The sequence below is a fragment of the Fodinicola feengrottensis genome (assembly GCF_039530045.1).
Taxonomy (GTDB): Bacteria; Actinomycetota; Actinomycetes; order Mycobacteriales; family HKI-0501; genus Fodinicola; species Fodinicola feengrottensis.
Genome location: NZ_BAAANY010000009.1, coordinates 1 through 56,924 on the forward strand (window position 1 = coordinate 1; position 56,924 = coordinate 56,924).

Consider the following 56,924-nt stretch of genomic DNA (forward strand, 5'->3'; position numbering starts at 1 on the left):
GCAAATTCAACAGATCGATCCTTGGGCACCCCGACATAATACCAAATAATCAGCCAACTTAAAATGTTATTTCATTCCAATTCCTTAGTATGCGCAACACTCGGTTCGCTCGACAGTCTCGGCACCGCCAGACTGGGTGAACTCACCTACCGGTTCCAGTCAACGACGATGGCGACCGACTCCGCCGTCATCGCCGGTGAATCTCCCTGCTCGCTCGTTCTGCTGCGCAAGGTCGATCGGGGGCCAAAAGTTGGCCCTTTGGGCTACTTGGAACCACCGGATCGAATGCCACCATCGGGTCATGTTCAATGGTGACCCGATCAACCGGATCCACGTACCACCGCCACCGTTATTGCGGCGCAGAAGTTGGATTCGGGTTGTGGCCGGGTTGTGGTTCCTGGTGATGGGGATTGTCCCGACCGGCTTCATGATCCAGCAGGTACCGGTCTACTTCGGGCACTCTGGTGTCGACGGCATCCTGACGCTCTCCTCTTGTCGGTCGGTACCGGTGGGAAAGAGCGGATTGGTCCAGGAATGCAGAGGGACGTTCACCAGCGTTGGCGGCGTCTCGGTCGCTGATGTCAGTCTCGGTGATCCCGACCGCGAGCGGTCTTACCAGAGCGGCGATGCGGTGAGTGTCCATTACGTTGTGGACGACGGGGTCCCTACTGGCTACCAAGACTTCCGGACAGCGACTGCCCAGTTCGTGGGCGGGGGTGTCCTGTTCCTGCTTCTCATCCCGATCGGACTCGTCATCATCCTCCTGGGCCTGTTTCGTCCGTAGCAGCCCATCGATGGGAGTGCCTGCGTCGCCGGGTACTCCTTTGCCATCCGACTTTGAGCAGCCGTCGCCATCGCGCTGACAACGTCGCGGCATCGTGCTGACAATGTCCTGGCATCCTGGTGGCAGCGTCGAGTGCTCTCATGACCTGGGTTGAGTCCACCCGAGAAGGCGGCCGATCATGAACGGTCCCCGCCGGATTCGTTGAAGGAGAATGAGCTACATGGATCAAAAACCACGCTGGCGCGGAGTCCACAGGGTGATCGTCATGATCGGGGCCGTACTGGCGGCGGCCAGTTTCGGAGCAGCTACGCTTGTTGCTTCGCCGGCTCAGGCCGCACTCCAGCCGACTTCGATCAATCCCAACGAAGCGCACATAATTGAAAACCTGGCCACCGGACTATGTCTGGATGACAGCAATATCGGGACACGTACGCATTCGTGTAACAACTCGAGCTTTCAGTCTTGGAAAACCACGCCGGAGAATACCTCGGGCACACTGTGGAGGATCAGGAACGTTAATACCGGTGGTTGCCTGACGAACGGAACTAACGGATCGGTCTTTACGATCGCATGTCCAGCCGCCCCCGCACCGATCTCACTTAATAAAAAATGGTCTGTCCCGCTCGACTCGACGGGTGATACACCTGTGGCGATATTCGAATCCAACACGAACCCGTTTGGCTGTGTTCGAGACAATCCTGACGTAACTCCCGGGACTGGGCTAGGATTGTCTGGTTGTGGTGTCAATCCCAACTCTATTCGCTGGTTCATCAAAACCTAGTGCGTTTCCCGTTGGCAGCCTCAACGGTGTCGTGATTTCATCGTTGTTGGCCGGCCGCGGCACCAACGCAGCCCGCCGATGGGTGGGCGCCTGAGCGGACCGCCGAGGCGGCGGTCCGCTCTGGTCGGTTCAATGCCTGAATAGCCACGCGACATCTGCTTCAGTTCCGGCGTAAGCGCCTCGGTCGCATGGCCCGACGGCCTGATCAACCCCTGATTCGCTTGGGCTAATCGCACGCTAACCGCAAGTGGCTAGGACCCGCGTTGGAGCACCTCTGCGATGAACTCCGCCTTGGCATTCGTATACGCCTCACGGTCGTGCCCGTGCTGATCCGCCAGCCGCCGTTTGAGGTCCTCGTAGCTTCTCACCAGCCGGTTGTCTTGCCGAAGCGCATCCCGGAAGGCGATCTGCTCCGCCCAGCGTGGATGGCCCGAGGGGATCACATGCAGGTGGGCAATCCGTCGCTGTCCGGTGCTGTCCGGTTTGACGAAAAATCGTCGCCACTGCCGTTGATCCAGCTCCGGCGGAACATAACACCACCCATCCGCGGCGAGCCGCTCCGACGCCTCGGCGACGACGACATCGGGATCGGCTACCGACGCCATGAGATCAATGATCGGCTTGGCGGCAAGCCCAGGAACAGCTGTCGAACCGACATGCTCGACACCATCGACCAACCACGGTCCGATCAATCGGGCCAATCGGGAGCACTCGATCCGGGCCGTCTCAGTCCACCGGCGATCATGGGCGTGCACCTCTGCCTTCTCATAGGCCCACGGGGGGACAGCGCCAGTCATGAGCCCACGCTAGTACGTTCGGCGACCGCCGCAGTTTTGCTGCCACGGGCCAACCCGCCTTCGTTGCGGGTAACGCTAGCGAGGGGCGGCGACGAGGCCGCTTTCGTACGCGGAAATCACCAGCTGTGCGCGGTCACGGGCGTTGAGTTTCGTTAACAGGTGGCCGATGTGTGTCTTGATCGTACCGATTCCGAGGCCCAGTTGGACCGCGATGTCGGGGTTCGAGAGACCGCGGGCGACCAGGGTCAGGACCTCGCGCTCACGGCCGGTCAGTGCGTCGAGCCCGACCGGACGCGGCGGCTCGGTCGGCATCCGGACGAACTCCGCGACCAGCCGCCGGGTCACCGATGGCGCGAGTAGGCAGTCGCCGGCCGCGACGATCCGGATCGCCTCCAACAAGTCGGCCGGTGGAGTGTCCTTCAGCAGGAACCCACTCGCGCCGGCCCGCAAAGCCGCGTAGACGGACGCATCCACGTCGAACATCGTCAGGACGAGTACGCGTACGTCCGGCAGCTCAGCGCAGATCCGCCGGGTCGCCTCGACGCCGTCCATCTCCGGCATCCGTACGTCCATAAGGACAACGTCCGGTTGGTCGCGCCGAGCCAGCTCGACCGCCTCGGCGCCGGTCACCGCCTCGCCGATCGCGGCGAGGTCCGGCGCCGAGTCGACGAGCAGGCGGAAGCTGCCGCGCAGCAGCGCCTGGTCGTCGGCCACCAACACCCGGATCACGCTGGCACCGGCTGGTACGGAAGTCGCGCGCTGACGGCGAACCCGCCGTCCGGCCGCGGACCGGCCGCGAACGATCCGCCGTACATAAGGACCCGTTCCCGCATGCCGACCAGGCCGTGACCACCTTCGCCCGACGAGACGCGGGTGCCGTCGTCGGTGACCTCGACCCGGACCTCGCGCCCGTCACCGTTGATCACCACCCGGCACGATGCCGGCGCCGCGTGCTTGGTCACGTTGGTCAGCGCCTCCTGCACGATGCGGTAGACGGTCAGGTCGAGACCTTCCGGCAGCGCCCCGACGCCGTCGACCGTGAGCTCGACCCGTACGCCCGCGGTCTCGGCCCGTGCGGCCAGGTCCGGCAGGCCCGCGACGCGAGGCGGCGCGCCGAGCTCGACCGGCTCGGCACGCAGGACACCCAGCAGCTGCCGCATCTCGGCCAGCGCACCCCGGCTGGTGGTCTCGATGTCCCGCAACGCGTTTTCGGCCTCCTCGGGCTGGGCTCGCATCACGTGGTTGGCGACGCCGGCTTTTACCGCGATCACACCGATACTGTGCGCCACGATGTCGTGCAGCTCACGGGCGATCCGCGACCGCTCGTCCAGCACCGCACGCTCGGCCAGCTGTTCGGCCGCAACACGCCGAGCGGTCCGCCGGTCGCGGACCAACCGGCCCAGCGTCCATGCCGTGCCGAGCGCGACCGCTCCAAGGACCGCTTGGGAAACCTGCCGGCCGACCATCGGTCCGCCGGCGACCAGGCCCAGCACCAGCCCGGCGGCGCTCAACGTCGCGACCGTGACGGTCAACGCCTTTCGGCGTACGCGGTCGCGCAACGCGACCAGGTAGAACACGTACGCGCTCGCGAAGAACGAGTCGACATCCGCGCCACCCACGTACATCGCCACCGAAACCGCGAACATGACAAGGAAAACCGGCAACGGCGCGGAACGGCGCACCGCGATGCCCACGGTGAGAGCGGTGACCGCCAGCTCCCAGAACCACCCGATCCGGATGGACGCGGGCGCGCTCAATAGGAAGACCGCCGCGTACGCCAGCGCGACCACACTGTCCAGCGCGACCAGCTCCCACGCCCGCAGTGGGCGGTTCGGCGGCAGCAGCTCGGTCACCTGGCGACGATATCCGCCGCGGCCAGGCGCCGCCTCTGACCGCAGGTTGATCCGCCGCGGCCCGTACCAGCCCGTGGTCGGACCGCGGATCTCGGCACGTACGCCGATGTACGCAGCTCATCGAGGGGGCACTTTGGAGCGGTGATAGCAAAACTCCTGACCGTGGCGGCGGCGGCCGCTCTTACGCCACCGGCACCAGCTGCTAAACCTGCGCCATGCACGGCCAGGACATCGCGTCAGGGGCCGTTGAATAGATGGGTGACAACACCTGTCGCGGTGTCCACCACCACGAGACTGTCGTTGGGCAACTGCACCAGGTCATAACCGGAGCTGCCAATGACCCCTACAACATTGGCTATTGGCCCACCGTAAGGGAAAGGCGCGGCACACAAGGCGGCACCGGACTTCAGGTTGAGTGAATCGTAGTGGCAGCCGCCAGTGTCGCCGTCCACCGGGAAACCCGCACAGGAAATCACGCTGACCGTCGTCGTACCGACGCTGACCAACTGGCTGGCTGGTGTCGGTAGGACTCGGCTCGGCTGCTGCCACAGCCGGCGGCCGCTGCTGACGTCGATTCCCCAGAGGTACCCGGCTTCGGCCGGTTTGGTGGCCTCGACAATAGCCACACCGTTCACAATCCCGTGCGGATGCAGGACATAGCCGGTGTTGCCGATCAGCTCTCGGACTTCCCCGGTGGACGGGTCAGCCAACCAAAGCCGCGCGTCCGGATTCGGACTGTCGGTCCATTCGGTGCCGCCGACCTGACTGCTTTGCGTCGAGCCCCAGGCGACCGGCACTGGGCCACCTCCTTGGTACGTGTGCTCCCAGCGCTTAGCGCCACTGGCCACGTCATAACCCTGCAAGCAGGTGAACGCGCCGGTGAAAACCACCATCAGGGACAGGTTGTCGGTGCTGAACCTCCAGTCTTCGAGGTGTTTCGGGTGGGCCGTCCCGCCAAAAACGCCACAGGACGGCGCCAGCGTCCGAGCCGAGCCGTTCGCGGCGTTGAAGAATCTCAGGCCGCGTACCTCCGGCGTCCCATCAGTCGGGTCGTCGACGGCAATCATTCCCCCGCCGGCATGCAAATACTGGGTGCTGGAGCTCACCCGCGCCTTCCATGCCGGCGCTCCATTGGACAACGCGAATGACTGGAGCGTGCCATCCAGGCTCAGCACCACGACGTGGTCGCCGACGACCGCCGCACACAGGCCGTCGCAAGAAGGCTTCAGGTCATCGGCCAGGGTTTTGCGCCAACGCTCGGCGCCAGTGGCAGGGTCGAAGCCGACAACCGTGTTTCGGTTAATCGCCACCGAAGTGCCGGCAACCGCCAACACCAGCCCGGCCCCGGTCGTACCGAAGTCCGGCCCCGTCCATACGGTGTTCCCGTTCCGAGGTGTCATCCGTCGTACGAAAACATTGCCGCCATGCAGTCGCACGTCGTACCCGAGCAACAACACGTCCTTGCTGGCGGGATCAGGAACCGGCACCGGGGCCCCCTCGATGGCGTACGAGGGAATCGACAAGGCATTCGGCGTCGGCCGGGTGGACGGAGACGGGATATCCACCCACGACGGGGGATCGGTCCGGCTCGCCGAACTCTTCAGCCAGGTGTCGTGAAGGTAAAGCGCCGTGGAGCCGAAAATCGGTATCCCGAGACCCAGCACCAGGGCCAGGATCGTCACCATCATGCTGGGCCGAATTCCTGATCCCGGTTGGCCCGCGGGAAAATCTGTCGGTGGCAGGACGCGGGCATCGGTCTTGACCGGTTTCGGCGTCGACGTACGAGCGTCGACCGGCCGGCGGGAGGCAGTCCGTGGCGCCGATCGTTGGCCGGCCGTCAGAACCCGCCGGGTGCGTTCAGGCGACCATCGCCGGTGCGGGTCCTTCTCCAACATGCCCAACAAAACCGGTTCCAGCCAACCGGCCCGCCGCATCGGGTCAGGCGGATCGGTGACCACGGCCGCCAAAGTCACCAACTGGTCGATCCGCGCGTACGGTAACCGCCCCTCCACAGCCGTATAGATGGTCGCGCCCAGCGAATAGAGGTCGCTGGACGGACCAACCTCGTCACCATGCAAACGCTCGGGCGCAAGATACGCCGGTGAGCCGAGCACATAGCTCGTTTCGGTGGTGGAGACATCGCCAAGCTGGAACGCGATGCCGAAATCGGTCAACGTCGCCCGGCCCTCGCCGTCAATCATCACGTTGGCGGGCTTGACATCCCGGTGCAGCACACCGGCTTCATGGGCGGCGCCGAGAGCATCCAGCAACGTGATGGCGATCGCGGCCGCTTCGTCGACCGACAGCGGACCGTCCTCCTGGATAATGTCGTCCAAGGAGCGCCCCGCCAACAACTCCATCACAATCCACGGTTGCTCGTCGACGGTCAGTACGTCGTAGACCTGGACGATCGACGGATGGTGCAACTTGGCGGCCAGCCGGGCTTCGCGCCGCAGCCTGGTAAAACTGTCCTCCCGAGCGGCGTCGGGCAGTTCCGCGGGCAGCCGTACGGCCTTGAGCGCGACTTGCCGGTCAAGGACCGTGTCTCGCGCCTTCCACACGGTCGCCATGCCGCCGGCGCCGATCCAGGCCAGGATTTCGTAACGCCCAGCAATCACACTTCCGACACCAACCGGCGCGCCATTCACGAATCCCAACGCTAGGCCGGCCGTGGTGTTTCCGATGCTTTCCGAGGCGCGTCAGCACTTTCGCGCATGCCCTTTCGATCGCCGGCGGCCAATGACGCGAATAGGACGATAAACGGTTGCATGACCAAGCGCACCTGTGCCCTATCGGGGCTGGTCACGGGTGCCCCGGGCCACCTATCGGGTAACGGCACGCACTTGGCCGGTCTCCCTGGCGACACTCACCGTATGGAGCTTGCGATTGGTGCGCTGGCACTCTTTGTCGGCAGGCACGAGGGATGCGGATGACCATTCGTACCTTGGTCGTCGTCGGGGTGGTCGTGCTCTGTCTGGTGGATTCCCTCGCGCTCACGGCGAGGGGGTCCAGGATGATTTGGGTAGCCATCCGCAGCCGTACGATCGCGATCCCACCGATGCAGGACGTTGCTTTCCTGCGCGGCGGTAGGGAAGCGGCCGTGCTCACCTCGACCGCGTTCCTTTACGTGACTGGGTCAATCGCGGCCGTGCCGTACGACGCGCCGCCACCTGGCATCGCTCCGCCCGTACCGGCTGCTGCCGTCGTCCAGGACCGCCAGGGGCACTACCTGCTGCGGGTGGTCCGAGAGGCCCCTGCCCGGCCACAGCCAGCTGGATGCCGCGGTGTGGACGGAGCTGGCTCAGCGTCCGGGACTGCGGTTCAGCGACATCGCCGAAGCGGGCCGCGTGACTTGGGCCGTCACCGATCTCCAGGAGCGCCTGCGAGCACACGGGGCTTTCCCTTCCGAGGCCTACAAATGGTTCACCGTGACGCTATTCGTGCTGGCCTTAGCAGCTATTCCCTATTACTTCGTGTTGGCATGCATCCGTATGTCGATCGCGCCGCTGGACAGCGACAACCCACGCGGATTCGCGCTCTGTGTATTCGTCATCGCCAGCATTGCCGCGGTCGTCGGGCTCCTGTACGGCCGTCGACTGTCCGTACGCGGCGACGCCGTGGTCCGGCGCATCGGTCGGCAGCTCCCGCCCCACCTGGCGCAGACGGCTTGGCCGACTGTCGCCGCGGCGACAGTCGGCTTGATCGTGGCGACCTACGGCGGTGCCGCGATCTGGCCGGGCGACCCGCGGTTCGCCCAGGCGGCCAGCATCGAACTCACTACCGGCATCCCACTCAAGAGCAGCAACAAAGCGGCGGGCTGCAGTGGCTCGTCATGCAGCGGAGGCGACTCAGGGTGCGGGAGCGGCTGCGGAGGCTGTGGCGGCGCCAGCTGACGGTCAGCTGATGCGCTCGGCCAGTTCGACGATGATCCCGGCAGGGCCTCGGAGGTAGCACAGCCACCAGCTGTCCTCGTAGTTCACCAGCTCGCCGACGAGTTCGCCGCCGTGCGGCTTCAGACGGTCGATGAGGTCCTTGATGTCCTTGACTTCAAAAAGGACATGACGCAGGCCAGGCACGTTCGACGGAGCCCGCTGGTCGCCGGCCGGCGCCGGCGGCTCGTTGTACTTGAGCAGCTCGAGCGCGGCATTGCCGTCGGGAGTCCGCATCATCGCCATGTCCGTACGGACACCCTCGAGCCCGTTGATGCGATCGACCGCGCGGCCCTCAAGCGCCATCTCGCCTTCCAGCTTGAGTCCGAGTTCGCCGAAAAAAGCCACGGCGGCGGCAAGATCGTCGACGACGATGCCGAGGTGTTCGAATCTCGGGAAGCTCATGCGTGTTCCTTCCTCATGACCACTGCGTCCATGGTGAGCCTAGGAAAGATCGTGCTGGCGCAGGAGGCCCGCCCGTACGCACAAACACGACTCCATCGGCAACGAACACCTCAGCCGACGGTGCTGGCCCGGACGGCGAGCTGGTAGTTGGCGACGAACTCGGTGGGCTCGGCATCCTCTCCCCGCAGCCGGCGCATCAGCCGTTCGACGGCCAGCGCGGCGATCTGGGCCTTGTCCGGACTGATCGTGGTGAGCGACGGATGGCTGTAGCGACCGTCCTCGATGTCGTCGAAACCGACGATGGCCAGGTCCTCGGGAACCGCCAGGCCCTGCTCATGAGCGACCTTGAGGGCGCCCAACGCCAGCAGATCATTGCAACAGAGCAGCGCGTCCGGCGGTTCCGGGAGCGCCAGCAACTGCCGCGCCGCGGCGGCGCCGTCCGCCCGGTGCAAGTACCGCGTACTCACGAGCAGATCCTCCGGCGCCTCAAGATCCCATTCCGCGAGCGCCCGCAGATAACCCTGGGCTCGCATGGTGGTCGTGCCGTCCCACTCCCCCGACGGATAACCGATGGCGGCGATGCGCCGCCGCCCCAGCCCCAGCAAATGGGTGGTCGCCTCGTACGCCGCGGCCACATTGTCGATCATGATGTGGTCGAACCCGCCGTCAACGATTTGCTCGCCCAGCAGGACAACCGGGCCCCCGGAGCGTTGCCGCAGGTCGTCGACGGTAATTGACACCGGGCTCAGGATCAGGCCGTCGAACAACGCGGCCCGTGCGCCGCCGAGCACCACTTCCCGCTCACGAGCGGCATCCCCGTCGGTCTGGTCGACGACCACGGTGTAGCCGTACGCTTCGGCCTGGCCGATGATCGACCGGGTCAACTCGGCGAAATAGGGAACGTCGATTTCCGGGACCACCAAGGCGATCATCCCGGACCGCCCGCTGCGCAACGTCCGTGCCATCAGGTTCGGCTGGTAGCCCACCCGGTCGAGCACTTCCTGCACCCGGGCCCGGGTCTGCGGCGCGACGTGATGGAACCCATTGACGACGTTCGACACCGTCCGTACGGACACGCCAGCGAGCTTGGCGACCTCTCGCAACGTGACCGCCATCCAGCCTCCACACTCGCTTTTCGCCGGGCCTCACCTTACCCGCCGGGTCGAAAAGCCGAGTGATTTCAGACGCTGCGCAACACCGAGACGACAATGCCCAGCACGACAGCGTTGTCACCGTCGATGACGTCGTACTCGGGGTTGCGCGGCTCCAGGAAAACGTGACCGTTACGCCGGCGATAGACCTTGACGGTGGCTTCCTCGTCGATCATCGCGGCGACGATCTGACCTGAATACGCCTCTTGTTGCTGTCGTACGACGACGAGGTCGCCATCGCAGATCGCCGCGTCGACCATCGAGTTTCCGCGTACGCGCAAACCGAAAACGTTGCCGCGGCCGGTCAGCTCGCGAGGCAGCTTGAGGAGGTCGTCGACGTGCTCGACGGCCGAGATGGGGGTGCCGGCAGCGATGTCGCCCACCACCGGCACGGTGACCGAGTCATCGGAGACCTCCCGGGTGGGCGCCTCCGGCAGGAAGGCCCGGACGTCGATGGGTCGCGACATTGTCGAGCTGCGCCTCAGAAAACCGCCTTCCTCCAGGCTCGCGAGGTGCTTGGACACCGAGGACGAGGACCGCAGTCCGACCGCGTCGCCGATCTGCCGGGTGCTCGGCGAATAGCCGTACCGAACCACCCAGTCCCGGATCGCGAGCAGAATGCGGCGCTGCCGTTCCGGCAGGGTCGAGGTGTCCAGATGCTCAAAAGCGTCGAGATCAGCGGTCACTCGCGAATGGTAGAAGAGGTGGTTTCCCGGTCCCGGACCGGGCCGTCGTCCCGCTGCGCAACAAAAAACTGGGCGCCGGCCAGCACCGCTAGCAGCAGGCCGGCCACCGCCAGCAGGGTACGGAACTGGCCGCCCGCGCCCAGGCCGGCGAGGCCCCAGACCAGCATGATCGCCGCGGTCATCCCGTTGGCCAGCGCGATCATCCGTACGACCGGTGCCTCCGGACGTACCGACAGCCAGCCGAGCGCGACGGCCACAACCAGCAGCACCAGCGCAAACGCGACCAACGCGGGCGACCCGAGCCAGCCGGGCAGCGTCCAGCGGTCGGTGCCCAGCAGTCGGTACGCGAGCATCAACGAAGCGGCGGCCAGCACGGTTTCCAGCGCCGCGTCCAGACGCAAGAGGGTACGCATCGGGTTCTCCTTTCGGTTCCGCAGCCAGTGTAGCGGTCGCTACATCAGATGTGAAGCGGTTGCTACACTTCCGGTCGTGGAGCGCCGCACCGAACTCGCCCAGGGGGCCCTTTCGTACGTCCTGGACCAAGGCCTGGTCGGGCTGTCGCTCCGGCCGCTCGCGGCGGCCCTGGGCACCAGCGACCGGATGCTGATCTATCACTTCGGCAGCAAGGAAAACCTGATCGCCGAGGTGCTCGCACTGGCCAACCAGGAGATGGTCAGGAACTTCGACGCGCCAGACCTGCACATTCCGAGCGTGCCAGAACTTGTCCGCTATGCCTGGGAAAGACTCAAGGATCCGGGCACCGCCGGCACCACCGGGCTCTATTTGGAGCTCTGCGTCCTGTCGATCCGCGAGCCGGGCCGCTGGGCCGCCGCCCATCAGCGGTTACGCGCGCCATGGCTGGAACTGCTCCGGACGGCGCTGACCGAACTGGGCGTGCCGGATGCGCGCGTACCAGTGCTGGCGGATCTCATTCTGGATGCCCTCGACGGGCTGCTGTTGGACCGGATGGTGAGCCCGGACGCCACCCACGCCGATGCGGCGGCCGCGGCCTTCGCCGACCTCCTGGAGTGACCTTACTGTAACTTTGGGATAGATTTAACCCGATTTGTCGGGCTGTCTACGGAGGCAAGGGACATGAACGTCAAGATCGCGATCGGTGCCGCGGTGGCCGTTGCCTCGGTGGCCCTGCTGCTGCCGGCCACCGCTGTCGCCGCGCCTGTAGACCGCTGCCTTGGCACGATCGGCATGCAGATCGACGACCTGCGGGCGAGCCGCCCGGCCCAGCAGATCCAGGCCATCTACCCGGGCGAACTCGCCACCACGCTCTACATCAAGGACCGGATCACCGTCAATCTCGACGACGCCGGCTACGTGCAGGCCTGCCGTCTGGGCTGACCTGCTCAGTAGCCTGCTTCGCATGGCATTGCGCGAAGTTCCGGTCTCGGCCAGCCGTACGCTCGACCATCGGGCATATCACGTTCACCCGTGGTCCGGTGGATTCCTGGCCGCCTCCGCGAAGGGACAGGCGACCGTTCTGAGCCCCACCCTGGAGATCGTCCAGCGGGTCGACCTGGGAAGGATTTCCGCTGTCGCGCTGGCCAATGACGGGGTGACCTGGGCCTGGATCAGCGCGGACGTGCTGCGGATCGGTGATCCGCAAGGGAAGAACGTCGCCGCGGCGGTTCCGGGAGCGGACTCGTGTCGATGGACCTCGGACGGCGAGCTTTGGGTGACGGCAGTCGAGCGCGGTGAAACGGCCGGCTTTACTCATAACGTGACCATTGACGTACGCGACAGGGAAAATCACGTCCTGCGTACAGTCACCGTGACCGATCCGTTCTGGGGCTCCGCCGTCGCGCCGTACGAGTCGTACGACAACGACTCGATGGTCGTCTGGTTCGCGACCGGCCAGGACGGCCAGCAGAGTTGGCTGTTTCGCAAGGAAAACACCAGCCTCGTCCACCAAGTACTGCCCTGCTCCCAAGACCACACTCCGCCGGTCTTCGGACCAGAGGGCGACTGGTTCGTCTATGCGCAGGAAAGTGCGCTCGTACGGGTCGAATGGCCGAGCGGCCAAGAATCAGGACGACTGGAGTGGGCGAAAGTGCAGCCGGACGAGGAAACCGACGACGGAGCCGGCAATGACGTACAGCTGCTGCCTGACGGCTATGCCAGCTGGAATTCGTCCAACGGGCTGATCGTCATCGTTGATCTCGACACCATGGAGATCGCCGACGAAATCTCCCTGGCCGGGCATCCGGTCGGCACGGTCGAAGACTTCTATCCCACTCCACATGGCCGAAACGACACCCCGTACTCGGATTTCAGCTTCAGCGTGCCGGGTCACGACGGATCATTGCTGGCTTTGTACGGCTACCACGAGCTGGCTCTCACGTCCGCTCGCGACTGGGCACCGAATCGCTGACCCGGCCTGGGCCGTGTTTCCCAACCCTCAGGCCGGGCCAGCGAATCTCAAGCCGCGTAAGCCTTTTCACCAATCCAGGTGGCCAGATTGGCCGTGCTGATGGTGTATTGCTTGGGCACATTGTGCCAGCTGGAACCGGTCGGGCCGGCGCCGGCCGGATCGGCGATGACGGCACTGTCGCCACTGCTCGCATAGCCGACAATCGCCACGTAGTGGTAAATCGTGCCGCTCGGATAGCCCGGCGGCCGCCAGCCACTGACCACATTCCCGACCATCGCGTAGCCGTGGTCGATATCGAAAACCAGATCTTGCTTGAGCAAGGCGCGCTGCGCCGCCGTGGGTGGATCGCTGATCGGCTTTCGCGCGTACCAACCGGTGTTCAGGTAGTGGTTGAGCGCGGAAACAACGTTGGAAATGTCGTCGGTGCCATTCTCGTCGGTGCCCTCCCACGCACCGATGGTGTCCTGCGACGGCGGCGATGCCATCCGGGCGCTCAGCGCCATTTTCGTCGCGGTCGGCCCGCAGTTGTAGTCGTACTTCTGCCGTTCCCATTTGTACGACAGTGTTTTCGCGGTCGCTGGCACGGCCCCGAGAACCCCCGCCGGCACCATGGCATCGGTTGACGCGCTGGCCGTCGTCGGGCCAAAACCCAGCAGGCCCATGAGTAAGGCGGTGGCCCCCACTATCGCCACCATAAACTGACGTTTGATCACCGTTCTCCCATCCCTCCACAGTGACAACCGTGCGGCCAGGATGCGGCGACCGCCAACGATCGCGCTGCCTGTTTCAGCCTCAGCCAAAAGCGCTCCAAGAAAGGCCGGCATCGCTGGACATTTCGCACCCCGACCAGTCTGCACACTCGGCCGGTACGGGCAGATTGGTCCGGAAACCCACTATCAGTGCGAAAGCCGTGATAGGAAGCGGACAATGACGAAAAGTATTGCCACCGATGGATCGGTGAACACTTCGGCAGGACGGGTCGCCCATCCGGGGCTCGCCCTCGCGGTCATCGTGTGTTGCCAGCTGATGATGGTGCTGGACGGCACGATCGTGAACATCGCGCTGCCCAAGATTCAGGCCGCCATGACACTGTCGACCGGGAATCTTTCGTGGGTGGTCAACGCGTACACGCTGACTTTTGGCGGCTTGTTGCTGCTCGGCGGCCGGGCCGGCGACATTCTCGGCCGGCGGCGGGTGCTGGTCGCCGGTGTTTTGTTGTTCACCGTCGCGGCGGCGATCGGCGGCATGGCACCAACCGCGGGTTGGCTGATCGCGGCCCGCGCGGTGATGGGTGTGGGCGCGGCCATCGCGGCGCCGACCGCGCTCGGACTCATCGCGACGACTTTCGCCGAAGGGCCCGCGCGCGTACGTGCATTGACCGTTTTTGCCGTGGTTTCGGCGAGCAGTATGGCTTTGGGGCTGATTGTCGGCGGTGCGCTGGTCACCCTGTCCTGGCGCTGGGTGATGTGGATCAACGTACCGATCGGGCTGGCGGTGGCCATTCTCGCGCCACTGGTGCTGCCGGAGTCACCGCGCTCCTCCGGCCGGTTCGACGCGGTCGGCGCACTTTTGTCAGCAATAGGACCGGTCCTGCTCGTCTACGGCTTTATCGCCGCTTCTTCGCAAGGCTGGCTCGCTCCGGTGACCCTCGGCTCCTTCAGTGCCGCGATCGTGCTTCTCGGGGCATTCCTTTTGGTGGAATCCCGCGCCGAACAGCCGATCATGCCGCTGAGCCTTTTCGCGAACAGAGATCGCGCCGGCGCGTACGCGATCCGGCTGCTGCTGACCGCGGCGATGAGCGGCTACATGTTTTTCGTACCATTGTTCATGCAGGACGTGCTTGGTGTCGGGCCGCTGGCCACCGGGCTGGGTTTCCTTCCCAGCACGATCATCTTGGTCACCGCTACCCGACTGACTGGCCGGGTGATGGCCCGTACCGGCCGCAAGCCCATGTTGGTGGCCGGCGCGGTGATCACCGCCGCGGGAATGCTGTGGCTGTGCACGATTTCCCGTGAGAGCAGCTATGTCTCGGCCATTTTGGCGCCGATGGTGCTGACTGGTTTGGGCGCTGGACTGCTTTTTGTCGCCCTCACGTTTGTCGTCCTCGCCGAGGTGCCGGCCGAGCAGTCCGGTGCCGCCTCGGGTGCGTTGCAGAGCATGCAGCAGTTCGGCGGCTCGCTCGGGGTCGCGGTCCAGGTCACCGTTTTCGCGGCGGCCGGCCAGGGACTGGCCGGCCTGGACAAACTGGACGGGTTGGTCACCGGTATTCGCGGTGCCTTTGTTGCCGGCACAGTTTTTTCGATCGTGTTGCTGGTGATCGCGGTGACCGTGGTACGCGGTCAGCCGGCCGGCGCGGCTGGGTCACGGAACTGAAGGCGTAGCTCGGAAAAATACCGGCGGCCGGCGGCGTCCGGCAGCCAGGCATCGTCCGGCTCCGGCAGCATTTCGGAGAACACCACGCCCACGTCGTCGCCAGCCGCCCGGAACATCGCGCAGCAGGACGAAATGTAGCGCGGGCTGGTGAAATCCACGTAGACCGGTTTGATCTCGCTGCTCAACCGTACGAAAACCCGCTCCGGCATGCCCATCCGGCGCCGGAACCGACGGCCGGCGAGAAACTGATCCTGCTGGCCAACCACCTTGCCGAGGCCAGTCTCGCCGACGGTCGTGCGCCACGTCTCCCGCCCAACGACCAGCCGGTCCAGCGTGACCCGCGGGCTGTACGCGCCGCCGGAAGTGAGGCGGAATGCGTCGGTGGCCAGCCATCCCATCAGTAGCGCGAAAAAATCAGCCAGCGGCCGGCTGGACCCATCGGCACCCACCGCAACCACCACGCCTTCGCGCTCCATCAAGGTGAAAGCGGTGATCGGCAGCAGCCGGGCCGGGTCGCCGCCAGGTGCCGCGGCAAAGGCGAACTGCTCGTCCGTACGCCCCAGCACGGGCGCGATCCGCGCGGTGTAGCGCGGCCAGTCGGTCGGATACAGCGGCCGGATCTGCGGGCCGATGTCGGCGGCCGCGGCCGCATACAGGCTTTCCGGATCTGGGTGCCGGTCCACGAAAACCGCGCAGTCCAGGGTCGGCCAGGCCGCGTGCATCTCCCCCAGCACCATGCTGAATTCACCCCGAGCCAGCGCCTGCGCGCTGGTCGCGGCGATCTGGAGATCGGGGCTGTGAATCCGGCCGCCGGGCCAGCCGGGTCGCTCGGCCGGGAACAACTCGGCGACCTGAGCTGCCAGGTCCGCGCTGCGAATCTCGATCCGGCGGGTGCCAGGACCGGCGGTGTCCAGTCCAAACAGTGTCGCCCATTTTAGCGCAAAATCGACGGCGACCCGGTCCGCCGGCCGACCAGAACCGGTCAGCAATCCCTGCGCGGGCCCCCAGAACTGGCTGAGCGGCAGTTCTTTCGCATCGCCGGCCAGTTCAAGGAAAAGATCACGAAGAGCGTCGTCGTACGTCCGCGCCACCGTCGCCGACAGCCAGCGCGCGGCCGGCAACAGCACCGCCATCGGTCCTGCCAATGCGGTCAGCAACGGCCCACCGACGACCAGGTCGACATCGCGAACCGTTTCCTCGTAACAAAGTTTACGGCCGGCGTACATCTGCCCGGCCCGGTGTTCGGGCTCCGCACCGGTGACCGCGGTGAACTCGGAGTCCAACACGGCGAGCGCGGCAGCCAGCCGGTCCGGGTCACCGGCCGCCTCGCTCACCGCGTCCCGGGCCGCCTCCAACCGGTCCAACCCAGCCCGCGCCCGCTCGGCGGCGACCGGCTCCTGGATCGCCTCAACGGTGGCTCGCAGGACCTGAATGGCCCGCGGGTTGTACGGCATGTCAACGCCCCAGCGAACAATGCCGCGCTGGGCAAGTTTGTCCAACACCGCAAGCATTTCAGTGGCGTCGTCGACCAGGTCCAGCGCGGCCGCGTGCATCGCCGGGCGGCCGTCGCAGCGGGCCACCAGCGCGGCCTCCGTGGTGGAAAGCTCTATCGGCCCGTCCGGATGCCGGACCACCGCGGCATTTTCGTCGAAGCTCAGGTGCGACTGGATCGTCACCGGCAGCCACGGCCGCACCACCGGATCAGCGGCCAGCTGATCACAGTACCGGTCAAGTGCCCAGTATTCCAGGAAAGTTTCCCGGGACCGGGTCAGCGATGGACCGGCACTGACCCGTACGGCCGGCGCCTGCGGGTCCACCACACCCCAGGTGACCGGGCCGAAAAAACCGATGGTCTCGTTCTTCGCGCAGTACCGCTGCCAATATCGCGCGACCATCAGCTCCCGAGCCCGCCGTTTGTGACGTGCCCGATTGTTCCCGGTTGGCGCCGGATCCGCCGCGACGGTGGCCAGAATCGGCACCAGCGCTGGGTTCTGCCAGGCGACCGCCTCGCGGAACAACGGATCGCCGGCGATCTCCGAGATGGCGGCGCTGGAGAGCAGGTTTGCCCGTTCGTACGCCTCGAAGAATGCCTTATAGTCTCCCGATTCCAGTGCCTCATCGGCCAGCGTGGCCACTTCCGGCGCGGCCAGCCGGATCAGTCCGTCAGCCGGGAATCCGCCGGTCCGCAACACGGCGTCCCGCCAAACAGTCCAGTCGGTGCCGGGCAACGGGACCAAATGTGCGGTCGAGTCGGATCGCTGTTTTTCCTGACGAGGCATGACCGCCAATATAAACGGCTAACATGCGTTGGCATACCCAATCATCAATAATGCCAAGGACCTTTGATGCGCTACGAAAGTCTGTTCGTCGCCGGGGTCGGTGGCTGGCTGCCACCGGCGGTAAACGTTGCAGAGGCGATCGCCGACGGCCGCTACCCGGCCGATGCCGCGGTTGCCAATGACTACGCGGAAATCACCGTCGCCGACCAGGACTCGCCACCGGAGATGGCCGTACGGGCCGGCCGGCTGGCGCTGGAGCGAGCCGGCGTAGGACCGGAAGAGGTCGCGGTATTACTGCACGCTTCGTCCTGGTATCAGGGTATTGATTTCTGGCCGCCGGCTTCCTATATCCACCGGGAGCTACTGGGAAATGCCGGTCGGTACGCGCCGGCCCTGGACGTACAACAGATGTCCAATGGCGTCGCCGTCCTGGAACTGGCGGCGAACTACGTCGCGGCCGGGAGCGAGCGGCCGGCCGCGCTGGTGACGTGCGCCGACCGCTTCCAGCCACCCGGTTTCGACCGGTGGGGCGCCGATACCCGGAACATGGTGTGGGGAGATGGCGCGGCCGCCATCGTGCTGTCGCGGACCGGCGGCTTCGCCCGGCTGCTCGCCGCGGCCACCGTCAGCGACACCGTGGTGGAAGGGCTGAACCGGGCCGGCGAGCCGTTCGGCACCGAGCCCGGGCACGCCGGCTGGCCGATCGACCTGCGCAGCCGCCGTCGCGCGTACAAGGAACAGGGGCAACTCGCCGGCAAGGAGAACCTGTCCGTCGACGGGCTCACCGACGCGGTCGAGCGGACCTTGGACGAGGCCGGCCGCAAGCTGTCGGATGTGACCCGGGTGGTCTTCCCGAACGTCTCGCTGGCCACTATCACCGACTACTACCTGGCACCGCTCGGCCTGGAACTGCCGGTGACGACCTGGGAATGGGGCCGGCGCACCGGCCATATCGGCACCGCCGACCAGTTCCTCGGGCTCGCCGACCTGCTGGAGAACGACCAGGTCAACGCCGGCGACCAGGTCCTGCTGGTGGGCATTGGCATCGGCATGGCCTGGTCCTGCGCGGTCCTGGAGATCCTCGAGCGCCCGGACTGGACGCCCCAGCGCTGAGAGCGTCTGCATCGACCCGTTGGTCGATGCAGACGTACGTACGCCTCAGCCCGCCATGAGTTCGGCGCGCAGCTCGGTCTTGCGGACCTTGCCCATCGCGGTCTTGGGCAGCTCGTCGCGGATCTCCAACCTGGTCGGCCAGTAGGTCTTGGTCATCCCCGCCGTACGCAGGTGTTCCTGCAGCTCATCGAGGGTGACTGGGGCGTCGTAGCAGGTGACGATCGCGCAGATCACCTCGTCACCGAGGCCGTCCGGGTAGCCCACCACGGTCGCCTCGCGGACCTTCGGGAGCTCGGCGGTGAGCGCTTCCAGGTCGCTCACCGGCACCACGAACGACTGCCGCAGGATCATGTCCCTGGCCCGGCCGGCGATCCGGATGCCGCCACGGCCGTCCGGGCGGGCGATGTCGCCGGTGGTGAACCAGCCGTCGGCGTCCACCGAAGCCGCGTACACGTCCTCGCGCCGGTCGTAGCCAAGGCACTGGGTGGGGCCGCGAACCCACAGCACGCCGCCGCCGTCCGGTTGTTCGGGCAGTTCCTCGATGCGGACCTCGGTGCCGGGCGTCGGGTGGCCATCCGAGCGCGCGGCCCAGTCGTCCGGGTCTTCCAGCCGACTGATAGTGACCGGACCGTTCTCGGTCATGCCGAAAAGCGAATGCAGCCGTACGCCGAAGGCCTTGCGCACCTCGTCCACGAACTGCGGCAGAATCGGCGCCGAACCGGACACCAGCACCCGCAGGGCGGCGGTGTCGCGGGGCCGCTCGGACTGGGCATCCAGCACGCCACGCAGGAAAGCTGGCGCCGAGTAAAGGAAAGTCACGTCGTGCTCGGCGACCAGGTCCACCACCGCGTGGCCTTCGCCGGTGTCCTGGAAAACCGCCGTGCCGCCGAGGTGGATGGGCAGCAGCATGCCCTGCACGAAACCGACATAATGCGTGTACGACGACGTCGTCAGAACCACCAACGAGTCATCCAGACCGAACACGTCGATCTCCGCGAGCACACCCGCGTAGAGGGTGTTCTGGCTGTGCAGCACGCCTTTCGGCTCGCCGGTGGTCCCGGACGTGAAAAGCACCAGATATGGGTCGTCCGGCTCCAGTGGCGCGGTCTGCACGGGATGCGTGTGCTCCCATGGCGTACCGAAGAAATACTCGTCGAAGTCGAGGGTGCCGGCTGGCCTGCGGTCACCAGCGACCGCGACGTGTTTCAGCGTCGGCAGCTCGGCGAGCAATTCGGTGATCATCGACGTGAGGTCGTCGCCACCGATCTCGGACATCGTAATCAGCGCGCTGGCCTCGGTGAGGCCAAGCATGGTCGACAGCTCGCGGTGGCGGTAAACCGGCACCAACGGGCAAATTCGTACGCCGGCCCGCAAACACCCCAACGCCAGCGGGGCGATCTCCCAGCGGTTGTCGAGATGCACCGCAAGGGTGTCGCCGCGTTGGAGACCGAGCGCGCCGATCGCGGCCGCGCAACGATCGGCGAACCGGGAAAGCTCGGCATACGTGATCTTGTGGGTTTCGCCCGTACCGATGCGCCGGGTAATCACCGCGACCTTGTCCGGCCGGATCCGGACATCTTTTTCTAGATCGTCCAGAAACGTCTCGTCGCGCCACCGCCCGAGCGCACGATAATCGGATTCTTTCTGCCCCATCGGCACACCACCTCTTGTCCGTTAGCGCTGAGTCAAAGCTGTCTGTCTGCCCGAAAACCGCCTTAGGCGGGCAAAGTGGTCAAAGCGTCAATGCAACGATAACTTCACCTTCATAGTGACCCTTATGGGCCAACGTAGTGGTCATTTTCGTGATCCCGTCAGGATATCCGCCACCAGCCCATACGATGACTATCGGCCATGGACAATAATTGTCCGTACCGGTGGACCGGAAAGGGTTGCTGCCTTGTCGATTATCGAGGCGAGACCAGGCGGTGATGCACCGGAATACCTGGAAAGCGGTTGGTGGCGGGACGGCACCATCATTGACGACCTGCGTCGTGCCGTGAAAACCACTCCCACCAAGACCGCGTTGGTCTGCTGGCATATCGACGGCAGTGAGCCGGACGTGCTCAGCTATGCCGAATTGTCGCGGCGAGTTGACCGGTTGGCAGCCGGTCTGATTGGTCTCGGCGTACGACCTGGTGACGTGGTGACCGTACAGCTGCCCAATGGTTGGCCGCTGTGCGCACTGATCCTGGCCTGCGCGCGGGCCGGTGCCGCGGTTTCGCCCGTGTTGCCCACCATGCGCCGCCGCGAGCTCGAATTCATGTTGGGTGTCACCGAAAGTCCGGTCTATATCGGTCCGACCAGCTGGCACCGGTTCGACTACGGCGCGATGGCCGCCGAGGTCGCCGCGGCGGTGCCAACCCTGCGCCATCGGGTGTTGGTGGGCGAGGATGTGCCCACCGACGACCCCGCTGTGGTCGACTTCTACCGCGATCTCTATGGCCGGGACCGTACGGCCGAATTCCCGGCAGCTTTGTTGGACGAACGCGAGGCGAAAGCCGGCGATGTGGCGCAGGTGATGTTCACCTCCGGCACCACCGGCGAGCCCAAAGGGGTGACCCACACTCACAACACCCTTTATGCGATTGACAAAGCACAGGCGGACGTGCTGCACCTGTCCGCGGACGAGGTCACCGCGATGGGGTCGCCGACCACGCACCAGGCCGGCTTCACCTGGAATCTGCTGATGCCCTTGTTGCTCGGCGCCACCGCCGTCCAAGTGGACCAGTGGCAGCCGGATCTCATGCTGCGCATTCTGGAAGAGCAGAAAGTCACGTTTTTCATGGGCGCGCCGACGTTTCTGGCCGACCTGATCGCCACTCAGCGCAGCACCGGCCGGGACCTGTCCGCGCTGGCCACCTTCGCCACCGGCAGCGCTCCGATAGCGCCGGTTTTGGTGGAAAACGCGGCCGAAGTCCTCGGGTGCCGGGTTTACGCATTGTGGGGAATGACCGAAAACGGTGGCGTCACGATCACCCGGCCTGAGGATCCGGCCCTGCGGGCAGCCGAAAGTGACGGCAGCACGGTGCCCGGAATGTGGGTACGGATCGTCGACGCTCAGGACCAGCCCGTACCAGCCGGCGCCATTGGCCGGTTGCAGTGCCGGGGCGCCGGACAATGTCTCGGCTATTATCGTCGGCCCGAGCTCTACGCGGCTTCGATGACCGCCGACGGCTGGTTCGACACTGGCGACCTGGCGCGGGACGACGGCCACGGTGGCGTACGAATCGCCGGCCGGGTGAAGGACTTGATCAACCGAGGCGCCGAAAAGATCCCGGTGGTCGAGGTTGAGGCGGCCTTGCTGCGGCACCCGGCGGTCAAGGAGATCGCGGTCGTCGGCTATCCGGACGAACGGCTCGGCGAACGTGCGTGCGCAGTGGTCATTCCCGCGGAAACCGCACCAACACTGGCGGATCTCTGCGGGTATCTGGCGGAGACCGGGATGGCCAAACAATACTGGCCGGAACGCCTGGAGTTGGTGACCGAACTGCCCAAGACGCCGTCCGGCAAGGTGCAGAAATTCGTACTGCGTGAGCAGCTGGCGGGGGAAGTCTGATGCATTTCGAGTTCACCGCTGACCAACTCGAGTTGGCCAAGCGCGTCCAGGCGTTTGCCCAGGAACAGGTCGCGCCCGGCGCGGCCGCTCGGGACCAGGCCTCGCAATACGAGGAAAAGCTGCTGCCGGCGATGGCCGCCGAAGGACTTTTCGGGCTGCGAATCGGAACCGAGTACGGCGGCACCGACCGGGACGCCGTCACCACCGGGCTGGTATTGGAAGAGCTGGCCGCCGGCGATGTGGCAGTCGGCTACCCAGTGCTCAACGCGGCGCTGATTGGTGGCGTTCTGCACGCCAACGCCAATCAAACGCAGAAAACCAGCTGGCTGCCACCGATCGCGGCCGGCGAGGCGATCGTGGCGCTCTGCCTGACCGAGCCCGAACACGGCACCGACGCGGCACACATCCAGATGACCGCTGAGCCCGACGGCGACGGGTGGCGGCTGACCGGCGAGAAAACGTCGATCATGATTGGCGCGTACGCCACGCATGGGCTGATTTTCGCGCGTACCGGTGACGAAGGCGCGACCGGCATCACGGCTTTCTATGCCGCGCTGGACGATCCGCGAGTCACTCGTACGTCGATGAACGACCTCGGGTCACGGGCGGCGCGCCGATCGCGGCTGGTTTTCGACGGCTTGCCGGTCGGTGCCGGCGAGGTGGTCGGCGGGCCGGGTTTGGGCTTCGTACAAGTGATGCGCGGCTTCGACTACTCGCGGGCGCTCATCTCACTGATGGCTCTGGGCGCGGCCGGCGCTTCCTTGCGTGAGGCGTACGAGCGGGCCGGCAGCCGGCAGGCTTTCGGACAGCCGATTGGAAAATTCCAGGGGGTGTCGTTTCCGCTGGCCGAACAGGCCACCCTCGTACACGCGGCACGGCTGCTCACGTACGAGGCGTTGTGGCGCAACGACGCGGGATTGCGGCATCGGGCCGAGGCGAACATGGCCAAATGGTGGGCGCCGAAGGTGGCGATGGAGGCGGCCAACCAGGCGCTGATCACCTTCGGTCACGAAGGCTACAGCGAGGACGCGCCGCTGGCCCGCCGGCTGCGCGACATTATTGGGCTGCAACTGGCCGACGGCACCGAAAACGCGACCAAACTCGTGGTGACGCGGGAATTGTTGGGGCGCGACAGTGCTCCCTGAGCTGACCGACGGCGTGCTCGTACTGGACTCGGAAATGGCCGGCGACCCCGACCACAACGGGGTTTTCCTGCTCACCGGATCGCGGCCGGCACTGGTCGAGTCGGGTGTTGGGTTGGCCGGCGAAAGAGTCGCCGAGGCGTTGACCGCGCTCGGCATCGGTCCGGGTGACCTGGCCGCGATCGTGGTCACCCACGTCCACCTCGACCACGCCGGCGGCGCTGGCGAACTGGCCCGCCGATTCCCGTCCGCCACGGTGATGGTGCACCCGTCGGGCGCCAAGCACCTCGTCGACCCGAGCCGGCTGGAGGCGAGCGCGCGCCAAGTGCACGGACCTCTCATGGACACGGTTTATGGCCACATGACACCGATCCCGGCGGACCGGATCCGAGTGCTCGCCGACGGCGACACGGTCGATCTCGGTGAGCGCCAACTGACCGCACTTCACACTCCCGGCCACGCGCCACACCACGTGGCCGTGCTGGACACCAGCGACGGAACCCTTTTCACCGGCGACGCGGCCGGCGTACGACTGCCGGAAATGCGTACGCCCCGGCCCAGCACCCCACCACCGTCCTTTTCCGCCGCCGATTCCCGGGCAAGCCTGGACCGGATGGCCGCGCTGGCGCCGGCACGGCTGGTTCTCACGCATTTCGGCGTGGTAACTGAGCCGCTGCCGTATTTGGCCGATCTGACCGACCGGCTCGGCCGTTGGTGCGCGGCCGCCGAGAAAGCGGTCGCCGACGGCCAGGACGCGGCCGCCCTGGAGGCCGAGCTGTTGCGGCTTTTCGGTGCGGAGGAGGGTCTGCCGCTGGAAAACCCGGCCCGCTTCGCCTCCACCGGCGGCTACAGTGCGAACGCCGCCGGCCTCCATCTATGGGCCACCCGGCAACTCACTTAACTCTCCCGACGCTGGCCGCCGTTGTCGCCGAGTGCGGGACTTTATCCCACACTCAGCGCCGAGTGCGGGACTTTGTCCGGCACTCACTGTTTTGGAGGCAGGGGTTTCAGTCGGTGGTCATTTCTGAGAGGGCGGCGGTGAGTACGGTGACGCCGTGCAGGTATTCCGCGATGGTGATGTGTTCCTCGTTGCCGTGGTCGAGGGTGCCGTCGCCGGGGCCGTAGGCGGCCATCGGGATCGGGGGCCAGGTGCCGGCGACGGTGTTCATGTCGGAGGTGCCGGTTTTGAGGGTCGGGCGTGGGGTGCCGCCTTCGCGGCGGATGGCGGCGGACAGGCTGCGGGCGACGGGGTTGCCGCGGGGGGCTCGAGCCGCCGGGATGTAGCGGATGATGTTGAGCTCGCCGGGACCCGCGAAACCTTGGAGGGCAGCGGAAAAGCTGTCGAAGTCGAAACCGGGTGGTACGCGACAGTCGACGTCCAGTTCGGCGAGTTCTGGAGTGGCGGTGATGGCGCGCAGGGTGGCGGCCGGTTTCTGGAAGGAGCCGTGGTCCAGTTCTGGGCCGAGCGTGGTGAGCAGCCGCTGCCAGAAAAGTACGGCCAGCTCGCTGGCTTTGGCCTGCGGGTTGGTGGAGTGGGTGGGCTCCTGCTCGATCCGGTAGGTCAGGTCGATTTTGCCTTTGTAACCCAGAACAACGCTCGACCAACCGCTCGGTTCGCCGATCACCAGCCGATCCGGTGGGGCCAGGGTTTCGGCGATGTGGTGACCGCCGCGAGCCAGCCATTCCTCCTCGACGGCACCGATCACCCTGATCCGGCCGGCGAAATCCGGATGTCGGGCAGCCGCGCAAATCATCGCGGCCAGTGGGCCTTTCGCGTCGACGCTGCCACGGCCGTGGATCGCGTGCTGGTCGCGATAGACCGGGATCGGCCGGTCAACGGTGTCGAGATGGCTGAGCAACATGATCGTCGGCCCGGTGCCGGTCCCGATATCCGCGATCAAGTTGCCGACTTCGTCCGTACGAGCCGAAAATCCGAGCTCCGGCAGCCGGTTCACCAGGAATTCGGCCAACTTCTGCTCGCCGCCGGACGGCGACGGGATGGCCACCATCTCGTGCAGCAGGTCGGTCGCGGCGGCATCGCTGATCATGAAACCCTGCTCTCGGCGGCGATGGTGATCTCGGAACCGGCGCCGGACAACGCCGCGGACAGCGGCCGCGACACCCGGCCGTCGGCGATGCGTACGACCGGGACGCCACCTTGCAACGCCTCCCGGGCCGCCACCAGTTTTCGTTGCATGCCACCGGAAGCGGCATGCTCGACCTGGTCCAGCGAGCCGTCCGCCGGCAACGCGAAGGACGACAGCAGGCTGTCCGGATCTTGTACGTCCGCAAGCACCCCGGGCGCGGCGGTGAGAAGCACCAACCGATCCGCCTTCAGAGCGCCGGCGATCGCGGCTGCGGCCCGGTCGGCATCGACGTTGAGTGGGGTGCCATCGGCGGCACTCGCCGGCGGCGACACCACCGGCAGCAAGCCGCCGTCGAGCAGAACCTGCAGCGATAATGGCTCAACCGCAACGATCCGGCCGCTGTGGTCATCGCGTACGAGCTGCACCCGACCATCTTCGGTGACCGACCGGCGGGCGGGTTTCCGGACGGCCCGCAACAAAGCGGCGTCCAAGCCGGTCAGCCCGACCGCCGGCACACCGGCCCGCGACAGCGCGGCCAGCAGCCGCGGCTTGGCCCGCCCGACCAACGCCAACGTGACCACGTCCAGCATCGCCGCATCGGTGTAGCGGCTGGTGATCCCGGACGGCGACCGGAGACTGCGAGCTGGTACGCCAAGTTCCGCGGCGACCCTCGCGATATCAGCGGCACCGCCGTGCACCAGCAAAACTCGCTCGCCCTGCGCGCGTACGAGCGCGATGTCAGCGCACAACTGGTCCACGTCGATGGCATCGCTGCCACCGCATTTGACCACCGTCAGACCCACCGTTCTCCCCCTAGATCGGATGCAGGCCGGGAAAATCCAGCCCGAGCGTTTCCGGCCAGCCCATCCGGATGTTCAGGCATTGCACGGCCGCGCCGGCGCCGCCCTTGACGAGGTTGTCCAGCGCCCCCATCGCGGTCACCCGCCGCCCGTCGACGGCGAAGCCGACATCGCAGTAGTTCGAGCCCAGCAGCACTTTCGGGTCCGGATAACGGAAGGCGCCACGGCGATGAGCTACCACACGTACGAACGGTTCGGTCCCATAAAAGGCGCGATAGGCGCGCCGAAGGTCAAGCTCGGTCAGCGGGTTTCGGGCCTGTGCCTGGCAAACCACCTGAACCCCGCGGACCGCTTCCACTCCGGTCGCCGTCATCCGCGCCGAAAGTCCAGTGGCCTGGCCGATTTCCGCCTCATGCCGGTGCCCGGTCGGTGCGAAAACCCGCATCGCACCACTGCGCTGCGGGTGGCTGTCCGCTGTGCTGGCACTGGCCCCCGAACCGCTGGAGCCGGTACGAGCGTCCACCGTCACCTCCGGTTCGACCAGGTCGGCAATCGGGGCCAGGGCCAAGATCGCGGCGGTGGCCATGCACCCGGGCACGCTGATCCGGTCGGCGGTCCGCAGCGCCTCCCGGTGGCCAAGCTCGGGCAGGCCGGGGACAAAGTCGTCGATCAACTCCGGCGCGGAATGCATAACACCGTAATGCTGCTGGTAAAGCCACGGATCGCGGAGCCGGAAGTCGGCGGACAGATCGATGACGTGCCGTGCCGAGTCGGCGAGCTTGGGCAGCAGGTCCATGGTGGCCCGATGTGGAGTCGCGAAGAGCAGCACGTCGGAGTCCGCCAGCTCGTCGCGCCCACAGAAGGCCAGGTCCGTACGACCGCGCAGATTGGGATGGGCGGTGTCCACCCGCTGCCCGCGCAGCCGGTCGGAACTGGCCTGTGTCACCTCGATATTGGGGTGACACAACAACAATCGCAGAAGTTCGCCGCCGATGTAGCCGGAGCCACCGACAATGGCCGCCCGGATCACCAGACCGCCTGGGCGAGCAGATAGTCCACAATCGCGCCGGGCACGTCGATTCGGTCGCCGTGCGCGGCGAGGAACCCGCGGAACTCCATGGTGTGGTTGACCTCCAGCACGTACAGCCGGCCGTCCCGGTCCTCGATCAGGTCGACGCCCAGCAGCCCGCCGCCCATTGCGCGAGCCGTCTCCAGCGAGAGTTTGACCAGCTCATCGGTCAGCGGGCAGGGCTCGGACCGGGCGCCGCGGGCGACGTTCGTCCGCCAGTCCGGCGAGCACCGGTAGTACGCCCCGAGGACCTCGTCGCCCACCACGATCACCCGGATGTCCCGGTCCGGTTTGTCGATCAGCTCCTGCAAATAGACGACCTGGTGCTGCGGTGACGACAGCGCGGCGCGATGTTCCAGCACCGTACGAGCCGTCTCCGGGTCGCGGATCACCGCGGCCAACCGCCCCCAGGAGCCAACCAGCGGCTTGATCACCACCGGGAAGCCAAAATCCTCGATCGCGGCCAGCGCCGACTCGTTGCTGAGCACCACCGCCGTACGCGGAGTGGGTAGCCCGCGGCGACTCAGTTCCAGGGACGTGAGCAGCTTGTCGCCGCAGAGCGCGATCACGTCTGCCGTGTTGACGGTCGGCGTACCGGCGGCCTCCAGCACCCGGCACGCGTAGAGCTGTCGGGTCTGCGAGATCTCCCGGCCGAGCACGGCCGCGTACGACTGGACCGGGGGCAGGGTGGCCACGAACTGCCGGGTGTCCAGGTGTTCGTACGGCACCCCGCGCCGATCCAGCTCCGCGAGGATCAGTTTCTCCTCGACCCGGACCCGGGACGCCAGCACCGCGAGCGGGCGGCCCGGCATCTTATTCGCCCCAGTCCTCTTCGATCTCCGGCGCTGTCTCCAGCTTGACCGGGTCCAAGCTGACCACCTCCAGCTCGGCGGAACAGTCCGGGCACTGGGCGATCTCGCTCAGCCGCACCGGTTCGGCCAGTGCGACCGCGCCCTCACACTCGGGACAGGTCTGGGCCATGACTCCTACCTCCATTGAGAATCCGGGTGTCCAACAGGTCAAACGCGGTTTCCGCGATATGAGCGTCACTGATGCCATAGCGGACCAGGAGGTCTTCCTGGTCGCCGACGCGAGCGACGAAGGTGTCGGGCATGCCGATCCGTACGACCCGTTTCGGGGCTTGCTCGGCCAGCGTTTCGGCGACCAGCGACCCCAGCCCGCCGAGCCGCCAGTGCTCCTCCACGGTGATCACGGCCTTGGCCGGCGCAGCCGCTGTGACCAGCGCGTTCACGTCCAGCGGCCGGAGCGTGTGCAGGTTGTGGACGGCCACGCCGATGCCTTTGGAGGCCAGCAGCCGGGCCGCGCTCACCGCCGCTCGTACCGGATGCGGCCCGCAAGCGAAGATCGTCAGGTCCTCGCCGGCCGTCAGTTTTTGAATGGTGCCAACGGTGAACGGCTCGGCGTCCAGCTCCGGCAGCGCCGGCGTGCCGGCCTTGCCCAGCCGCAAATAGACCGGGCCCGGCAGCGTGGCGGTCTGGCGTACGGCCTGGTCGGCCTGCTCGCCGCTGGCCGGCACCACCACGGTGAAACCGGGCAGCATCCGGACGATGCCGAGGTCTTCCAGGCAGTGATGGGTCGGGCCGAGATGCCCGGCGGACAGCCCCGCGTGGGTGCCAGCGATGCGCACCGGCAGGCCCGCGTACGCCACATCGACCTTGATCGCCTCCAGCGCCCGGGTGGTGGCGAAGGTCGCCATCGTCGTGACGTACGGCAGCATGCCGCTGGCCGCGAGACCGGCCGCGGTGCCGATCAGATTGTGCTCGGCGATCCCGAGGTTCACATATCTGTCAGCGGCAGCACCGAAATCCACGCCGGTGAACAGTCCGGTGTCGCTGTCCAGGCAGTAGAAACGGTCGTCGGTCGGCAGCTGCTCGACCAATGCGTCCCGGTACGCCTCGCGGGTCGCCAGCGCGGTCACGATCCGTCCTCCGCTCCGAGCGAGCGCTCCCACTGGCTGGCCAGCACGGCACGGGCCCGCTGGTATTGCCGAGCGGACAGCTTGGCGTAATGACTTTCCCTGCGATTTTCGATAAAAGGCAGGCCGCGGCCCTTGACCGTACGAGCGATCAGCACGGTCGGGCGGCCCGGCTCGGCCGGCAGCTCGGACAGCGCCGACTCCAGCGCCGGCAGGTCGTGGCCATCGACATCCCTTACGCACCAACCAAAAGACCGCCACCGGTCGGCCAACGGCTCGACCGAGATGGTGTCCTCGGTACGACCGGTGATCTGCAGGCCGTTGCGGTCCACGATCGCCACCACCCGGTCCAGGCGCAGGGTCGCGGTCGCCATCGCGGCCTCCCACACCGAGCCTTCCTGCAGCTCACCGTCGCCGAGGATGACGAAGATCCGGCGCGGCCAGTCCTCCCGCCGGCCGGCCAGCGCATATCCGTTGGCCAGCGCCAAACCGTGGCCAAGGGATCCGGCTGGCATCGGTACGCCCGGGACTTCCCGGATCGGGTGGGCCATCAGCCGGCTGCCGGCGGTGCCGTAGCCAGCCAGTTCGGCCACCTCCAACACCCCACGCTCGGCCAGTGCCGCGTAAAGACCGACCGCGCCGTGGCCCTTGCTGAGCAGCAGCAGGTCCCGGTCCGGTGCCGGCGGCGCGGCCGGATCGCCCCGCAGCACCCCGAAATAGAGGGTGGTGAGGATCTCCACCAGCGACATCGAGCCACCCAGGTGGCCGCCCATCGGGCCGCCGCACATATCCACGATGTGCTCCCGGATCCGATGGGCGTGCGTGCTGCGCTCGGCGAGATCGGTGGTGGTCATCCCTTGATCGCACCCACGGTGGGCAGTTGGGCGACCACGAAATGGCCGGGCAGGTGGACGGCGAGGCCTTCCTGGATCTCGGCGACGATGCCGGCACCGCCGATGCCCAGCTCGCCCTCGCGGGCCATCCGGATGGTCGACTGCCGACGGTCCAGCAGGGTGGCGGCGGCAGTGAAGTCGCCGACCACGGCCGTGCCGGGCGGCACCATCCTGGTCCGGCTGACCTTCACTCCAGCGCTGGTCAGCCGGTCCAGGAACCCGTCGCCCAACAACGGCCACCAGTCATCTGGGTGCAGCACCATGCCGTCCGCCGAGCCGCCGTGCCGCTCGCACAGGGCCGCGGTCGCGATCAGCGTGTCCGCCACGGTGCCGGCCGGGTCATTCACCTTGCGGACGCCCGCGTGGTGCAGCAGCCCGAGGATGCCATCGCCGCCTTTTCCGTTCAGCAGCACGTCATTCTCGGCGGTGCCCAGGCGTACCAGCAGCCGGAAGTCGACGAAAGCGGCCAGCGCCGCCGGGTCGGCCAGGATCTCGTCTGGTACGGGCACGGCCGCGGTGATGGTCTGCAGCCCAGTCGCGGTGATGCCAACCTGGAAGCCCCATTCCGGCGCCGCCGACTCGTCGTCCGGCGCGGCCCGCTCGCGGAACACGGTGATCTCGTCGGAATCCGTACCGATGACCGCTTTGCGCAGCAGGTGCCGGACGGTGTAGCGAGGCCGCCGCTGGGCCGGCGGGAACAGGTCGCTGATCGCGGCCCGAAGCGTCACCGACGCCTTGTCGCCCATCCGCGCCCGGGCCAGCGCGAACTCCTCGCCGGGACCACGCCGGCGCAGCTCCGGGTCGTCCAGCAGCATCGTTACCTCAGACACACGCTCTCCCTCAACACATCACTCACGCCTGCGACCTACATGCCGACAGTGCGTCCGCCATCGATCAGTTGGACGGTGCCGGTGACAAACCCGGCTCGTTCGCTGGCCAGGAACGCGGCCATCGCGGCGATCTCCTCAGGCTGTCCGACCCGGCCCAGCGGGATCCCGGCCTGGATGGCCACCGCGGCCAGCTGACTGTCCACATCGGACGATGGGTCCAGACCGTCCAACACGGGTGCGGTGGCGGTGTATCCAGGTGCCAGCACATTCACCGTGATCGCGCTCGGACCCAGCTCGCGAACCAGACTTTTGGTGTATCCCACCAATCCCGGCCTTACCACGTTGGACAGGGCATATTCCGGAATCGGCTGGCGCACGGTTTCCGAGGCGATCAGCAGAATCCGTCCCCAGCCGGCCCGGCGCAGCTGCGGCAGCGCCGCCTGCACCATGCCGACCTGCGACAACAACGAAAGCTCCAGCGCGGCACGAAAACCGTCCAGGTCGAATTCCCCGGTCTGGCCGGCCGGCGGCCCGCCGCCATTGGCCACCACGATGTGCAGCGCGCCATGGTCGGCCGCGGTCCGATCAACCCAGTCGCGTACGCCCGCGTTGTCTCTGACGTCCACTGCCGTCGCGGTTACCTTGCCGAGCGCGGAAAGTTCGGCGCGAGCGGCCTCCAGCCGGTCCCGATCGCGGCCACAAATGGACACGGTCGCACCTTCGCGCAGCAATTCAGCGGCAATCGCGCGGCCCATACCGGCCGAGCCGCCGGCCACCAGCGCGACCTTGCCGGCCAGTCCCAGCTCCATGTCAGGGCCTCCGGGCGTAGCCGTAGCGGGCGAGTTGAGGGGTGGCAAGCAAAGTCGTCGCTGTCCGCGCACCGCGGGACAGTCCGGTATGCCAGCGAAGGTCCTCGCGCAGCTTGGTACGGCCGCGTTCGAACCGGTTCGGATTGCCGGTCACGGTGTGGTTAGGCCCCAATTCGACGCTGCCGTCCTCGGCTACCGGATTCGCCTCCGCTGGTAGATCCAGCATTTTCAGCACCCCGGCGACCGAGCCACGCGGATCGGTGGTGAAGTCCTCATAACGCAGCCGTACGGCCGCATCCGGTCGCGCTTTGGCGACCCGCTCGGCGGCCATGTTGAAGCCCAGCCAATACCAGGTGCTGTTCAGCGCGCTCCGCCGACCGGTGTAGTCCTTGGGGCTCAGCCAGGAAAAGGTCACCGCACGCGGGTCGCGGACCATGTGCGCGTACGCCGGCTGGATCTCGTCCAGATGAGTCGCCAGCGCCGCGTCCGAGGCATATTTGGAACTGTCCACGATCACGCTGGCACCGGTCTGATCGGCGATCGCACGATAGGTGGCCAGCAGCGTTTGGGGCCAACCGTTGGCCGGCGGGCGGCGCAACACCCGGCCGGTGTGCCTGGTCCGGCAGTCGCGTTGCCAGCCAACCACGTCGGTGGCGTGTTCTATAAGCGTACGGTCCGCGGGCCGGCCAGCGTCGGCAACTTTGGACCACAGCGGGCAATCCACCAGGTCCACACCACATCCGCAGCGCCGGTTGCTGCCCGTCCCGAGGACGCCGTTCTGCCACAGGTAGCGCAGCTCCCCGGCATGGAAAACACCAGGTATCTCGGCAAGGACGTTGCCGAACACGGTGCTGCCGCTGCGACACCATCCTGTGACAAATAGGACAGTCAGCCCCATCTGACCCTTCTTAAGTACTTGGCGAATAAAATCGGTAGAATCCCCACGGTGGTTAAAAAGTGACTATACCCATGGGATGCCACTTAAGCGGCCGCCTTTTAAATCTTTGTGGTGACCAGAAAACGACACCCCTCGACGATGTCGCATGTTCGGCAAGCGATAGGGCAGAACCGCCTCGACAATGGGGCAGATTGCCGTTGTAGCGCGAAAATCCGCCGGCCAGCTCCCCTTTACCTACAAATCCGACACTATCCGGTCAACACATGGAAGACCCACACCTAGTCGGACTTTCCGGCCGACCGGCTCGGTCATCGTGTTTGTTACGTGATTTTCCAGCCACCACGGCATATTTGGCCGTACGAGCCAGCGGACGCCGAACGATCGGCAGGCATCCCAGGTTGTTCCCTTGTCCGAAATCGGCCAATCGCTAAGGAGTCTTGCAACGATGGAATACCCCTATTTCACCTTTACTCAAAGTCAAAAGAAAGAGTCCCATTCGCACAGCGCGGATGCATATTTCCAATAGGCAGGGTGAGTCGCGTACTCTCTAACGACCCGGAAACATGAATATCAGGCGGCGACGGGAAACAGGACTCAGAAACCGCGCCGGCCAGCCCGAGCGGCGAAGTCGTCGAGTGCGGTCAGCACCTCGCCGGACTGCCACATTCGATTGCGCCTGAAACCGGTGAACTCGGTGAGGACAGCCGCCTCGACAAGTGCCTCGATCGCGCGCTGCGCGTTCTGTGGTGTCACTCCAAGCTCGCCCGCCACCGTCACGGCGTCCACTACGGGCTGACGAATAAGCAGGTCAGCGAGCCGCCAAGCGCCGGCACCCCGGCGAACCCTGATCTTGCCGTTCCAAGTCTCACGGATCTCTCGCAACTCCGCGACAAGTACTCGGCCGTTGGCAGTCGCCGCGAAGGACGCCTCCGCCACCCGCTCGACGATGGCCGCCGGGGCGCCCTCACGATAGGCGGTAAGGGTGTCGAAATAGCCGGTGGTGTCGGTCAGCAGTCCAGCTGAGACCGGCACCGTCACGTTGCGAGTCAACCCGTGACCACGCAACATCGAGTGCATCAGTGCGCGGCCGGTACGTCCGTTGCCGTCGGCGAAAGGGTGAATCGTCTCGAACTGGGCGTGCGCGATGGCGACCTGGGCGAGCAGTGGCAGATCCGTACGACGGGTGAAGTGGACCAGATCGTCGATCAGCGCCGGAATGTGCTCATGCCAAGGCGCGACGAACCCCGCGCCATGCGGACCGAAGTCGTCACCACCGATCCAGACCTGCTCTTGTCGCCACCGGCCGGCGATGCGTGGATCGTGCCGGTCGATGAGTGCCGCGTGCATGGCGAGAATGGCATCCGCGTCCAGCCGGTCAGCCAGTTCCCACGCGGCCTTCATCGCCTCGACGTTCCCGACAATCTCCTGCGCGTTGCGCTTGTCCGTGCTTCCCAGCTCGGCCAGTGCGATGGCCTTCGCCCCAGAGGTGAGGTTCTCGATTCTCGATGAGGACGCGGACTCCGAGCGAAGCAGCACCGCGGCGAAAGGGGCCACCTCCGCGCCAAGTTCAGCGTCAAAGCGGGCGATCTCGGCCAACGCCTCCTCGGCCAACGCCACGACCGACACCGGGAGCTGTGGCGTACGTTCGGCAATGAACGGAACCACAGCTGCCTGATAGGGCCCAACGTGGCGACGTCTTACCGCTCTGGAAACCAACCCTTGCGGGATCCTCGGCAACCAGTCATGGCTCTCCCACCGCAGCGTCGGCCAGGCCTCATCGTCGCTCAGCGTTCTCACCGACTCCGCTAGCGGATCTGAAACCATGGAACCATCTTAGTGTCAGATAATCGATAAGTGAAACTATGGCCGTTCCTTATGCTCACTTAGCTGTGACTACGTGGTGGCGTTGCGGGCGCGGTACGCGACGACCGCGGCGCGGTTGGCGCAGACGCTGTCGCAGAACCGCTTCGAGCGGTTCTTCGAGAGGTCGACGAGCACCCGCTCGCAGGTCGGGTAGTCGCAGATCCGCAGCCGGCCGAGCTCCTTCTCCCGTACGACGTCCACCAGCCCCATCGCCGCCTCGACCGCCATCCGGCTGGCCAACGGCGCGTCCGCGGTCGTGGCGTGCAGGTGGTAATCCCAGCTGTCATGTCGTACGAGCTGCGGGAGTGCACGCGCGCTCGCCAGCAGGTCGTTGACGATCTCGACCACTCGGTCCGCGTCCACTTCCCAGATCTCCCGCAGCCGCGGCCGAAGATCGCGGACCGCCCGCAGCTCGGCGAGGTCGTGCGTACGCGATCCCGTCCAGCCCTGGTCGTGGACGAACGCGTCAAGCGCGGCCAGGTCCGGCATCAGCTCCTGGTCACCGTCGAGGGTGTTGACCAGCGCGGCGGCGGCCGCGAGCGCTACCTCGGTGTCGTGCGGGAAAACCGTCTTCACTACTTTCCTGTCAGCAGGCGGGTTCTGGCGTCCGCTCGACGACCGAAGTGGCCGGCCGCAGCTCATCGACCCGGACCAGCGCCACCCCGGCGACGATCAGCACGCCGCCGACCAACTGTATGCCGCTGGGCAGTTCCCCCAGCAGCAGCCACGCGACCAGCACCGCGAAAACCACCTCGGTGAGACCGACGAAGGACGCTAGCTTGGGTCCGAGCAGGCGGGCCGCACCGATCCCCGAAACGTACGAGATCACCGCCGCGACCAGCGAAAGCCCGATGACCGGCACGATCCAACTGGTGTGCTGGCCGGCGAACAGGACGGTGCCGAAAGTCGCGTGCATCGGCAGCAGCCCGAGCGCGCCGGTGACGACCAGGGCCACCGCGCCCACGCCCATACCCGCGCTTGCCATCGCGACCGGTGGCAGGTCCTCGCCGCCGCTGGCCGACAGCAGGAAGAAGACCGCGAGCCCGATCGCCGCGCCGAGCCCCCACAACACGCCCACCCAGTGGATGTGCGCGTGACCAATGAGGTCCAGGACACACACGAGACCGACCAGTGCGATGGCCGAGCCGACCACGGTCAGCCGCCGGGGGCGCTGACCGTGCCGCGCCCACAGCCACCCCACCACCAGGATCGTGCCGGAATATTCCAGCAGCAGGGCCACCCCGACCGGCAGATACTGGATGGCGTTGAAGAAGCAGACCTGACAGCCGGCGACCGCGATCAGCCCGTACGCGATGACCACGCCGGCGTTCTTACGCAGCGCCGGCCATCGGCCGCGGAGCACGAAAACGGCCGGTAGCGCCAAAATCGCCGCGGCCAGGCCGACCCGGGCGGCCACCGCGGCGCCGGCCGACCAGCCGGCGTCGGTCAGCGACCGCGCGAAAGCGCCGGAGGTGCTGAAGGTCGCGGCCGACAGCAGAGCCAGCCCGAGGCCGGCTCCCGCGCTGCGCTGCATCCCGACTCCTTATGTAATAGGTCATGGCGACTTATACCAATGACGCTACGGTCGGGACCGTAAGAAGTCAAGCGATATTTTAGATGTGACAGGGTCAGTAACTGGGCGACCAGCGGGTTGCTCGTACGAGCTCGGCGAGCTCCTCTTTGGTACGCGCCGGAGCTACTCCGTCGGCGACCGCCTGCACCGCGACCGCGACCGCGATCCGGTCGGCGATCGCCGGCACGTCCTCCCAGCGCGGCAGCAGCGGCTCGGCCGGATCGGCCAACGCCGGCGACGCCTCGCCGAGCGTACGAGCCGCGACCCGCATCATCTCGTCGGTGACACGGGTCGCCTTCGACGCGGTCACCGCGAGACCGATCGCCGGAAAGATGTAGACGTTGTTGCACTGCGCCACCCGATGTTCCACTCCATCCCGTACGACCGGCGCGAACGGTGATCCGGTGGCGACCAACGCGCGGCCATCGGTCCACTCGTCCAGCTCGCCGGGCCGCGCCTCGGCCTTGCTGGTGGGGTTGGACAACGGAAAAATGATCGGCCGCTCGGTCTTTCCGGCTAGTTCGCGGACGATCGGTTCGGTGAAAGCGCCGGCGGCGGTGGAAAGTCCGAGCAGCACACCGACGTCAACGTTGTGCACCACATCAGCCAGCTGAGCCGGTCCCGCCAGCTTCCAGTCCACGGTTTTGGCGTACCGCCGTTGGTTCTCCGACAGATCGGTACGATCCGCGGTCAGCAGGCCGTCAATATCCACCACCCAGATGCGGTCCAGTGCGTTCTGCTCGGAAAGACCCTGCGCCTGCATTTGCCGGCTGATCATGTCGAGCACACCCATGCCCGCGGAGCCGGCGCCGAGCATCACCACTTGCTGCTCGGCCAGCGGTCGGCCAGCGACTTTCGTTGCGCCATAAAGCGCGCCAAGAGCCACCGCGGCGGTGCCCTGAATGTCGTCGTTGAAGGTCAGCAGCTGGTCGCGGTATTTCTCCAGGATCGGCAGGGCATGGGCAGTCGCGAAATCCTCCCACTGCAGCAGGACGTCCGGCATTTCGGCTCGTACAGCCGAAACGAAGTCGTCGACGAACGCGTGGTATTCCTCGTCGCCGATCCGCCGGTGCCGCCAACCCAGATACTGCGGGTCCTCCAGGCATTGCGCGTTGTCGGTGCCCACATCCAGCACGATCGGCAGCGTCCGGGCCGGGTCGATGCCACCTATCAGCGTGTAGAGGGAAAGTTTCCCAATCGGGATACCCATTCCGCCGATTCCCTGGTCACCGAGACCGAGAATGCGCTGCCCGTCGGTCACCACGATCACGTCGATGTCCTGCTGCGGACGGTTGCGCAGCACCTCACGCAGGTGCTCACGGTCCGGGTACGCGACGAAAAGCCCGCGCGGACGGCGGTAGATTTCGCTGAAACGCTGGCAGGCCTCACCAACGGTGGGCGTGTAGATAATCGGCATCGCCTCGGCGATGTGCTCGCTGAGCACCCGGTAGAACAGGGTTTCGTTGCGATCCTGCAAAGCCCGCAGATAGATGTGCTTGTCGAGGTCGTTCCGGCGGGTGCTGAACTCTTGCCAGCAATGCGCCACCTGCTGCTCGATCGTCTTCTCGGCGATCGGCAACAGCCCCAGCAGCCCCAACTCCAGCCGCTCCCGCTGGGTAAACGCAGTTCCCTTGGTAGTCAACGCGTCGTAAAGGCGCGCCTGTCCAGTCGTACGATCAGCGGCCCCCATGGCGGTTCCTCTCCGTCAGCCGAGTGATCCGCCCTCGACTGTGCCACAGTCAGCCGCTGGGCTGGCGGTGCAGGATCAGCATTTCGCCGTAAAGGAAACCTTTGAATTCGCGGATCCGGGTCATCACCGCGTCGATGGCGGCACTCGCCTGCGCTGCCGCGGCTCGTACGGCCGTGCCCGAATGTTCCCGTAGACCGGTGGTCAGCCGGGTCAACCAGCGCCGCAAAGTGGCCAGCGCATCGGCCAGCGAGTTCACGTAGCTGATGCCGGCGGCACCGGCATGCGCGGCCACGAAACCCCATGCCGTCGCCATTTCCACCCCCACCGAGGCGGCCCAGGCCCGGATCCCCTGGATTTGCTCAAAAACATTGGCTGTGTCGGCCGGCCAACCCGTTCGCTCGTACGCGTCGACCTGCCCGCCGATGGCTTGCAGGCCGCTGATTTCCCAACCGGCGCGGGCGGGTTCCAGGGCCGTACCGTCGCTGATCTCCTGCAAACGCAGCTCCTGGTGCTGGATTTCATCGGCCTTTCCAGCGGTTCGCAGCTCGCTGGCGACTTTGTCGAGCATTCCCACCACAGCTGTGCCCATCACCGAGAAAGCTTCCGGCTCCGATCCGAAAGCGGCGCGCCAGGGAGCCACCTCGGCGACCATTCCGTCGATCAGCACGGTGACGAGGTTGATTCGGCGGACCGCATCCCAGCCGAAGCCGACCCGCTCCTGCAGTCGCCGCCACCAGAGATGATCGCCGGTCGTCGCCGGATCCAGGACGTCGTCACCGAGCGTCGCCCCCAACCAGCGCAGCCGTTCCCGCAGGTCGGCCCATGGCGGCGGTTCGCCCGTACGCACCGTCACCGCGGCCAGCTCGGACGCCACCAGCTCGGTCGGCGGCGGTGACCGGTAGAGCACGGTGTCCAGAATCGCCGGCCAGTCCAGCGAAACCACCAGCGCCAGCTGCTGCCGGGCCGGCGCGGCATCGGCCACCGCCTCGAAGGTGCCCCACAGCTCGTTGTCCGCGGAAAGTTCCCGAAGAGCGCGCGCGAGCTGTCCCGCCGAGATGAGGACGTTGGCCGAATCCTCGGCACCCAGCAACGCGTCGGCAGCCTTTCGCTGCAGGTCTATCAGCCCGGTGGCATCCATTGCGCTTCCCCTTGCCCGGCCACACAGGCGGCCGGTGTGATTACCGTACGTACGGCATCGACTTCCAGGGATCGGGCGAGCGGTCGCGGGACGTGGGTCCAACGGCACTAGTCGGGGTGTTTGCCCGCCAAACGGACCGCCGCAAGACGGGCCGCGTGGGGATATTCGGGCGGCCACCGAGTAAAGTGAAAAGAAGGATTTTCGAAATGCGCCCGGTGCTAATGCCCTGCCAGCTGCCGGATCGACCTGACAGCCGACCGGCCCGCGCCGAACAGGCCGATCGACAGCGGCACGACGATCAGCAGCAAAGCGAGCACTCCACCGACCGCGGCGAAACTCAGCGAGAATTTCGCGTCAACGATGGCCGAGGCTGACAGCACGATCAGCCGGATGGTGGCGGGCAACCGGAATACGAAGTAATACCAGGTGGCGATGATGACACCTGGGACGTACAGCACCAGGTAGCAACGGGCCCAAAAGACCTCGGACGAGCCGGCCGCGGCTATCAATTCCCGGTCGGCGTCCGACCCGCGCCTGATCAGCTGCCGGGCGATCGCGCCTTTGAGGACCCAGAGGTTCTTGCTGCCGGTCATCACCAGAAACAGCGCGTAAAAGTCGGTCCGCATATATACCGCCGTCTGTGCGACGATAGCGCCGACATTGATGAAGACGACGGCTCGTACGACCTCCGTCGCAGGCGACCCGAGCTCGGCGCCCCAAATCCTCTGCACGATCACCATAGCGGCGGAGATCGCGGCATCGATCAGGATCCCGGCGGCCAGCGGGATGGCGCGCTTCTTCGGCGAAATGGCCCACAGGCCAGTCACATCGGTCTGCGCCACGATGAAGAAAAGCCTTCGGCCAAACGAGATCCGACCGTGCACGCCGAGCCTCGCGGCGGCCAGCTTATGCGCCAGCTCATGGATAATCGTCAACACCATGGACACCGTCATGATGATGAAAATGCTCGCCAACGGGATCGTCGACGGCACCCCGTCACGATAGCTCGGACGCAGCGTCGGATCGAGTGCGAGCAGGACCAACCCGACCACCACCAGGACGCCCTGAACGGCCAGCCCCACTGGGCCGAAAAAAATCCGGCCTACTGTGCGGCCGACGGGCGCAACGGCGACAGTCGGCGGGTTTTCGTCATCGGTGAGGACACCAGCCGCCTCCAGATCGGCCAGGAAATCGGCGACGTCCACGTCTTCGCCGACAATCTTGGTCGCTTTCGCAGCGCAGTCAGCGACGGACGCGCCCGCTTGCAGCCACTGGACGATCTGGCCGCCGATCTCCGGGACGGCCACGAACTCACTCGTGCCGTGCCGCCCGAGGATGAAGCCATCGCCGTCCGGGACGACATTTATAGCCTGGTATCGGTTTGACCTGACCGAGGTGGTCATGGTCGGTTGTCTGCGCAGAGCTGGCAATCCGGGTGGCGCTCCCAGCGATGCCGATCCGACCTCATGTCGTCCGCCAGCTCCAGAACGTGATAGCAGGCCAGCGCGACCGGCGGTTCGATCCTCCTGATGAACCGCATGGCCTCCATCGCCATCAGGCCGGAAAGGACCTGAACCACCGGCCCGGTCGCCCGGTTCACGGTATCCCGGTCGAACAGCGGATCCGTCCTGATATCCCACTCCGCGTCCCGAAGCTCGTCGTTTCGGTGCAGCTCAAGGCACAATCGACAGGCCGACCGGCCCGGCTCGACGGACCAGTAGCAAAGCGTCGAATAGGCCAGCCCGCCGGCCACGTACGGTATCCCCAGCTCAACACACGCTTGGTTGACCAGCAGCTGCACATCGTCCGGGCTGTCGATCGCACAAATCACCAGATCGTGGCCGCTGGCCAGTTCCCGGATCCCAGCCGCGTCCTCGACCCGCTGGTGCACGGCATCCACCGCCGTCCCCGCGGAATAGGCCGCCGCCCAGTTCTGGGCCGCCTCGACCTTACGTTGACCAATCGTGGCGAGGCCGTACGCAAACTGCCGAGCCAGATTTTTGGTCTCCACCACGTCGAAATCGACCAGCGTGACCCGGCCGACCCCGAGGCCGACGAGTGACTGCAGGATTCCGGAGCCGAGTCCACCAGCCCCGAGCAACAGCACGCGAGCCGACTCCACGGCACGGTGTTGGTCCGCACTGCTGACGTGAAGATCAGCGAAGATGTCATAAAACCGGAGATTGCTTTGATGCCGGTCGCGGACCGCCGGCTCCAGGCTCTCGTCCGCACCAGCGCGCTGGACGATCCCCCAAGAATCGAATTCGGCCACCGCGGCGGCGATATCCTCTTTGCTCACCGGAAAACCTTGCGCACTCATGGCGAGGACAAGCTCTTCTTCGGTACGAGTACCTTCTCTCAGCAACAGCAACAGGGCCGCGACGCTGCCCTCGGCGTCCTCCAGGTGCATCCGTTCCAGGGCACGCCGGTGCACGATGACGCTTCCGTCAATCGCCTGGACGAGAATCGATTTCAGTCGCGGAATCATCAAAATTCGCCATCTCCGATAGATGACCGCCCCCGGTGGCCAGGGCGCACCAAGGGCGGTCCGCAACGATTGTTACGCGGCCTCGCCCTCGGTCTGGTGGTTGCGGGTAGCCTCGATGCGCTCGACCTTGGTGACGGTGATCTTCATGATTTCACCTCTTTTCCTTTTAGAAGTGGAATAAGCCGGATCACCGGCTCGTCGGCGACGCTACCCGCGCGGCCCGCAAGGCAGACCAGTCGTACCGCAGGTGGCCGCGATCCTCCCGATTTGCCCGCCCGATCGCGCAGACCACGGGGGCACGACGGCCAAACAGAAGGGCTTTTTTTATTGTTGCGGCCAAGATGACCGTAAGAGGGCAGCCCAGTTCGCCTGCCCGAATGCTGAATTTCTGAGTAGTAAGCCGGATTTCAGCCGAGTAGCGCAGGTGCCGATGACACCCACCTCCCGACCCGGGCACGTCGACAACCTTGTGAAAGCTTTCATTTGCCTTCGTCTCGTGCCAGAAACTGGCCGATGCCGGCCACCCGCTTCGACCTTGTGCTGGTCCAACTCGGTGATTAGCATCGCCGGTTAATACGTTTCAAAACCGAAAGGGATCGCGTCCCGGCGACGCTGCCGGGGCGGGTTCGGTCGAGGGAGTCCCGCGATGTCATCAGGATCATCGGGAACAACGTCCGCGGCGATCGTGCCAGACGACACGACAATCAGTCGCCAGCAGTGGAAATGGTCGATCCTGGCGGCGATGGCGTCCTATCTGGACGCTGGGTCGATCGTCGCGCTGGGCACCGGCCTCGCGCTCTTCAAGAGCGAGCTCGGCCTGTCCACCTTCGGCGTCGGCGCGCTGGCCGCGATTGGCCCAAACGCGCTGGGCTGCGCGGTCGGCGCCTTCATCGGCGGCCGGCTGGGTGACCGGCTGGGGCGAAAACGGATCTACAAGTGGGATCTGATCATCTACGCGTTCGGCATCCTGCTGATCGGGCTGTCCTTCAACCCGGTTTTCCTTTTCGCGGGCACGTTCATCGTCGGCGTCGCGGTCGGCGCCGACGTGCCCACGTCGCTGGCGCTGGTCGGGGAGCTGGCCCCGGCCAAGGCACGCGGCCGGCTGGTCGGGTTGACCCAGGTGGCGTGGAACCTTGGACCCGTCGTCGTGCTGGTGATGGCGCTTGTGTTGACACCACTGGGATTGCTCGGCACCCGGATCGTTTTCCTGCAACTTTTCGTCGCCGCCCTGGTGACCTGGGCGCTGCGCCGCGGGATCGCCGAGTCGGCCCGGTGGCAGGCCGCGAAAGACCAGCTGTCGCAGTTCCGGGCGATCTTTCGCGGACCCAACCTGCGCGCTCTGGTGTGGACCGCGACGATCTACACATTCTGGGGACTGGCCGCCGGCACCGCCGGCATTTTCACGCCGTACGTCATCCAGACCCTGCACGCCGGCAGCCAGGCAGCCGGAGTGGCACTGTCGTGCGCCGGCTTCGTCATCGGCATCCTGGGCACCATCTTCATTTTCATGCTGATCAACGACCGCAGCTACCAGACCCGCCGGCTGATGTGGGGCATCGGCGCGATCCTGCAGGTCATCGCGTACGCGATCTATCTGGTGTTGCCGTTCACCATTCCGGTGGTCATCGCGAACATCGTTCTCTTCGGGCTCGGCGCCGCCATCGCCGGCGAGTCGACCTACAAGGTCTTCAGCCAGGAACTCTTCCCGACCACCTTGCGCAGCACCGCACAGGGATTCACCTTCGGCCTGGCCCGTACCGCGCTGGGCATCTGGAGTTTCTTCGTCCCGGCGCTGGCCGCGGTGCGCATCGGCCCGGTGGCGTTGCTGTTGACCGCGTTCCTGGCCGTCAGTGGCATTGTCGGCTTCTTCTTCATGCCTCACACGGTCGGCAAGCCACTGGAGGAAATCGAGCGCGAGCGGGCCGCTGCCTGATGCGCGAGCTGCTGGCGCGTTTCACCGACCCAGCACCGAAATACGGACCGCTGCCAATCTGGTGGTGGAGTGGCGCCCGGCTCACCCGGGAGCGTTTGCGCTGGCAGATGGCAAAACTGGTGGAAGGCGGAGTGCGGCAGGCGGTGGTGTTGTGCCTGCGCGTCGACGACCTCGCCGGACGGACCGTCGTCGATCTGGGCGACCTCCGCGGAACAGCCGACGTGCGGATTAGTGGCCAGCTCGCCGGCCGACTGATCTGGGGACCATGGCGCACCGAGATCACCGATTTCCTGCGTCTGGGCCAGAACGACCTGGAGGTCGTCGTCCGCGGCACGCTGGCCGGGTATCTGGACGACGCCTCCCCCACCCTGGGCGTCTACGCCGGCCAGGTCCGTACCGGCCTCTTCGGTCCAGTCACCCTGCGCCAGTTGCGATCGGAAATAGCTGAGTGAGCGGCGGTCGGTCCATAGTATTTTCTATGGGACAATAGCGTCGTGCCTGTCGTTTCGTTGGATCTGTTGCGGACGTTTCACGCTGTCTATCGCGCTCGTACGCTCACCAGGGCGGCGCTGGAGCTCGGGCTGTCCCAGCCGACCGTGACCAGCCAGCTTCGCAGCCTGGAACAGGCCGTCGACCAGCCATTATTCACTCGGCAAGCGCGCGGGGTGGTGCCCACCGCGGCCGCTGACGACCTGGCGCGGCGGCTGGATGGGCCGCTGGACGCGCTGGTGGGAATCGCCGCGGAGCTTGGCCGGTCACCGGCGCTGGCCGGCCGTACGCTGCACCTTGGCGGGCCCGCGGAGCTGGTGGCCGTGAGAGCCCTGCCAGCACTGGCCGGGACGATCGCCGCCGGCGTGGCCGTGCGTACCAGCCTCGGGCTCGCCGACGACTTGTTGGCCGATCTCGCCGATGGGCGGCTCGATCTGGTGATCAGTACGGTACGACCGCGCCGCCGCGGCCTGCATTACGAGCCGTTGTGTGACGAGGAATTCGTGTTGGTCGCCGCCCCCACTGTCCTTTGTGGACTGGATTTGGCGGGCAATCGTACGAAAGCCCTTCAGGGGCTGCCTTTGCTGGCGTACGCAGAAGATTTGCCGATTATCCGACGTTGGTGGCGACACGTACTGGGGGTGCCACCCACCGGCCGCGCGGTGCTGGTCGCGCCCGACCTGCGGGCACTGCGAGCGGCCGCCGCGGCCGGAATAGGAGTCACCGTGCTGCCGCGCTATCTGTGCGCGGAGGATCTCACGGCGGGTCGCCTGGTCGAAATACTGCCCACGGAGGATCCACCGATCAACACGTTCTATCTCGCCAGCCGTACGCCAGCGAGGCAGGATCCGCACCTCGCGCACGCCTGGGACGCGTTGCTCGACGCGGCGAAATCCTGGTAGCCGGAATCTGGCGCGAAGATCAGGCGCCGACCGTCCCGTCGACGCCTTCCCGGAGGAAGTCGGCGTGACCGTTGTGGCGGGCATATTCGTTGATCATGTGCACCATGACCAAACGCAGGGACACGTCCTCTTTCCATTTCGCGTTGTGGCCCAGCACATCCAGGGACTCCGCCGCCTGCTCGATCCGGCGGGAATGCTCAACTTCGTTCTGCCAGGCCGCAAAGGCCTCGGAGCGGGTCGCCTTGGTCGCGTCGTACGCCACCTGGTAGTCATTCTCGGGCGACCACACCAGCGTGAGGTCTTCTGAATTCATGACTATCCGGAACCACGTACGCTCCACCTCGACCAGGTGCCGAACCAGCGCCAGTAACGAAAGTGTGGACGGTGGCATGGACTGCTTGCGCAGGTCCTCGTCGGACAGGTCGTCACATTTCATCGCGAGGGTGGCCCGGTGAAAATCGAGAAATCCGCGCAACATCTCGCGTTCGCCGCCGATCAGCGGCGGCTCAGGGCGTTCGGTGGTCATTGCGCAGACTTTATGCCTTGGGCTCCAACAAGACGAGCGGAATTTCACGTTTGGTCTTGGTCTGGTAATCAGCGTAGTTCTTGTGGTCCGCGACAACCAGCGGCCACAGCCGGCCGCGCTCCTGCGCGTCGGCGATCCGGGCGTGCATCGGCTCGGCCGGTTTTCCCTTGTACGCCACCTTAACCTCCGGGTTGTCCCGCAGGTTGAGAAACCACGCCGGGTGCGTGTCGTCACCACCACGCGACGCCACGATGACGATGGTGTCCCCCTCCTGCAGCGGCGACGTGAGCATCACCGACCGCTGCTGGCCGCTCTTACGACCGGTGGTGGTGAGCTCCAGGACCGGCATGTTCGCGACCCGCCACCCGGACCGGCCGCCGCTCAGCTTGAGGAAACCGCGGTGCACCGCGTTCATCGTCTTCAGAGTGAAATCGCTCGGCATGCGCGGAATGTAACCGCAGGAACCGCCTGTGTCGAGACGCGCGTCTACAGAATCACAGACGACTAGGGCGCCAGAACGTGGGCCAGATCGAACTTCACCGGCTCGTCCAGCTGCTCGTACGTGCAGGAACGCGGCTCGCGGTCATCCCGCCAGCGGACGAACTGCGCGGTGTGCCGGAACCGAACGCCCTCCATCTGGTCGTACCGGACCTCGACGACCCGCTCCGGTCGCAGCGGGATGAACGTCAGGTCCTTGCCGGCGGCCCACCGGCTGCCCTCGGAGTTGCGGGGCGTCCGGTTGCCCTCCTCCTGCTTCGCCCAGGCCCACGGGTGGTCATCGAAGGTGGTCACCAGCGGCTGCATCTCCTGGAACAGCTCCTGCCGACGGACCATCGGGAACGCGCCGATCACGCCGACGCTGGCCAGCACGCCGTCGCCGTTGAACAGCCCGAGCAGCAGCGAACCGATCCGGTCCGGGCCGCTTTTGTGCAGCCGGTAGCCGGCGACCACGCAGTCGGCCGTACGTTCGTGCTTGATCTTGAACATCGTCCGCTTGTCCGGCTGGTAGTCGCCGTCCAACGGCTTGGCGATCAGCCCGTCCAGACCGGCGCCCTCGAACTCGTTGAACCACTCGCCGGCGACCTTGTCGTCGGCGGTGGTCGGGGTCAGGTGGACCGGCGGCGCGACGGACCGGAGCAGTTGCTCGAGAGCGGCGCGCCGCTGCGCGAACGGCCGTCCCATGTAGTCGATGTCGTCGTGGGCCAGCAGGTCAAAAGCGATGAAGCGCGCGGGCGTACGCTCCGAAAGCATCGTCACCCGGCTCACCGCCGGATGGATTCGCTGTTGCAGCGCCTCGAAATCGAGCCGGTCCCCGCTCTCGCCCACCACCACGATCTCGCCGTCGATCACGCATTTTTCCGGCAACTGCTGACGGAAGGCCTCAACCAGCTCGGGAAAATACCGGGTCATCGGCTTCTCGTTGCGGCTGCCGAGCTCGACCTCGTCGCCGTCCCGGAAGATGATCGACCGGAACCCGTCCCATTTTGGTTCATAGCTAAATGCCCCAGTGGGGATGCCTTTGATTGGTTTCGCCAGCATCGGCTTGACCGGCGGCATGACAGGAAGCTGCATGGCGCCATTGTCACCAAACCCCAGCCGCTACGCGAGTTCCCCCCAGCTGAGTGTCGGAAGGCGACCGTAATGATTCGGTAAGTGGCTCCGGAGAAGGTGGGGACATCGAACAAGCCACCGCTTCCAAGGAGCCAGCAATGACCACCACCGAACTCCCCACCACCGCCACCCCGGCCGCCAGCACCAAGACCCGTCGCCGGCTGTTCCGGGTGGCCGCGATCGGCGGCACCGCGCTGGCGACCGGCACGACCTTCGCGGTGACGCACGCTTTCGGCGTCGAGTTCGCCATCACCGACCCGGGGCCGAGTCAGCTGCCGCATTTCTTCAGCATGCCGGAGATCATGATCCTCACCGTGGTCATTGGCCTCGCTGGCTGGGGAACGCTGGCTCTGCTGGAGCGAATTTCCCGGCACGGCAGGGCGATCTGGGCAGTGCTGGGCGCCGTTGTCCTGCTGCTCTCGTACGTCCCCATCGGCATGGAGACCGCCACCGGAGGCACCCGGATCATGCTCGGGGTCATCCACACCCTGGTCGCGGTTGGACTGTTCACCATGCTGCGTCGGCGGTAAACCGGTGTCTTAAATTGAGACAGTTTCACCGGACGGAGATCGACTAGGGTCGAGGAAAGATTGCTCGCCTCGACCCCGCAGGGACGACAGATGATCTTCATTACCGCGAAGTTCCGGATCCGCCCCGAAGACGCCGACCAGTGGCCGGAGATCTCCGCCGAGTTCACCGCGGCGACCCGGGCCGAGCCCGGCTGCCTGTGGTTCGACTGGTCCCGGAGCCTCGCGGATCCGACCGAGTACGTGCTGGTGGAGGCCTTTCGGGACGGCGACGCGGGCGGCGCGCACGTGAGTTCGGACCACTTCAAGAAGGCGCGGAAAACGCTGCCGCCGCACCTGGCCGAGACACCCCGGATCGTGAACGCGGCCCTCGAGCAGGACGACTGGTCCCTGCTCGGCGAGATGGCCGTCGACTAGGCAGTGTCTGGCTAGACCATGGATTCGCCGCGTACGTAGACGGCTCGGAGCTGGTGCAGCGCGGCCGGGTCGACCAGCGGGTTCCCGTCGACGGCCAGGATGTCCGCGTCGTAGCCAGCGGCCAACCGGCCCTTACGGTCGCCGAGGCCGCAGACCGTGGCCGCGCGGGCGGTGCTGGCGGACAATGCCTCGAACGGGCTCATGCCGATCTGTACGAGGTGGCCAACCCCCCAACGCAGCACGTCCGGCGGCTTGACCGGGCCGATGCCGGCGTCCGTACCAGCGACAACGGTCGCACCTGACGCGTAGAGCCGGCCGGCGTTGGCCATCAGCCCCGGCAGCCGCTTGGCGATCGGCGGAGGCGGCACGGCACCGGGAATCGGTACGAAACCGAGCGTCAGGCCGATCGCGATGCCCCGCTCGGCGATAATCCGCAGCAGGTCGTCAGGCGCCGGGTCGACGCCGTCGGCGGTGAAGAACGAGACGTGTTCCATGCCGTCCACACCCGCCTCCACCGCGTCGATGATGGCCTGCGTGCCATGTGCGTGGGCGGTGACCGGGAGGCCGAGCCGATGCGCCTCCTCGACCGCCGCGCGCAGCTCCGCCGGACCGAACTGGGGCAGCTCGGGAAGCGACCCCGGCGTGAGATTTCCGCCGCTGGCCATGATTTTGATGACGTCGACGCCCGATTCGGCATGCGCTCGTACGGCTGCTCGTACGCCCTCGACACCGCTGGCCTGACCGCCCAGGCTGTGGCAGTGGCCGCCAGGGGTGGTGATCGGCGGTCCGGCGGCGACGATGGTGGGCAGCGTCCGGTCGTACGCGCCGGCGTCCCGCAACCCGAGGCTCAGGTAGCCGCGGTCGCCCAGGTCCCGAACCGTGGTGACACCGCCCCGAACGGCGTTCCGGGCGGCCGTCGCCATCGCCACGAAAGCCGCCGCGTCATCGCGGCCAGCGAGCCGGCCGACCGGGTCGTCTGAGGAGTCGAACGCGAGGTGGACATGCGTGTCGACGAGCCCCGGCAGCAACGTCGTGTCGCCCAGGTCTCGTACGGTGGCGCCGTCGGGCGTCGCGATTTCGGTGCCAACGGCGACGATCCGGCCGCTCTCGATCAGAACCGTCGGGTTCGCCGTCAGCTTTTCGGTGGTGCCGTCGAACAACCGGGCGGCCCGCAGAACGGTGAGCCGGGGGCGTTCGGTCGCGGTGGTGGTCATGTCGACCAGCGTGCGGCCGTACGCACCTTCCGGGCGTCAGTAGTCCTACTGAAGCCCGGTACGCATCTCTAGTGTCCTGGTCACCCATGACAGAGCCGCACGAACCGCACGCCGGGAGTCGTCGTCGTGGTCGAGCATGTCGAAACCGTGCCGACCGTCTGGCACGTCGATGACCTCAAGGGACCGCCCCTGGGTGTGGGCTTCGGCCACGAACGCGGTCACGGTTTCGGCGATCGGTGGCGCTTCTCGTCCCACTCGGGTGAGCAACAGCGGCAGGTCACCCACCCCGGACAGGGCCTGTGTCGGCTGGTAGTGGGGCGGTGCGGGGGCGAGCGGCAGCACCGGTGCGAGGACGGGGTAGGTCAGCGCGACACACCGCAGCCACGACGGCGGAGCAGCCAGCCAGTCGGTGGCGAGCAGGCCGCCGCCGGAGAAGAACCACAGCGCCACCCGGTCGGGGTCCACCCCGTCCAACTTCTGGGCGTACTCGACTGCGGCCCTAACGTCCTCCACCGCGCCGTCGTAGTCAACGCTCCCGTACAGCCGGTGCTCGACCGTGACACCGACCAGGCCCCGCTCGGCCGCGGCGGCTCCATAGCCGACATACATCGGCCAGTCTCGCGGCCCCGGCCGTACCTCGGCGGGAAGCGGGCCATCGGACTGCCGACGCCGTCATCGGTCCGCGCGGGTCGGTAAATATCGAAATGAGCCTGCCTTTCTGGGCTAATTTGTGGAACGTCCAGAACAAACGGCTGCATATAGGCGGGGGTCTCAGTCACTACCGCAGTTAATCAGGTGCCCCGACACCACGCCCGACACGCCGTAGCGGCGCGAAACTGTCGTACCCCTCCGGCAGATTTGCCCCCACCCAGTGAACGGGCGGGGGGCGGGTTTGCGGACCGATGTTCAACTAAAAATTAAGGTCTACCTCTTGACCCACCCCCCGCCCCGTTCACTGGGTGGGGGTAAGAAAACAGGGTGGGTACGACAGTTTCGCGCCGCACCCGGGTTTGCCGGGTCGTCAGAGTTGCCCGATAAGTGTGCGCTCCTGTGGTGATCATGGTCGGTCGACTACCGCGACTCCTCGGAGGCGACCCAGGCGGCGATCTGCGCGCGGTTGGTGAACCCGAGCTTGGCGAGAATGTGCTGCACGTGGGTTTCGGCGGTGCGCTCGCTGATATACGCGGTGGCGGCGATCTGCCGGTTGGTCAGGCCCTGCCGAACCAACTCGGCAACCTCCCGCTCCCGGCGGCTGAGCGGTCCCTTCGCCCGGCCGGCCAACGAGCTGGCCAGCTCCTGCGCCTTTCGCGCCAGCGACAGCATGCCCAAGTCGCCCGCCCGGCTGGCCGCCAACACCGCGAGGGCAGCCGCCTCCAGCCGGTCGCCAGTACGGTTTCGCCTGGTCAGCGCATCCGCGAGCCGATAGGTGGCAGTGATCGCGTACGGCCGCATGCCGGCCTTCTCATTGATGTCGACGGCCGCCCGCAGGTGCCGGACAGCGTCTTCGTAACGGCCCATAGTGGTCGCCGCGACGCCCAGTGGCAGCCGGACCGAACCGCTGACCGCGACGATCCCGGCGCCACCGCAGACGAAGAGGTCGGCGTACGGCGACAGCATCCGGTACGCCTGCGCCGAAGTCTCGGCGTCCCCAAACTCGGCGGCCAGATCAGCGGTGCCACCGGCGGCCGGCAGCAACACGAAGCCGGGCACTGAGGCGAGCGGCGGCAACGTCCGGTAAAGCCGCAGGGCCTCGTCGCGGCGGCCAGTGGTGAGCTTCCACACGGCCCCGACCGCCCGCAGCGACGCCATCGCCATCGCATCGCCGTGCGCCTCAAGGACCTCGTCGCGCACTGCCGTCTCGTCACCGGTCATCGCCCGCAGGGACAACAAAAAGCCAAGTGACGGCAGCAAAGCGCCCTCATGTCCGGCCTGTCGCGCGAGCGCCTCGACCCGACGGCCGAGCGTCTCAGCTTCGGCGAACCGGCCACACCCGAGCGCGATAGCGGCCTGTGACCGTACGGCATGCCAGCGGGCCAGCGGCGACTTGATCCGCTCGGCCGCCGCCGCGATCGGCACCAGCTCCGCTTCGGCACGGTCGATGTCCCCCAGTTGTACGTACGCGTCGAACCGCCACAACCGGCCCCACAGGATCGCGTCGTCGTCCAACCCGCCGCCGACCTCGAGCAGGCGGTCGCCCAGCGCCAGCCGGTCACGAGCGCCGTCTGGGCCGCTGCGAGCGAACTGCCGGGCCCGGAGCGCCTCGACCAAGGCCCGCCGGTCACCCACCCGCTCGGCCATCTCGAGCGCCTCGGCCGACTGCGCTTCGGCGTGCGCGAGGGTCCGCCAGGAGTCCGAAGCCACCTGCTGGGCCAGCAGCCTCGCTCGTACGGCACTGTCCTGGGTCGGCATTGCGGCCAACGCCTCATCGCAGAGCGCCCGGCCGGTCTCGTCCCAGACGAAGTCGGTGACGCCTTCCATCGTGAGCGAAGCGCGCGCGATGGTCTCGGTGTCGCCGACCGTACGGGCGAGGTCCGCGGCCGCGAGCAGCGCTTTCCGGGCCGCGTCCACGTCGTACGCCTTGACCAGCGCTTGTGCCCTGGCCAGCAACAACCGGCAGCGGTCAGCTACCCCGAGCGGCCCGCCGGCGGCCAGCGCTCGCCCGTAAAGCGTGCCAGCCTCCTCCCAGGCGAGCTGGTCCATCGCCTGTCCGGCGGCCCGCTCGGCCCAGTCGACGGCGAGCGCCGCGTCCCCGGTCGGCAGCGCCTCCAGCAGATGGAACGCGATCTGCCCGATCCGCGCGTCCGCATCGCTGCGACCCATCAGGAATTCGGCCATCCGCTCGTGCAGCTGGAGCCGCTCGACGGTGGCCACCTCCAGCCGAGCCGCCTCGCGGATGAGGTCGTGCGCGAAGGCACCGGCGGTCAGGATCCCGGCGCCAGTCGCCTCGTCGACGGCCGCCAGCACCTGAGCCACGGACCGGTCGGCGACCGCCGCGAGCGCGGTCGGGTCCAGCTCGGACCCGAGGACGGCGGCGGCCGACACCACCGCCGCGCAGTCCGCAGACAGCCGGCCAAGCCGGGCCCGTACGGCATCCCGTACGCCCGCTGGCAGCTCCGCCGCCACCTCGCCGGAGCTGCCCAGCAGCCGCCCCAACTCGGCAACGAAGAACGGATTTCCCTGCGTACGCTCGCAAATCGCGGCGGCCACGGTGGCCGGCACGGCCCACCCGGTCACCCCGGCCAGCTGCTGCCCGACCTCGGTTTCGGTCAGGCCGTCCAGCCGGATCCGGCTGACCGCCGACTCGCGCGCCAGCTCGGCGAGGCCGGCCCGCAGCCCGCCGGTTTCGGTGTGCCGGAAGGTGCCGAGCACCGCCAGCCGGGAGCCAGCCACGTTTCTTGCCAGGTGCACCAACAAAAGTACCGACGCGGGATCCGCCCACTGCAGGTCGTCGAGCACCACCAGCAACCCGGCCGGCTGGGCCGCCGCCAGCAGGAACTCCGTCACCGCCTGGAAAAGCCGGAACCGCTCGCCCGGTCCACGGTCCGCCCGCGGATCCCAAAGCTCAACTCCGACGCCACCAGTCGCCTTCACGACCTGACGGAACGGCCAGTACGGCGGACTGCCCTCCTCTTCGGTGGCCCGTCCCCACCCGACCGTCATGTCCAGACTTTTGGCTCTTGTGACGGCAAATTCGGCGAGCGCGGTCTTGCCGACACCGGGCTCGCCGGCGACCAGCACCACTTGCCCATCGCCAGCCAGCGCGTCCCGCAGCCGGGCGTCCAGCAGCTGCCGCTCACGCTCCCGTCCGACGAACTGCCGCGCCACCGGTCCCCCTCAGCTGTGGTGAGGCTCCCAGGCTAGCCAACGCGTTGGCCGGACCCCCAGTTCGACGGCGCGAAGGTGCGCACGTACGCGATCGAGGTGTCCAGAGCCACCTCCAGCGGCAACGAATCGCGCCGGGTCTGGCTGAGCAGCAAGCCACCCTGGACCGCGGCGAGCAGCGCGAGCGCGAGCCGGTCGGGGTCCGCTTCCGGGACCAGTTCTCCCCGCGTACGCATCGCCGCGAGTCCGTCGCGCAGCAGCTTTTCCCAGCGGCCAAAGGAAGTCGCCAGCTCGTCGCGAGCCGCCGGGTCGGTCTCGGCGAGCTCGCTGGCGAGGGTGCCCAGCGGACATCCGCCCGTACAGTTGCGCTGTTCCATAACGGCAACCGCCATGTCTCGCCACTCCTGAAGGGCAGCGAAACTGTCCAGCCGGTCCAGCGCGAGCCGCTGGAAGCCGAGCACGTCGGTGGTCTGCCGCTCGATGACCGCGTGTACGAGCGCGTGCTTGTCGGCGAAGTAGTGGTAAAGCTGCGACGCGCTGACGCTCGCCTCGCGCTGGATGTCCTCGATCGTGGTCCGCGCGACCCCCTGGGTCAGCATCAGCTCCGACGCCACGCCCACGATCCGGTCCCGGGTGGCCCGCCCCTTGGCGGTCAGCCGCGCTGGTTCTGTTGCCATGCCCGCACTTTACCCGTTCTGGAGTTAGCGCTCCAATTTACCCGCAACGCCCCGCTGCTTGCGTCAGATGCAAGCACTGGGGCGTTGCGGACAGAACTCAGGCGGCGGGACGGTCGGTCAGGAGGCGGCGCCGGCGTACCGGCTCGAGGGCCGGGTTCGCGAAGGCGCCGTTGGGCTCATAGAGGTTGGCGCCGGGAGCGACGATCTCGTCGATCCGGTCCAGAGCCGCGTCGTCGAGTACGAGCGAAGCGCCCTTCAGCGCGCTTTCCAGCTGTTCCATCGTGCGCGGACCGATGATCGCCGACGTGACGCCCGGGTGCGCCACCGTGAAGGCGATCGCGAGTTCGGGCAGCGTGCAGCCAAGGTCGTCGGACAGCTCGACGAGCTTCTCGACGGCATCGAGCTTGGCCGCGTTCGCTGGCAGCGTCGGATCAAACTGGTTCGGGCGCAGCGCGGGCCGGCCGGTAGTCATGTCAATCGGCTGGTTCTTCCGAAATTTCCCAGACAGGAAGCCAAAAGCGAGCGGACTCCAGACAAGTACGCCCATCCCGTACCGCTGAGCGACCGGCAGCACCGACTTTTCCACCCCACGGGCGAGGATCGAATACGGCGGCTGCTCCGTACGGAACCGCATCAGGCCGCGCCGCTGGGCAACGGTGTGCGCCTCCACGATCTCCTCAGCCGCGAATGTCGAGCAACCAAAAGCGCGGATTTTCCCCTGTTGGACGAGATCCGTCAGCGTCGACAGGGTTTCCTCGATGTCGGTTTTATAGTCCGGCCGGTGAATCTGGTAAAGGTCGATCCAGTCGGTCCGCAGCCGCTTCAGGCTTTCCTCGACCTCCCGGACGATCCAGCGCCGGGAGTTTCCGCTCCGGTTCGGACCTTCCTCGCCGACCGCGAAATGCACCTTGGTGGCGAGTACGACATCGTCGCGGCGCCCCTGGAGCGCTTTGCCGACGATCTCCTCGGACTCTCCGGCCGAGTACATGTCAGCGGTGTCAACGAAGTTGATGCCCTGGTCGAGGGCGGTGTGGACAATGCGGACGCAGTCGTCGTGATCGGGGTTGCCGACCGCGCCGAGCATCATGGTGCCGAGGCAGTGGACGCTCACCTCGATGCCGGTGCCGCCGAGAACGCGGTAACGCACAGTGTTGCTCCTTTTGTGGTCGTACGTGATCACGCCTCACGCTAGAACCTAGAGTCGACTCTAGGTCAAGCCCGATAGCGCCCCAGTTCCGGCACCGTACAAACGATCAGCGCGACCGCACAGACCGTGAGCGCGCCGCCTACCCCCATCGCCCAGCGAGCTCCGAAACCCGCGCCGGCGAGTCCGTGCAGCACGTTGCCCAGCTGCGGCCCGCCGACCAGGACGACGGTCAACGCGCCCTGGATCCGCCCGCGCAGCGCATCGTCCGTGTACGCCTGCGAAATCGCGTTCCGGAACGTACTCAAAACGAAGTTCACCGCACCGCCCACCAGCAGGGCCAGCACGGCGAGCCAGAGCTGGGCGGCCAGCGCGAGCAGCACGACCGCGACGCCCCAGACCATCGCCGCGCAGGCCATCAACGCGCCATGCCGGCGTGCTCGGGTGAAAGTGCCCGAGACCAGTCCGGCGGCGAAACCCCGGCCGGGAAAGCGGCATAGAGCAGTCCCAAGGCGAAACCTCCGCCGTACGTACGCGCCGCCAACTCCGGGAAGAGAGCCACTGGATTCCCGAAAACCATCGCGGCCAGGTCCACACCAAGAATCGCCACCAGCAGACGGTGGGTGAGCAGGTAGCAGCAACCTTCGGTCACCTGGCTGACAACGGAGGCTGCGAGCTGTCGGGGAACCGCCGGAATCGCGGGCAGCCGAAGGATCGCCCACAGGACCATGAAAAGTGCCAGCATGTCGAAGAAATAGAGCCATCCCAGCCCGACCATTGGGATCAACACGCCGGCGAGCAGAGGCCCGACTATCGCACCGCAGGAGCGGACCAGCGAGCTGAGGCTGTTCGCGGCCGGCAGCAGCTCCACCGGCACCACCCGGGGCACCGCGGCACCCATTGTTGCCAGCGTGACGCCAAAACTCACTCCTTCGCATGCCACCAGTGCCATCAGGACCACGACCGACCGGACGTTCCCCACGGCCTGCAGCCACAGCAGCAAATACGTCACCGCCAGCCCCGCCTGCGCGATCACCAGCACCCGGCGCCGATCCAACGTGTCCGCCAGCACGCCACCCCACAGCGCTGCCACCACCAGCGTCAAGAACGAGACCGCCGCCGCACCGCCCACCGCAGCCGACGAGGCGGTCATCGCGAACAGCTGGTTCGGGATGGCGATAATGCTGAACGAACCACCCACCGCCGACACCACCGACGCGAGCCACAATCGGCGGAACGCCGGAATTCGCAGGGGTCGTACGTCGACGGCGTAGTCCAGCAGCGTCACACTTTCACCACGTCGGCGACGACGCACGCGATGTTGTCCGGCGCGCCCGACTCGTACGCGAGCCGGATCAACTCGTCCACGATCCGTGCCGGTTCGCCCGGACCGGCCAGTGCGGCTCGCAGCGAACTTTCCTCCACCACTCGGGAAAGGCCGTCAGAGCAAAGCAAATAACGGTCTCCCGCGACCGCGGAATGCAGCGAGAAGTCCGGTCGTGGCTCGGTCTTACCGCCTACTGCCTGGACCAGCAGTGCCCGGTCGGGATGCGACTCGGCCTCGGCGGCGGTGAGCCGGCCTTCATCGACCATTGCCTGCACGTATGTGTGATCGTGGGTGAAGTGGAAAAGATCGCCCGCACGCAACAAGTAGGCACGCGAGTCACCAACATGGACGAGCGCCAGTCGGGTGCCCGACCACAACGCGGCGGTGAGCGTGGTCGCCGCCTTCGCGCCGATTTCCCGGACCGCCTCGGTAGCGCGGTCGACCGCGTCTGCCAACACATTCAACAACTCCGCGGTCGGTACGGCCAGATTTTCCAGCGGTTTCAACGCGTTCACCGCCGCTTCGCTGGCCAACCCGCCGGCCCGGCCGCCGACGCCGTCGGCCACCGCCCACAGCCGCTCGCCGGCAAAGGCGATGTCCTCATTGCTCGTACGCACCATCCCGACCGCCGACCTAGCCGCGTACCGAATCGCCAGCGCAGCCTCCCCAATATCGGTGTCCCGCCCGGAAAGATGGTCGATCAGAAACGTGGCGAGCTGTTCGCGAGCGGCCGTGTCCGCGACCACCCGCTGCCAGTACGCGGCCACCTCGCTGGCCGCGGCGGCCGCCGGCAGCTCGCAAACCAGCCGGATCCGCGCCAACGGCATGTCCAGCCGGCGCAGCCACGCGATCAGCCGGGCCCGCTCGACCTGCGCCGGATCGTAATAGCGATAGCCGTTGCCCTCGTCCACCTCGGCCGGCCGCAACAACCCCAGCTCGTCATATAGTCGCAGCGCCTTGGCCGACAACCGCGCCATCCGGGCAAACGCCCCAATCGTCACCAGCTCCACAGTCAGCTCCTTCCGG

The 56,924-nt window shown here is 66.5% G+C and carries 55 protein-coding genes; 16 read left to right on the forward strand and 39 right to left on the reverse strand.

The window, feature by feature from the left end:
* Positions 1-379 precede the first annotated feature (379 nt).
* Positions 380-784 carry a hypothetical protein gene (locus tag ABD301_RS12540; protein ID WP_344310048.1) on the forward strand — a complete coding sequence of 135 codons (405 nt, stop codon included), beginning with the start codon at positions 380-382 and terminating at the stop codon, positions 782-784.
* A 220-nt stretch (positions 785-1,004) separates the two neighbouring features.
* Positions 1,005-1,565: an RICIN domain-containing protein gene (locus tag ABD301_RS12545; protein WP_344310050.1), complete on the forward strand. Its 561-nt coding sequence runs from the start codon at positions 1,005-1,007 to the stop codon at positions 1,563-1,565.
* A gap of 251 nt (positions 1,566-1,816) precedes the next feature.
* Here the strand turns inward: ABD301_RS12545 and ABD301_RS12550 are convergent, their stop codons facing one another.
* The 4 genes from ABD301_RS12550 to ABD301_RS12565 form a co-directional block, all read right to left on the reverse strand.
* Positions 1,817-2,362 (reverse strand): GrpB family protein, encoded by a 546-nt coding sequence (locus tag ABD301_RS12550; RefSeq protein WP_163569464.1) that lies wholly within the window; start codon positions 2,360-2,362, stop codon positions 1,817-1,819.
* Positions 2,363-2,437: 75 nt separating this feature from the next.
* Positions 2,438-3,091 (reverse strand): response regulator, encoded by a 654-nt coding sequence (locus ABD301_RS12555; RefSeq protein WP_163569465.1) that lies wholly within the window; start codon positions 3,089-3,091, stop codon positions 2,438-2,440.
* Positions 3,088-4,215 carry a sensor histidine kinase gene (locus ABD301_RS12560; protein WP_344310054.1) on the reverse strand — a complete coding sequence of 376 codons (1,128 nt, stop codon included), beginning with the start codon at positions 4,213-4,215 and terminating at the stop codon, positions 3,088-3,090. The genes ABD301_RS12555 and ABD301_RS12560 overlap by 4 nt, the downstream gene beginning before the upstream one ends.
* Before the next feature lie 236 nt (positions 4,216-4,451).
* A complete protein-coding gene (locus ABD301_RS12565; RefSeq protein WP_344310056.1) occupies positions 4,452-6,863 on the reverse strand; it encodes a protein kinase domain-containing protein in 2,412 nt (803 codons plus the stop codon).
* Between the two features lie 636 nt (positions 6,864-7,499).
* On the opposite strand from ABD301_RS12565, the gene ABD301_RS12570 reads away from it, so the two are divergent.
* Positions 7,500-8,108 carry a hypothetical protein gene (locus ABD301_RS12570; protein ID WP_344310058.1) on the forward strand — a complete coding sequence of 203 codons (609 nt, stop codon included), beginning with the start codon at positions 7,500-7,502 and terminating at the stop codon, positions 8,106-8,108.
* A 3-nt stretch (positions 8,109-8,111) separates the two neighbouring features.
* Here the strand turns inward: ABD301_RS12570 and ABD301_RS12575 are convergent, their stop codons facing one another.
* The 4 genes from ABD301_RS12575 to ABD301_RS12590 form a co-directional block, all read right to left on the reverse strand.
* Positions 8,112-8,549 (reverse strand): VOC family protein, encoded by a 438-nt coding sequence (locus tag ABD301_RS12575; protein ID WP_344310060.1) that lies wholly within the window; start codon positions 8,547-8,549, stop codon positions 8,112-8,114.
* A gap of 110 nt (positions 8,550-8,659) precedes the next feature.
* Positions 8,660-9,664: a LacI family DNA-binding transcriptional regulator gene (locus tag ABD301_RS12580; protein ID WP_344310062.1), complete on the reverse strand. Its 1,005-nt coding sequence runs from the start codon at positions 9,662-9,664 to the stop codon at positions 8,660-8,662.
* Between the two features lie 65 nt (positions 9,665-9,729).
* The gene (gene lexA / locus ABD301_RS12585) at positions 9,730-10,386 is read right to left on the reverse strand and encodes a transcriptional repressor LexA (RefSeq protein WP_344310064.1); all 657 of its coding nucleotides are present in this window, start codon (positions 10,384-10,386) and stop codon (positions 9,730-9,732) included.
* Positions 10,383-10,799 (reverse strand): hypothetical protein, encoded by a 417-nt coding sequence (locus tag ABD301_RS12590; protein WP_344310066.1) that lies wholly within the window; start codon positions 10,797-10,799, stop codon positions 10,383-10,385. The genes lexA and ABD301_RS12590 overlap by 4 nt, the downstream gene beginning before the upstream one ends.
* Before the next feature lie 76 nt (positions 10,800-10,875).
* Here ABD301_RS12590 and ABD301_RS12595 point away from each other — a divergent pair, with 76 nt between their 5' ends.
* From ABD301_RS12595 to ABD301_RS12605, 3 genes are all read left to right on the forward strand, one after another.
* Complete coding sequence (locus ABD301_RS12595) at positions 10,876-11,418, forward strand: TetR/AcrR family transcriptional regulator (protein ID WP_279581078.1); 543 nt, start codon at positions 10,876-10,878, stop codon at positions 11,416-11,418.
* Between the two features lie 63 nt (positions 11,419-11,481).
* Positions 11,482-11,742, forward strand: coding sequence for a hypothetical protein (locus tag ABD301_RS12600; protein WP_344310071.1), 261 nt, complete (start codon positions 11,482-11,484; stop codon positions 11,740-11,742).
* 22 nt (positions 11,743-11,764) lie between these two features.
* Positions 11,765-12,772, forward strand: a complete 1,008-nt coding sequence (locus tag ABD301_RS12605) for a hypothetical protein (RefSeq protein ID WP_344310073.1) — start codon at positions 11,765-11,767, stop codon at positions 12,770-12,772.
* A gap of 47 nt (positions 12,773-12,819) precedes the next feature.
* Here the strand turns inward: ABD301_RS12605 and ABD301_RS12610 are convergent, their stop codons facing one another.
* Positions 12,820-13,455, reverse strand: a complete 636-nt coding sequence (locus ABD301_RS12610; protein ID WP_344310075.1) for a C39 family peptidase — start codon at positions 13,453-13,455, stop codon at positions 12,820-12,822.
* 244 nt (positions 13,456-13,699) lie between these two features.
* Between ABD301_RS12610 and ABD301_RS12615 the strand changes: the two genes are divergently transcribed.
* Positions 13,700-15,145: an MFS transporter gene (locus tag ABD301_RS12615; RefSeq protein WP_344310077.1), complete on the forward strand. Its 1,446-nt coding sequence runs from the start codon at positions 13,700-13,702 to the stop codon at positions 15,143-15,145.
* On the opposite strand, the gene ABD301_RS12620 is transcribed toward ABD301_RS12615, so the two are convergent.
* Positions 15,112-17,424: a lantibiotic dehydratase gene (locus tag ABD301_RS12620; RefSeq protein ID WP_344310079.1), complete on the reverse strand. Its 2,313-nt coding sequence runs from the start codon at positions 17,422-17,424 to the stop codon at positions 15,112-15,114. The two genes, ABD301_RS12615 and ABD301_RS12620, sit on opposite strands and share 34 nt — an antisense overlap.
* A gap of 66 nt (positions 17,425-17,490) precedes the next feature.
* On the opposite strand from ABD301_RS12620, the gene ABD301_RS12625 reads away from it, so the two are divergent.
* On the forward strand, positions 17,491-18,537 hold the full coding sequence (locus ABD301_RS12625) for a ketoacyl-ACP synthase III family protein (RefSeq protein WP_344310081.1): 1,047 nt from the start codon (positions 17,491-17,493) through the stop codon (positions 18,535-18,537).
* Between the two features lie 45 nt (positions 18,538-18,582).
* Here the strand turns inward: ABD301_RS12625 and ABD301_RS12630 are convergent, their stop codons facing one another.
* Positions 18,583-20,190, reverse strand: a complete 1,608-nt coding sequence (locus tag ABD301_RS12630) for an AMP-binding protein (protein WP_344310083.1) — start codon at positions 20,188-20,190, stop codon at positions 18,583-18,585.
* 244 nt (positions 20,191-20,434) lie between these two features.
* On the opposite strand from ABD301_RS12630, the gene ABD301_RS12635 reads away from it, so the two are divergent.
* Genes ABD301_RS12635 through ABD301_RS12645 form a run of 3 tightly spaced genes read left to right on the forward strand, consistent with a single transcriptional unit; the run spans position 20,435 to position 24,136 of the window.
* Positions 20,435-22,093, forward strand: coding sequence for an AMP-binding protein (locus ABD301_RS12635; RefSeq protein WP_344310085.1), 1,659 nt, complete (start codon positions 20,435-20,437; stop codon positions 22,091-22,093).
* Positions 22,093-23,238: an acyl-CoA dehydrogenase family protein gene (locus tag ABD301_RS12640; protein WP_344310087.1), complete on the forward strand. Its 1,146-nt coding sequence runs from the start codon at positions 22,093-22,095 to the stop codon at positions 23,236-23,238. The genes ABD301_RS12635 and ABD301_RS12640 overlap by 1 nt, the downstream gene beginning before the upstream one ends.
* Positions 23,228-24,136, forward strand: coding sequence for an MBL fold metallo-hydrolase (locus tag ABD301_RS12645; RefSeq protein ID WP_344310090.1), 909 nt, complete (start codon positions 23,228-23,230; stop codon positions 24,134-24,136). Before ABD301_RS12640 ends, ABD301_RS12645 begins: the two co-directional genes overlap by 11 nt.
* 106 nt (positions 24,137-24,242) lie before the next feature.
* On the opposite strand, the gene ABD301_RS12650 is transcribed toward ABD301_RS12645, so the two are convergent.
* The 17 genes from ABD301_RS12650 to ABD301_RS12730 form a co-directional block, all read right to left on the reverse strand.
* Entirely contained in the window at positions 24,243-25,283 is a 1,041-nt protein-coding gene (locus tag ABD301_RS12650; RefSeq protein ID WP_344310092.1) for a M20/M25/M40 family metallo-hydrolase, read from the reverse strand.
* Complete coding sequence (locus tag ABD301_RS12655; RefSeq protein WP_344310094.1) at positions 25,280-26,125, reverse strand: [LysW]-aminoadipate kinase; 846 nt, start codon at positions 26,123-26,125, stop codon at positions 25,280-25,282. The genes ABD301_RS12650 and ABD301_RS12655 overlap by 4 nt, the downstream gene beginning before the upstream one ends.
* 10 nt (positions 26,126-26,135) lie before the next feature.
* A complete protein-coding gene (gene argC, locus ABD301_RS12660) occupies positions 26,136-27,152 on the reverse strand; it encodes an N-acetyl-gamma-glutamyl-phosphate reductase (RefSeq protein WP_344310096.1) in 1,017 nt (338 codons plus the stop codon).
* On the reverse strand, positions 27,149-28,003 hold the full coding sequence (gene lysX / locus ABD301_RS12665) for a lysine biosynthesis protein LysX (RefSeq protein WP_163569475.1): 855 nt from the start codon (positions 28,001-28,003) through the stop codon (positions 27,149-27,151). Before lysX ends, argC begins: the two co-directional genes overlap by 4 nt.
* A 1-nt stretch (position 28,004) precedes the next feature.
* Positions 28,005-28,172 carry a lysine biosynthesis protein LysW gene (lysW, locus tag ABD301_RS12670; protein WP_163569476.1) on the reverse strand — a complete coding sequence of 56 codons (168 nt, stop codon included), beginning with the start codon at positions 28,170-28,172 and terminating at the stop codon, positions 28,005-28,007.
* Complete coding sequence (locus tag ABD301_RS12675; protein WP_344310099.1) at positions 28,147-29,130, reverse strand: transketolase family protein; 984 nt, start codon at positions 29,128-29,130, stop codon at positions 28,147-28,149. Before ABD301_RS12675 ends, lysW begins: the two co-directional genes overlap by 26 nt.
* On the reverse strand, positions 29,127-29,981 hold the full coding sequence (locus ABD301_RS12680; RefSeq protein ID WP_344310101.1) for a transketolase: 855 nt from the start codon (positions 29,979-29,981) through the stop codon (positions 29,127-29,129). The genes ABD301_RS12675 and ABD301_RS12680 overlap by 4 nt, the downstream gene beginning before the upstream one ends.
* Positions 29,978-30,850: a family 3 encapsulin nanocompartment shell protein gene (locus tag ABD301_RS12685; protein WP_163569477.1), complete on the reverse strand. Its 873-nt coding sequence runs from the start codon at positions 30,848-30,850 to the stop codon at positions 29,978-29,980. Before ABD301_RS12685 ends, ABD301_RS12680 begins: the two co-directional genes overlap by 4 nt.
* Positions 30,851-30,885: 35 nt before the next feature.
* Positions 30,886-31,659: an SDR family NAD(P)-dependent oxidoreductase gene (locus tag ABD301_RS12690; protein WP_344310104.1), complete on the reverse strand. Its 774-nt coding sequence runs from the start codon at positions 31,657-31,659 to the stop codon at positions 30,886-30,888.
* A 1-nt stretch (position 31,660) separates the two neighbouring features.
* Positions 31,661-32,557 (reverse strand): sulfotransferase, encoded by an 897-nt coding sequence (locus ABD301_RS12695; protein WP_344310106.1) that lies wholly within the window; start codon positions 32,555-32,557, stop codon positions 31,661-31,663.
* A 594-nt stretch (positions 32,558-33,151) separates the two neighbouring features.
* The gene (locus ABD301_RS12700) at positions 33,152-34,381 is read right to left on the reverse strand and encodes a Fic family protein (RefSeq protein ID WP_344310108.1); all 1,230 of its coding nucleotides are present in this window, start codon (positions 34,379-34,381) and stop codon (positions 33,152-33,154) included.
* Positions 34,382-34,450: 69 nt separating this feature from the next.
* A complete protein-coding gene (locus ABD301_RS12705; RefSeq protein WP_344310110.1) occupies positions 34,451-34,996 on the reverse strand; it encodes a CGNR zinc finger domain-containing protein in 546 nt (181 codons plus the stop codon).
* Positions 34,997-35,006: 10 nt separating this feature from the next.
* Positions 35,007-35,954 carry an EamA family transporter gene (locus ABD301_RS12710; protein WP_163569478.1) on the reverse strand — a complete coding sequence of 316 codons (948 nt, stop codon included), beginning with the start codon at positions 35,952-35,954 and terminating at the stop codon, positions 35,007-35,009.
* Between the two features lie 94 nt (positions 35,955-36,048).
* Complete coding sequence (locus ABD301_RS12715; RefSeq protein ID WP_344310113.1) at positions 36,049-37,683, reverse strand: NAD-dependent malic enzyme; 1,635 nt, start codon at positions 37,681-37,683, stop codon at positions 36,049-36,051.
* A 49-nt stretch (positions 37,684-37,732) separates the two neighbouring features.
* Positions 37,733-38,821: a hypothetical protein gene (locus tag ABD301_RS12720; RefSeq protein ID WP_344310115.1), complete on the reverse strand. Its 1,089-nt coding sequence runs from the start codon at positions 38,819-38,821 to the stop codon at positions 37,733-37,735.
* A 218-nt stretch (positions 38,822-39,039) separates the two neighbouring features.
* Positions 39,040-40,224 carry a hypothetical protein gene (locus tag ABD301_RS12725; RefSeq protein ID WP_344310117.1) on the reverse strand — a complete coding sequence of 395 codons (1,185 nt, stop codon included), beginning with the start codon at positions 40,222-40,224 and terminating at the stop codon, positions 39,040-39,042.
* A complete protein-coding gene (locus ABD301_RS12730) occupies positions 40,221-41,309 on the reverse strand; it encodes a HesA/MoeB/ThiF family protein (protein WP_344310119.1) in 1,089 nt (362 codons plus the stop codon). Before ABD301_RS12730 ends, ABD301_RS12725 begins: the two co-directional genes overlap by 4 nt.
* 646 nt (positions 41,310-41,955) lie before the next feature.
* Between ABD301_RS12730 and ABD301_RS12735 the strand changes: the two genes are divergently transcribed.
* Genes ABD301_RS12735 through ABD301_RS12745 form a run of 3 tightly spaced genes read left to right on the forward strand, consistent with a single transcriptional unit; the run spans position 41,956 to position 44,633 of the window.
* Entirely contained in the window at positions 41,956-43,242 is a 1,287-nt protein-coding gene (locus ABD301_RS12735; protein ID WP_344310121.1) for an MFS transporter, read from the forward strand.
* Positions 43,242-43,694, forward strand: coding sequence for a hypothetical protein (locus tag ABD301_RS12740; protein WP_344310123.1), 453 nt, complete (start codon positions 43,242-43,244; stop codon positions 43,692-43,694). The genes ABD301_RS12735 and ABD301_RS12740 overlap by 1 nt, the downstream gene beginning before the upstream one ends.
* 42 nt (positions 43,695-43,736) lie before the next feature.
* Positions 43,737-44,633: a LysR family transcriptional regulator gene (locus tag ABD301_RS12745; RefSeq protein ID WP_344310125.1), complete on the forward strand. Its 897-nt coding sequence runs from the start codon at positions 43,737-43,739 to the stop codon at positions 44,631-44,633.
* A 19-nt stretch (positions 44,634-44,652) separates the two neighbouring features.
* Here the strand turns inward: ABD301_RS12745 and ABD301_RS12750 are convergent, their stop codons facing one another.
* The 3 genes from ABD301_RS12750 to ABD301_RS12760 form a co-directional block, all read right to left on the reverse strand.
* Positions 44,653-45,159 carry a DinB family protein gene (locus ABD301_RS12750; protein ID WP_163569482.1) on the reverse strand — a complete coding sequence of 169 codons (507 nt, stop codon included), beginning with the start codon at positions 45,157-45,159 and terminating at the stop codon, positions 44,653-44,655.
* A gap of 10 nt (positions 45,160-45,169) precedes the next feature.
* A complete protein-coding gene (locus tag ABD301_RS12755) occupies positions 45,170-45,601 on the reverse strand; it encodes a nitroreductase/quinone reductase family protein (protein WP_163569483.1) in 432 nt (143 codons plus the stop codon).
* Between the two features lie 62 nt (positions 45,602-45,663).
* A complete protein-coding gene (locus ABD301_RS12760; protein WP_344310127.1) occupies positions 45,664-46,731 on the reverse strand; it encodes an ATP-dependent DNA ligase in 1,068 nt (355 codons plus the stop codon).
* Positions 46,732-46,868: 137 nt separating this feature from the next.
* Here ABD301_RS12760 and ABD301_RS12765 point away from each other — a divergent pair, with 137 nt between their 5' ends.
* Together ABD301_RS12765 and ABD301_RS12770 are read left to right on the forward strand one after the other, a co-directional pair.
* The gene (locus ABD301_RS12765) at positions 46,869-47,300 is read left to right on the forward strand and encodes a DUF6069 family protein (RefSeq protein WP_163569484.1); all 432 of its coding nucleotides are present in this window, start codon (positions 46,869-46,871) and stop codon (positions 47,298-47,300) included.
* Positions 47,301-47,390: 90 nt separating this feature from the next.
* Entirely contained in the window at positions 47,391-47,714 is a 324-nt protein-coding gene (locus ABD301_RS12770) for a putative quinol monooxygenase (RefSeq protein ID WP_344310130.1), read from the forward strand.
* A gap of 11 nt (positions 47,715-47,725) precedes the next feature.
* Here the strand turns inward: ABD301_RS12770 and ABD301_RS12775 are convergent, their stop codons facing one another.
* The 8 genes from ABD301_RS12775 to ABD301_RS12810 form a co-directional block, all read right to left on the reverse strand.
* Positions 47,726-48,928 (reverse strand): amidohydrolase family protein, encoded by a 1,203-nt coding sequence (locus tag ABD301_RS12775; protein ID WP_344310132.1) that lies wholly within the window; start codon positions 48,926-48,928, stop codon positions 47,726-47,728.
* Positions 48,929-48,973: 45 nt separating this feature from the next.
* The gene (locus ABD301_RS12780) at positions 48,974-49,537 is read right to left on the reverse strand and encodes an alpha/beta hydrolase (RefSeq protein WP_344310134.1); all 564 of its coding nucleotides are present in this window, start codon (positions 49,535-49,537) and stop codon (positions 48,974-48,976) included.
* Between the two features lie 462 nt (positions 49,538-49,999).
* Positions 50,000-52,753, reverse strand: coding sequence for an ATP-binding protein (locus ABD301_RS12785; RefSeq protein ID WP_344310136.1), 2,754 nt, complete (start codon positions 52,751-52,753; stop codon positions 50,000-50,002).
* Between the two features lie 32 nt (positions 52,754-52,785).
* Positions 52,786-53,427 carry a TetR/AcrR family transcriptional regulator gene (locus ABD301_RS12790; protein ID WP_163569486.1) on the reverse strand — a complete coding sequence of 214 codons (642 nt, stop codon included), beginning with the start codon at positions 53,425-53,427 and terminating at the stop codon, positions 52,786-52,788.
* A gap of 97 nt (positions 53,428-53,524) precedes the next feature.
* Positions 53,525-54,574 (reverse strand): aldo/keto reductase, encoded by a 1,050-nt coding sequence (locus tag ABD301_RS12795; RefSeq protein WP_344310139.1) that lies wholly within the window; start codon positions 54,572-54,574, stop codon positions 53,525-53,527.
* A 65-nt stretch (positions 54,575-54,639) separates the two neighbouring features.
* Complete coding sequence (locus ABD301_RS12800; protein ID WP_344310141.1) at positions 54,640-54,990, reverse strand: hypothetical protein; 351 nt, start codon at positions 54,988-54,990, stop codon at positions 54,640-54,642.
* Complete coding sequence (locus ABD301_RS12805; protein WP_344310143.1) at positions 54,990-55,859, reverse strand: MFS transporter; 870 nt, start codon at positions 55,857-55,859, stop codon at positions 54,990-54,992. Before ABD301_RS12805 ends, ABD301_RS12800 begins: the two co-directional genes overlap by 1 nt.
* Positions 55,856-56,908 carry a MerR family transcriptional regulator gene (locus ABD301_RS12810; protein WP_344310145.1) on the reverse strand — a complete coding sequence of 351 codons (1,053 nt, stop codon included), beginning with the start codon at positions 56,906-56,908 and terminating at the stop codon, positions 55,856-55,858. The genes ABD301_RS12805 and ABD301_RS12810 overlap by 4 nt, the downstream gene beginning before the upstream one ends.
* Positions 56,909-56,924: the final 16 nt, after the last annotated feature.

What these genes read in the sequence shown, in the direction of transcription:
- ABD301_RS12575 (WP_344310060.1), bottom strand. Translation starts at nt 8,549, where the DNA reads ATGAGCTTCCCGAGATTCGAACACCTCGGCATCGTCGTCGACGATCTT.
- ABD301_RS12710 (WP_163569478.1), bottom strand. Translation starts at nt 35,954, where the DNA reads ATGCAGCGCAGCGCGGGAGCCGGCCTCGGGCTGGCTCTGCTGTCGGCC.
- ABD301_RS12765 (WP_163569484.1), top strand. Translation starts at nt 46,869, where the DNA reads ATGACCACCACCGAACTCCCCACCACCGCCACCCCGGCCGCCAGCACC.
- ABD301_RS12730 (WP_344310119.1), bottom strand. Translation starts at nt 41,309, where the DNA reads ATGATTCCGCGACTGAAATCGATTCTCGTCCAGGCGATTGACGGAAGC.
- ABD301_RS12690 (WP_344310104.1), bottom strand. Translation starts at nt 31,659, where the DNA reads ATGGAGCTGGGACTGGCCGGCAAGGTCGCGCTGGTGGCCGGCGGCTCG.
- ABD301_RS12580 (WP_344310062.1), bottom strand. Translation starts at nt 9,664, where the DNA reads ATGGCGGTCACGTTGCGAGAGGTCGCCAAGCTCGCTGGCGTGTCCGTA.
- ABD301_RS12715 (WP_344310113.1), bottom strand. Translation starts at nt 37,683, where the DNA reads ATGGGGGCCGCTGATCGTACGACTGGACAGGCGCGCCTTTACGACGCG.
- ABD301_RS12750 (WP_163569482.1), bottom strand. Translation starts at nt 45,159, where the DNA reads ATGACCACCGAACGCCCTGAGCCGCCGCTGATCGGCGGCGAACGCGAG.
- ABD301_RS12650 (WP_344310092.1), bottom strand. Translation starts at nt 25,283, where the DNA reads ATGATCAGCGATGCCGCCGCGACCGACCTGCTGCACGAGATGGTGGCC.
- ABD301_RS12755 (WP_163569483.1), bottom strand. Translation starts at nt 45,601, where the DNA reads ATGCCGAGCGATTTCACTCTGAAGACGATGAACGCGGTGCACCGCGGT.
- ABD301_RS12800 (WP_344310141.1), bottom strand. Translation starts at nt 54,990, where the DNA reads ATGGCCTGCGCGGCGATGGTCTGGGGCGTCGCGGTCGTGCTGCTCGCG.
- ABD301_RS12590 (WP_344310066.1), bottom strand. Translation starts at nt 10,799, where the DNA reads ATGCGTACCCTCTTGCGTCTGGACGCGGCGCTGGAAACCGTGCTGGCC.
- ABD301_RS12680 (WP_344310101.1), bottom strand. Translation starts at nt 29,981, where the DNA reads ATGACCACCACCGATCTCGCCGAGCGCAGCACGCACGCCCATCGGATC.
- ABD301_RS12620 (WP_344310079.1), bottom strand. Translation starts at nt 17,424, where the DNA reads ATGCCTCGTCAGGAAAAACAGCGATCCGACTCGACCGCACATTTGGTC.
- ABD301_RS12600 (WP_344310071.1), top strand. Translation starts at nt 11,482, where the DNA reads ATGAACGTCAAGATCGCGATCGGTGCCGCGGTGGCCGTTGCCTCGGTG.
- ABD301_RS12780 (WP_344310134.1), bottom strand. Translation starts at nt 49,537, where the DNA reads ATGTATGTCGGCTATGGAGCCGCCGCGGCCGAGCGGGGCCTGGTCGGT.
- ABD301_RS12770 (WP_344310130.1), top strand. Translation starts at nt 47,391, where the DNA reads ATGATCTTCATTACCGCGAAGTTCCGGATCCGCCCCGAAGACGCCGAC.
- ABD301_RS12605 (WP_344310073.1), top strand. Translation starts at nt 11,765, where the DNA reads ATGGCATTGCGCGAAGTTCCGGTCTCGGCCAGCCGTACGCTCGACCAT.
- ABD301_RS12740 (WP_344310123.1), top strand. Translation starts at nt 43,242, where the DNA reads ATGCGCGAGCTGCTGGCGCGTTTCACCGACCCAGCACCGAAATACGGA.
- lysW (WP_163569476.1), bottom strand. Translation starts at nt 28,172, where the DNA reads ATGGCCCAGACCTGTCCCGAGTGTGAGGGCGCGGTCGCACTGGCCGAA.
- ABD301_RS12760 (WP_344310127.1), bottom strand. Translation starts at nt 46,731, where the DNA reads ATGCAGCTTCCTGTCATGCCGCCGGTCAAGCCGATGCTGGCGAAACCA.
- ABD301_RS12615 (WP_344310077.1), top strand. Translation starts at nt 13,700, where the DNA reads ATGACGAAAAGTATTGCCACCGATGGATCGGTGAACACTTCGGCAGGA.
- ABD301_RS12790 (WP_163569486.1), bottom strand. Translation starts at nt 53,427, where the DNA reads ATGGCAACAGAACCAGCGCGGCTGACCGCCAAGGGGCGGGCCACCCGG.
- ABD301_RS12775 (WP_344310132.1), bottom strand. Translation starts at nt 48,928, where the DNA reads ATGACCACCACCGCGACCGAACGCCCCCGGCTCACCGTTCTGCGGGCC.
- ABD301_RS12630 (WP_344310083.1), bottom strand. Translation starts at nt 20,190, where the DNA reads ATGGGGCAGAAAGAATCCGATTATCGTGCGCTCGGGCGGTGGCGCGAC.
- ABD301_RS12625 (WP_344310081.1), top strand. Translation starts at nt 17,491, where the DNA reads ATGCGCTACGAAAGTCTGTTCGTCGCCGGGGTCGGTGGCTGGCTGCCA.
- ABD301_RS12725 (WP_344310117.1), bottom strand. Translation starts at nt 40,224, where the DNA reads ATGACCACCTCGGTCAGGTCAAACCGATACCAGGCTATAAATGTCGTC.
- ABD301_RS12545 (WP_344310050.1), top strand. Translation starts at nt 1,005, where the DNA reads ATGGATCAAAAACCACGCTGGCGCGGAGTCCACAGGGTGATCGTCATG.
- lysX (WP_163569475.1), bottom strand. Translation starts at nt 28,003, where the DNA reads ATGCCGGGCCGCCCGCTCGCGGTGCTGGCGTCCCGGGTCCGGGTCGAG.
- ABD301_RS12700 (WP_344310108.1), bottom strand. Translation starts at nt 34,381, where the DNA reads ATGGTTTCAGATCCGCTAGCGGAGTCGGTGAGAACGCTGAGCGACGAT.
- ABD301_RS12735 (WP_344310121.1), top strand. Translation starts at nt 41,956, where the DNA reads ATGTCATCAGGATCATCGGGAACAACGTCCGCGGCGATCGTGCCAGAC.
- ABD301_RS12640 (WP_344310087.1), top strand. Translation starts at nt 22,093, where the DNA reads ATGCATTTCGAGTTCACCGCTGACCAACTCGAGTTGGCCAAGCGCGTC.
- ABD301_RS12695 (WP_344310106.1), bottom strand. Translation starts at nt 32,557, where the DNA reads ATGGGGCTGACTGTCCTATTTGTCACAGGATGGTGTCGCAGCGGCAGC.
- ABD301_RS12550 (WP_163569464.1), bottom strand. Translation starts at nt 2,362, where the DNA reads ATGACTGGCGCTGTCCCCCCGTGGGCCTATGAGAAGGCAGAGGTGCAC.
- ABD301_RS12720 (WP_344310115.1), bottom strand. Translation starts at nt 38,821, where the DNA reads ATGGATGCCACCGGGCTGATAGACCTGCAGCGAAAGGCTGCCGACGCG.